The organism is Clostridium sp. LXY-7, assembly GCF_056172015.1.
The window spans coordinates 57672-115342 of the sequence record NZ_JBLLJL010000001.1; the positions used below are offsets into that span (position 1 = coordinate 57672).

General features: G+C 31.3%; 58 protein-coding genes and 1 pseudogene (2 of these 59 cut by a window edge). 50 read left to right on the top strand and 9 right to left on the bottom strand.

All coding sequences use genetic code 11. The features are described from left to right. From rpsD to trxA, 27 genes are all read left to right on the top strand, one after another. Positions 1-341, top strand: partial view of a 30S ribosomal protein S4 gene (gene rpsD / locus ACI48Q_RS00365; protein WP_474917057.1) — the 3' portion only. It extends 280 nt beyond the left edge of the window; only the last 341 of its 621 coding nucleotides appear in the window; its start codon lies beyond the left edge, outside the window; its stop codon occupies positions 339-341. A gap of 63 nt (positions 342-404) precedes the next feature. Beyond that, a complete protein-coding gene (locus ACI48Q_RS00370; protein ID WP_474917058.1) occupies positions 405-1352 on the top strand; it encodes a DNA-directed RNA polymerase subunit alpha in 948 nt (315 codons plus the stop codon). 14 nt (positions 1353-1366) lie between these two features. Continuing rightward, entirely contained in the window at positions 1367-1708 is a 342-nt protein-coding gene (gene rplQ, locus ACI48Q_RS00375) for a 50S ribosomal protein L17 (RefSeq protein WP_474917059.1), read from the top strand. 144 nt (positions 1709-1852) lie between these two features. Beyond that, positions 1853-2692 (top strand): energy-coupling factor transporter ATPase, encoded by an 840-nt coding sequence (locus tag ACI48Q_RS00380; protein WP_474918308.1) that lies wholly within the window; start codon positions 1853-1855, stop codon positions 2690-2692. After that, a complete protein-coding gene (locus tag ACI48Q_RS00385; protein WP_474917060.1) occupies positions 2677-3528 on the top strand; it encodes an energy-coupling factor transporter ATPase in 852 nt (283 codons plus the stop codon). The genes ACI48Q_RS00380 and ACI48Q_RS00385 overlap by 16 nt, the downstream gene beginning before the upstream one ends. Before the next feature lie 33 nt (positions 3529-3561). Beyond that, the gene (locus tag ACI48Q_RS00390) at positions 3562-4368 is read left to right on the top strand and encodes an energy-coupling factor transporter transmembrane component T family protein (RefSeq protein ID WP_474917061.1); all 807 of its coding nucleotides are present in this window, start codon (positions 3562-3564) and stop codon (positions 4366-4368) included. Between the two features lie 31 nt (positions 4369-4399). Then, positions 4400-5134 (top strand): tRNA pseudouridine(38-40) synthase TruA, encoded by a 735-nt coding sequence (truA, locus tag ACI48Q_RS00395; RefSeq protein ID WP_474917062.1) that lies wholly within the window; start codon positions 4400-4402, stop codon positions 5132-5134. A gap of 140 nt (positions 5135-5274) precedes the next feature. After that, positions 5275-5709 carry a 50S ribosomal protein L13 gene (gene rplM, locus ACI48Q_RS00400; RefSeq protein ID WP_474917063.1) on the top strand — a complete coding sequence of 145 codons (435 nt, stop codon included), beginning with the start codon at positions 5275-5277 and terminating at the stop codon, positions 5707-5709. A 26-nt stretch (positions 5710-5735) separates the two neighbouring features. Next, entirely contained in the window at positions 5736-6128 is a 393-nt protein-coding gene (rpsI, locus tag ACI48Q_RS00405) for a 30S ribosomal protein S9 (RefSeq protein ID WP_474917064.1), read from the top strand. A 250-nt stretch (positions 6129-6378) separates the two neighbouring features. After that, a complete protein-coding gene (locus tag ACI48Q_RS00410; RefSeq protein ID WP_474917065.1) occupies positions 6379-7998 on the top strand; it encodes a Na/Pi cotransporter family protein in 1620 nt (539 codons plus the stop codon). 120 nt (positions 7999-8118) lie between these two features. Beyond that, entirely contained in the window at positions 8119-8817 is a 699-nt protein-coding gene (gene cwlD / locus ACI48Q_RS00415; protein WP_474917066.1) for an N-acetylmuramoyl-L-alanine amidase CwlD, read from the top strand. A 173-nt stretch (positions 8818-8990) separates the two neighbouring features. Further along, entirely contained in the window at positions 8991-9962 is a 972-nt protein-coding gene (locus tag ACI48Q_RS00420; protein ID WP_474917067.1) for a GntR family transcriptional regulator, read from the top strand. Positions 9963-9988: 26 nt separating this feature from the next. After that, positions 9989-10402, top strand: a complete 414-nt coding sequence (glmS, locus tag ACI48Q_RS00425) for a methylaspartate mutase subunit S (RefSeq protein ID WP_474917068.1) — start codon at positions 9989-9991, stop codon at positions 10400-10402. A 21-nt stretch (positions 10403-10423) separates the two neighbouring features. Then, on the top strand, positions 10424-11818 hold the full coding sequence (gene glmL / locus ACI48Q_RS00430; RefSeq protein WP_474917069.1) for a methylaspartate mutase accessory protein GlmL: 1395 nt from the start codon (positions 10424-10426) through the stop codon (positions 11816-11818). A gap of 20 nt (positions 11819-11838) precedes the next feature. After that, positions 11839-13290: a methylaspartate mutase subunit E gene (locus ACI48Q_RS00435; RefSeq protein WP_474917070.1), complete on the top strand. Its 1452-nt coding sequence runs from the start codon at positions 11839-11841 to the stop codon at positions 13288-13290. A gap of 43 nt (positions 13291-13333) precedes the next feature. Further along, positions 13334-14578, top strand: coding sequence for a methylaspartate ammonia-lyase (locus ACI48Q_RS00440; protein ID WP_474917071.1), 1245 nt, complete (start codon positions 13334-13336; stop codon positions 14576-14578). Positions 14579-14799: 221 nt separating this feature from the next. Then, positions 14800-15642 carry a fumarate hydratase gene (locus tag ACI48Q_RS00445; protein ID WP_474917072.1) on the top strand — a complete coding sequence of 281 codons (843 nt, stop codon included), beginning with the start codon at positions 14800-14802 and terminating at the stop codon, positions 15640-15642. A 17-nt stretch (positions 15643-15659) separates the two neighbouring features. After that, positions 15660-16217, top strand: coding sequence for a Fe-S-containing hydro-lyase (locus ACI48Q_RS00450; RefSeq protein ID WP_474917073.1), 558 nt, complete (start codon positions 15660-15662; stop codon positions 16215-16217). Positions 16218-16288: 71 nt separating this feature from the next. Beyond that, entirely contained in the window at positions 16289-16552 is a 264-nt protein-coding gene (citD, locus tag ACI48Q_RS00455; protein WP_474917074.1) for a citrate lyase acyl carrier protein, read from the top strand. Between the two features lie 11 nt (positions 16553-16563). Next, positions 16564-17433, top strand: a complete 870-nt coding sequence (locus ACI48Q_RS00460; protein ID WP_474917075.1) for an HpcH/HpaI aldolase/citrate lyase family protein — start codon at positions 16564-16566, stop codon at positions 17431-17433. A gap of 24 nt (positions 17434-17457) precedes the next feature. Then, positions 17458-18996, top strand: coding sequence for a citrate lyase subunit alpha (citF, locus tag ACI48Q_RS00465; RefSeq protein ID WP_474917076.1), 1539 nt, complete (start codon positions 17458-17460; stop codon positions 18994-18996). A gap of 735 nt (positions 18997-19731) precedes the next feature. Then, a complete protein-coding gene (citC, locus tag ACI48Q_RS00470; protein WP_474917077.1) occupies positions 19732-20781 on the top strand; it encodes a [citrate (pro-3S)-lyase] ligase in 1050 nt (349 codons plus the stop codon). A 25-nt stretch (positions 20782-20806) separates the two neighbouring features. Continuing rightward, positions 20807-21310 (top strand): citrate lyase holo-[acyl-carrier protein] synthase, encoded by a 504-nt coding sequence (citX, locus tag ACI48Q_RS00475; protein WP_474917078.1) that lies wholly within the window; start codon positions 20807-20809, stop codon positions 21308-21310. A gap of 149 nt (positions 21311-21459) precedes the next feature. Then, positions 21460-22014: an RNA polymerase sigma factor gene (locus tag ACI48Q_RS00480; protein ID WP_474917079.1), complete on the top strand. Its 555-nt coding sequence runs from the start codon at positions 21460-21462 to the stop codon at positions 22012-22014. A 13-nt stretch (positions 22015-22027) separates the two neighbouring features. Further along, positions 22028-23008, top strand: coding sequence for a DUF4652 domain-containing protein (locus ACI48Q_RS00485; protein WP_474917080.1), 981 nt, complete (start codon positions 22028-22030; stop codon positions 23006-23008). Positions 23009-23118: 110 nt separating this feature from the next. Then, a complete protein-coding gene (locus tag ACI48Q_RS00490) occupies positions 23119-24396 on the top strand; it encodes a tetratricopeptide repeat protein (RefSeq protein WP_474917081.1) in 1278 nt (425 codons plus the stop codon). 70 nt (positions 24397-24466) lie between these two features. After that, entirely contained in the window at positions 24467-24781 is a 315-nt protein-coding gene (trxA, locus tag ACI48Q_RS00495; RefSeq protein WP_474917082.1) for a thioredoxin, read from the top strand. Positions 24782-24844: 63 nt separating this feature from the next. On the opposite strand, the gene ACI48Q_RS00500 is transcribed toward trxA, so the two are convergent. Next, positions 24845-24979, bottom strand: coding sequence for a hypothetical protein (locus ACI48Q_RS00500; protein ID WP_474917083.1), 135 nt, complete (start codon positions 24977-24979; stop codon positions 24845-24847). A 67-nt stretch (positions 24980-25046) separates the two neighbouring features. Continuing rightward, positions 25047-26060 carry a hypothetical protein gene (locus ACI48Q_RS00505; RefSeq protein WP_474917084.1) on the bottom strand — a complete coding sequence of 338 codons (1014 nt, stop codon included), beginning with the start codon at positions 26058-26060 and terminating at the stop codon, positions 25047-25049. Positions 26061-26252: 192 nt separating this feature from the next. Here ACI48Q_RS00505 and cdaA point away from each other — a divergent pair, with 192 nt between their 5' ends. From cdaA to glmM, 17 genes are all read left to right on the top strand, one after another. Beyond that, complete coding sequence (gene cdaA / locus ACI48Q_RS00510; RefSeq protein WP_474917085.1) at positions 26253-27098, top strand: diadenylate cyclase CdaA; 846 nt, start codon at positions 26253-26255, stop codon at positions 27096-27098. Continuing rightward, on the top strand, positions 27071-28312 hold the full coding sequence (locus ACI48Q_RS00515) for a CdaR family protein (protein ID WP_474917086.1): 1242 nt from the start codon (positions 27071-27073) through the stop codon (positions 28310-28312). The genes cdaA and ACI48Q_RS00515 overlap by 28 nt, the downstream gene beginning before the upstream one ends. Next, a complete protein-coding gene (locus ACI48Q_RS00520) occupies positions 28302-29903 on the top strand; it encodes an NAD(P)/FAD-dependent oxidoreductase (protein ID WP_474917087.1) in 1602 nt (533 codons plus the stop codon). The genes ACI48Q_RS00515 and ACI48Q_RS00520 overlap by 11 nt, the downstream gene beginning before the upstream one ends. 211 nt (positions 29904-30114) lie before the next feature. Next, a complete protein-coding gene (gene buk / locus ACI48Q_RS00525) occupies positions 30115-31206 on the top strand; it encodes a butyrate kinase (RefSeq protein ID WP_474917088.1) in 1092 nt (363 codons plus the stop codon). Positions 31207-31229: 23 nt separating this feature from the next. Beyond that, positions 31230-32135, top strand: coding sequence for a phosphate butyryltransferase (ptb, locus tag ACI48Q_RS00530; protein WP_474917089.1), 906 nt, complete (start codon positions 31230-31232; stop codon positions 32133-32135). Positions 32136-32152: 17 nt separating this feature from the next. Beyond that, positions 32153-33223: a butyrate kinase gene (gene buk / locus ACI48Q_RS00535; RefSeq protein WP_474917090.1), complete on the top strand. Its 1071-nt coding sequence runs from the start codon at positions 32153-32155 to the stop codon at positions 33221-33223. Positions 33224-33234: 11 nt separating this feature from the next. Then, the gene (locus tag ACI48Q_RS00540; protein WP_474917091.1) at positions 33235-33909 is read left to right on the top strand and encodes a nucleotide-binding protein; all 675 of its coding nucleotides are present in this window, start codon (positions 33235-33237) and stop codon (positions 33907-33909) included. A 115-nt stretch (positions 33910-34024) separates the two neighbouring features. Then, positions 34025-34234 carry a 4Fe-4S dicluster domain-containing protein gene (locus ACI48Q_RS00545; RefSeq protein ID WP_474917092.1) on the top strand — a complete coding sequence of 70 codons (210 nt, stop codon included), beginning with the start codon at positions 34025-34027 and terminating at the stop codon, positions 34232-34234. An 18-nt stretch (positions 34235-34252) separates the two neighbouring features. Beyond that, a complete protein-coding gene (locus ACI48Q_RS00550) occupies positions 34253-35323 on the top strand; it encodes a 3-methyl-2-oxobutanoate dehydrogenase subunit VorB (protein ID WP_474917093.1) in 1071 nt (356 codons plus the stop codon). Beyond that, positions 35323-36072, top strand: a complete 750-nt coding sequence (locus ACI48Q_RS00555; RefSeq protein WP_474917094.1) for a thiamine pyrophosphate-dependent enzyme — start codon at positions 35323-35325, stop codon at positions 36070-36072. Before ACI48Q_RS00550 ends, ACI48Q_RS00555 begins: the two co-directional genes overlap by 1 nt. Before the next feature lies 1 nt (position 36073). Next, entirely contained in the window at positions 36074-36604 is a 531-nt protein-coding gene (locus ACI48Q_RS00560; protein WP_474917095.1) for a 2-oxoacid:acceptor oxidoreductase family protein, read from the top strand. Positions 36605-36917: 313 nt separating this feature from the next. Then, positions 36918-38219, top strand: a complete 1302-nt coding sequence (locus tag ACI48Q_RS00565) for an MFS transporter (protein WP_474917096.1) — start codon at positions 36918-36920, stop codon at positions 38217-38219. Positions 38220-38256: 37 nt separating this feature from the next. After that, on the top strand, positions 38257-39054 hold the full coding sequence (locus ACI48Q_RS00570) for a polymer-forming cytoskeletal protein (RefSeq protein ID WP_474917097.1): 798 nt from the start codon (positions 38257-38259) through the stop codon (positions 39052-39054). A 9-nt stretch (positions 39055-39063) separates the two neighbouring features. Further along, positions 39064-39690, top strand: a complete 627-nt coding sequence (locus ACI48Q_RS00575; protein ID WP_474917098.1) for a DUF4004 family protein — start codon at positions 39064-39066, stop codon at positions 39688-39690. 62 nt (positions 39691-39752) lie between these two features. Next, positions 39753-40652 (top strand): polymer-forming cytoskeletal protein, encoded by a 900-nt coding sequence (locus ACI48Q_RS00580; protein ID WP_474917099.1) that lies wholly within the window; start codon positions 39753-39755, stop codon positions 40650-40652. A gap of 140 nt (positions 40653-40792) precedes the next feature. Then, on the top strand, positions 40793-42457 hold the full coding sequence (locus ACI48Q_RS00585) for an ATP-binding cassette domain-containing protein (RefSeq protein WP_474917100.1): 1665 nt from the start codon (positions 40793-40795) through the stop codon (positions 42455-42457). A gap of 112 nt (positions 42458-42569) precedes the next feature. Then, on the top strand, positions 42570-43919 hold the full coding sequence (glmM, locus tag ACI48Q_RS00590; RefSeq protein WP_474917101.1) for a phosphoglucosamine mutase: 1350 nt from the start codon (positions 42570-42572) through the stop codon (positions 43917-43919). A 22-nt stretch (positions 43920-43941) separates the two neighbouring features. On the opposite strand, the gene ACI48Q_RS00595 is transcribed toward glmM, so the two are convergent. Beyond that, entirely contained in the window at positions 43942-44562 is a 621-nt protein-coding gene (locus tag ACI48Q_RS00595; protein WP_474917102.1) for a hypothetical protein, read from the bottom strand. Between the two features lie 470 nt (positions 44563-45032). Here ACI48Q_RS00595 and glmS (ACI48Q_RS00600) point away from each other — a divergent pair, with 470 nt between their 5' ends. The 5 genes from glmS (ACI48Q_RS00600) to ACI48Q_RS00620 all read left to right on the top strand — a co-directional run bounded on the left by glmS (ACI48Q_RS00600) (position 45033) and on the right by ACI48Q_RS00620 (position 51849). Then, positions 45033-46859: a glutamine--fructose-6-phosphate transaminase (isomerizing) gene (glmS, locus tag ACI48Q_RS00600; protein WP_474917103.1), complete on the top strand. Its 1827-nt coding sequence runs from the start codon at positions 45033-45035 to the stop codon at positions 46857-46859. Positions 46860-47120: 261 nt separating this feature from the next. Beyond that, positions 47121-47792, top strand: a complete 672-nt coding sequence (locus tag ACI48Q_RS00605) for a TnsA endonuclease N-terminal domain-containing protein (protein ID WP_474917104.1) — start codon at positions 47121-47123, stop codon at positions 47790-47792. 432 nt (positions 47793-48224) lie between these two features. Next, on the top strand, positions 48225-49268 hold the full coding sequence (locus tag ACI48Q_RS00610; protein WP_474917105.1) for an alpha/beta hydrolase: 1044 nt from the start codon (positions 48225-48227) through the stop codon (positions 49266-49268). Positions 49269-50089: 821 nt separating this feature from the next. Next, the gene (locus tag ACI48Q_RS00615; protein WP_474917106.1) at positions 50090-51163 is read left to right on the top strand and encodes an MGDG synthase family glycosyltransferase; all 1074 of its coding nucleotides are present in this window, start codon (positions 50090-50092) and stop codon (positions 51161-51163) included. 2 nt (positions 51164-51165) lie between these two features. Beyond that, positions 51166-51849, top strand: coding sequence for a polysaccharide deacetylase family protein (locus tag ACI48Q_RS00620; protein WP_474917107.1), 684 nt, complete (start codon positions 51166-51168; stop codon positions 51847-51849). Positions 51850-51978: 129 nt separating this feature from the next. Here the strand turns inward: ACI48Q_RS00620 and ACI48Q_RS00625 are convergent. Next, positions 51979-52134 (bottom strand): annotated as a pseudogene (locus ACI48Q_RS00625) (helix-turn-helix domain-containing protein); the annotation flags it as partial. Positions 52135-52216: 82 nt separating this feature from the next. Here ACI48Q_RS00625 and ACI48Q_RS00630 point away from each other — a divergent pair. Continuing rightward, a complete protein-coding gene (locus ACI48Q_RS00630; RefSeq protein WP_474917108.1) occupies positions 52217-52597 on the top strand; it encodes a metal-dependent transcriptional regulator in 381 nt (126 codons plus the stop codon). Positions 52598-52651: 54 nt separating this feature from the next. Here ACI48Q_RS00630 and ACI48Q_RS00635 read toward each other — a convergent pair whose 3' ends face one another. The 5 genes in view from ACI48Q_RS00635 to ACI48Q_RS00655 are tightly spaced (at most 25 nt apart) and all read right to left on the bottom strand, a layout consistent with a single transcriptional unit that may run on beyond the window. Then, complete coding sequence (locus tag ACI48Q_RS00635) at positions 52652-54376, bottom strand: ABC transporter ATP-binding protein (RefSeq protein WP_474917109.1); 1725 nt, start codon at positions 54374-54376, stop codon at positions 52652-52654. Next, entirely contained in the window at positions 54373-55203 is an 831-nt protein-coding gene (locus ACI48Q_RS00640; protein ID WP_474917110.1) for an ABC transporter ATP-binding protein, read from the bottom strand. The genes ACI48Q_RS00635 and ACI48Q_RS00640 overlap by 4 nt, the downstream gene beginning before the upstream one ends. 10 nt (positions 55204-55213) lie before the next feature. Further along, positions 55214-56227, bottom strand: coding sequence for a FecCD family ABC transporter permease (locus ACI48Q_RS00645; protein ID WP_474917111.1), 1014 nt, complete (start codon positions 56225-56227; stop codon positions 55214-55216). Then, positions 56224-57252 carry a FecCD family ABC transporter permease gene (locus tag ACI48Q_RS00650; protein ID WP_474917112.1) on the bottom strand — a complete coding sequence of 343 codons (1029 nt, stop codon included), beginning with the start codon at positions 57250-57252 and terminating at the stop codon, positions 56224-56226. Before ACI48Q_RS00650 ends, ACI48Q_RS00645 begins: the two co-directional genes overlap by 4 nt. Before the next feature lie 25 nt (positions 57253-57277). After that, positions 57278-57671, bottom strand: the final stretch of a protein-coding gene (locus ACI48Q_RS00655) for an ABC transporter substrate-binding protein (RefSeq protein WP_474917113.1). It continues 539 nt past the right edge of the window; the window shows 394 of its 933 coding nt (coding positions 540-933); its start codon lies off the right edge, out of view; the stop codon is at positions 57278-57280.

Genomic DNA, 57671 nt, shown 5'->3' on the forward strand with positions numbered 1-57671 from the left:
GATTCCTTGAAATAAGATTAGATAACGTTGTATATAGATTAGGTTACGGAAATTCAAGAACTGAAGCTAGACAATTAGTTAATCACGGACATTTCTTAGTAAATGGTAAAAAAGTGGATATAGCTTCTTATAGTGTTAAAGCTGGAGATGTTATTTCAGTAAGAGATAAGAGTAGAGCTTCTGAAAAGTTCAAAGTATTTGCTGAGAACGCAAAAACTTTACCAAACTGGTTATCAGGGGATGTTGCAACATTCGAAGGAAAAGTTGTATCAATACCAACTAGAGAAGACATAGACGTTCCTGTAAATGAAACACTAATCGTTGAGTTATACAGTAAATAGTCAATAGCGTAATCAGTTGCCCTCAATATAAAAAAACCACTAAATTTAGAAGGAGGGTTATATATGTTAGAAATAGAAAAGCCGAAAATAGAATGTGTTGAGACCGCTGAAAATGGTACATATGGCAAATTTGTTGTTGAACCATTAGAAAGAGGTTATGGTATAACTTTAGGTAATGCTCTAAGAAGGATTCTTCTTTCTTCATTACCCGGAGTTGCTGCTAATTCCATTAAAATTGATGGTGTACTACATGAATTTTCAACTATACATGGAGTAAAAGAAGACGTTGCAGAGTTAATTCTTAACATAAAAGGATTAGCACTGAAAATGAACGGAGAGGGTCCAAGAACAATTTATATTGATGCTGAGGGTCCAGGAGAAATCACAGGTGAAGACATCAAGACTGATGGAGATATAGAAGTTGTTAATAAAGATATTCATATAGCTACCTTAGATGATGGTGGAAAATTGTATATGGAAATTAATGTTAATAAAGGTAGAGGATATGTATCACAGAACAAAAACAAAACTGATGATAAACCGATATCAACTATACCTGTTGACTCAATATATACACCTGTAAAAAGAGTAAACTTTAATGTTGAAAATACAAGGGTAGGACAAATAACAGATTATGATAAATTAACTATAGAAATTTGGACTAATGGAACAATTAGACCAGATGAAGCTATAGGGTTATCAGCGAAAATACTTATCGAGCACTTTAAGCTATTTATGACATTAACTGATCATGCAGATAATGTTGAAATAATGGTTGAAAAAGAAGAAGATAAGAAAGAAAAAGTTCTTGAAATGACTATAGAAGAACTTGATTTATCTGTTAGAAGCTTTAATTGCTTAAAGAGAGCTGGAATAAATACAGTTCAGGAATTAACAGAGAGATCTATGGATGATATGATGAAAGTAAGAAACTTAGGAAAGAAATCTCTTGAGGAAGTAGAACAAAAACTTCAAGGCTTAGAATTATCTTTCAAACCTAGCGAAGAGTAAGGAGGTATAGACACATGGCACAGCAACGTAAGTTAGGACGTCCAACTGACCAAAGAATAGCAATGCTTAGAAATCTTACAACTAGTTTTTTAAAGCATGGTAAAATAGAAACTACTGAAACTAGAGCTAAAGAAACTAAAAGATTAGCTGAGAAGATGATAACTCTAGCAAAAAGAGGAGATCTTCATGCTAGAAGACAAGTGCTTGCATTTGTAACTGAAGAAGAAGTTGTTAAAAACTTATTTGATAACGTAGCTCCAAAATACGCTGAGAGAAATGGTGGATACACTAGAATTATTAAAGTGGGCCCAAGAAGAGGCGATGGAGCAGAAGTTGTTGTATTAGAATTAGTATAGTAATTTCAGGGGATTAAGTATGCCTAGCTTAGTCCCCATTTTATTATAGATATAAATTGTTTAAAAATTCACTCTCTACGGAGGTGCAAAATGGAAAGATACGCAGAGCAAAATAGTAAATATTCAGAAGGCAATATTAAGAAGATGCCAGAAATAGTAAGTGAGAATTTGATATTTAGTTATCCACCAGATAGTGAAGGAAATGTTAAATTAGCGGTAGATAATGTAAATATTACAATTAATAAAGGCGAATTTGTTGCTATACTCGGACATAATGGATCAGGTAAATCTACCTTTGCTAAACATATTAATTCATTGCTTATACCAACAGGTGGTAAGATGCATGTGGCTGGCTATGATACAAGCAAAGAAGACAATACTTGGGAAGTTAGGAAAAGAGCAGGGATGGTATTCCAAAATCCAGACAACCAAATTGTTGCAACAATTGTAGAGGAAGACGTAGCATTTGGCCCGGAAAATTTAGGGGTAGATCCTGCTGAGATTAGAAAAAGAGTAGATGAAAGTCTTGAAACAGTTAATATGAGTAAGTATAAGAAACATGGACCTCATTTGTTATCAGGAGGACAAAAACAAAGAGTAGCTATAGCTGGAATTTTAGCTATGACTCCAGAATGTATAGTATTAGATGAACCTACAGCTATGTTAGATCCATCTGGAAGAAGAGAAGTTATAGAAACTATTATTGATTTGAATAAAAATCAGGGTATAACTATAGTTTTGATAACTCATTTTATGGAAGAAGCAGTAGAGGCTGATAAAATTTATGTAATGGATGCAGGAAAAGTAATAATAGAAGGTGTGCCAAGAGAAGTGTTTAAAAAGGTAGATATAATGAAAGAGTTAGGTCTAGATGTACCTCAAATGACAGAATTGGCCTTTGAGTTAAAAAAATCAGGCGTTAATATAAATGACGATATATTAACCATAGATGAGATGGTGAGGGAATTATGTCAATTAAAATAGAGAATTTAATGCACGTATATATGGCTAAAACACCTTTTGAAAAGATTGCACTTAATGATGTTAATGTTACTATAAATGATGGAGAATTCATTGCCTTAATTGGACATACAGGTTCTGGAAAATCAACGCTTATACAACATATGAATGGATTATTAAAACCCAGTAGTGGAAAAATAATAGTTGATAATGTAGATATAACTTCACCGAAGGTTAAACTATCGGATATAAGAAAAAAGATAGGACTGGTATTTCAGTATGCAGAATATCAATTATTTGAAGAAACAATAGAAAAAGACATAATGTTTGGTCCAAAGAACTTAGGATTAAACGATGAAGAGGCTATGAAAAGAGTTAAAAAATCTATGGATATGGTTGGATTAGATTATAATACTTATAAAAATAAATCTCCATTTGATTTAAGTGGAGGTCAAAAGAGAAGAGTAGCAATAGCTGGAGTTATAGCTATGGAGCCAAAGGTATTGATTCTAGATGAGCCTACTGCAGGATTAGATCCTAAAGGAAGAGATGAAATTCTATCACAAATTTCTAAACTACATAAAGATTATAATATGACAATAGTATTGGTATCTCATAGTATGGAAGATGTAGCAAAGGTTGCAGATAGAATACTGGTTATGGAGAATGGTAAATGCATATTGGATGGGATTCCTAAAGAAATATTCAAGGAAATAGATACGTTAGAAAAAGTTGGATTAGCAGTTCCAAAGGTTACATATTTAATCAGAGAGCTGAATCAAAAAGGATTTAATTTACCAGATGATATTTTTACTTTAGAACAAGCTAAAAAGGAGATACTGAAAGTTTTAGATAAATAAAGGTTTCTTTTTGCTTAATGTGGGAGGATCAAGATGATTAAAGATATTACAATAGGTCAATATGTTCCTGGAGATTCCTTTATCCATAAATTAGATTCTAGAGTAAAAATAATGCTTTCCATATTGTTTATTATAGATTTATTTTTGGTTAAGGACTATAAAGGATATATATTTGTATTTTTCTTTCTTTTAGCTCTTATTTTCATATCTAAAATCCAATTTAGATATATATATAAGGGGCTAAAGCCTATATTCATATTGATGGCAATTACGGCTCTATTTAATGTGTTTTTGACAAGGGGAGATTCAGCACCATTATATGAATTAGGATTTATAAAAATATATAAGGAAGGTATAATTACTGCTATATATATGGTACTTAGACTTACATTTCTTATTGTGGGAACTTCATTACTAACACTTACAACATCACCAATAGAACTCACAGATGGAATAGAAAAGCTATTAAATCCAGCTAAAAAGATAGGAGTGCCAGCTCATGAGTTAGCTATGATGATGACGATAGCTTTAAGATTTATACCTACTCTTATGGATGAGACTGATAAAATTATGAAAGCTCAAAAGGCAAGAGGGGCTGACTTCGAGACAGGAAATCTTATTCAAAGAGCTAAAAATTTAATTCCACTATTAGTACCACTATTTATAAGTTCATTTAGACGTGCTGATGAACTGGCTATGGCAATGGAGGCTAGATGCTATAGAGGGGGAGATGGACGTACAAGGATGAAGATATTAAAGGTAACAAGCAGAGACTATGTTGCTATGGGAGTAATGACATTAGTTACCATAGGCTGTGTTTATTTAAGGTTTTTAATATAAAATATAATTATATTTTATATTAGGTATACATATGAAAAACATAAAATTAATTTTAGAATATGACGGAACAAATTATTTTGGGTGGCAAAAACAACCACATGGTAATACAATTCAACAGGCTGTGGAGAAAGCTATATTTAAGCTTACAAAAGAAGAGATAGAGGTAATTGGATGTAGTAGAACTGACAGTAAAGTTCATGCTATGGAATATGTATGTAATTTCAAAACTAATAGTACAATTCCGTCTGAAAAATTTATGGGTGCATTAAATCATTATCTTCCGGAAGATATAGTTGTAGTTAAATGTTCTGTGGTAGAAGATGATTTTCATGCAAGGTATAATTCAAAGGGAAAAATGTATTGTTACACTATATTTAATAAAGAAGTACCATCTGCTATATATAGAAATTTTACTTATCATTATAAGGGTAGCTTAAATATAAATAATATGATAAAAGCTTCAAAGGTTTTAATTGGAACTCATGACTTTTCTGCTTTTAGAAATTTAGGGAGTTCAGTAAAGACTAATGTAAGAACTATTTACGATATAAGGATAGAATCAGAGAAAGACTTTATTAAAATTTATATCTCTGCTGATGGATTTTTATATAACATGGCAAGAATAATAGTAGGGACATTATTGGATGTAGGTAAAGGCAAGAAGAAATGTGAAGATATGAATAATATACTTGAAAGTAAGAATAGGAAAAATGCTGGCAAATCAGTACCTCCACAAGGCTTAAGCTTAATAAAAGTATATTATTAATAATACATTAAATTCTTGACACACCCGGTAAATTGTATTATAATAATTTTGTTTGTATAATGAATAATTGTGTATAAGATCCACTAGCCCCGGGTCTTTAGCATATAATTGGAACTGTTAAAAATCAGGGAGGGAAAAAAATGAAATCATACTTAGCAAAACCAAATGAAGTTCAAAGAAAATGGTATGTAGTAGACGTTGAAGGAATGCCTTTAGGAAGAGCTGCAAGCCAAATAGCTTCAATATTAAGAGGAAAAAATAAGCCACAATTTACACCACATGTAGATACTGGAGATAACGTAATAGTTGTTAACGCTGATAAAATAGTATTAACAGGAAAAAAATTAGATCAAAAAATGTTAAGACATCACTCTTTATATCCAGGTGGATTAAAAGAGACTCCATATAGAGAAGCTTTAGCTAAAAAGCCAGAGTTTGTATTTGAAGAAGCAGTAAGAAGAATGTTACCAAATGGAGTTTTAGGAAGAAAAATGCTTAAGAAGTTAACAGTATACAGAGGACCAGAACATAAAAACCATGCTCAAAAACCAGAAGTTTTAGAGTTAAAATACTAGTAGAGAGCACGGAAGGAGGAGTAAAAATGGCAAAAGTTCAATATTTTGGAACAGGTAGAAGAAAAAAATCAGTTGCTAGAGTAAGACTTGTACCAGGAGAAGGTAAAGTTGTAATAAATAAAAGAGATAGCGAGAATTACTTTGGGTTAGAGACTTTAAGAGTTATCGTTAATCAACCATTAGTTTTAACTGGAACTAAAGAAAAGTTTGATGTTTTAGTAAATGTACACGGTGGTGGATTTACAGGTCAAGCTGGAGCTATAAGACATGGAATATCAAGAGCTTTATTAAAAGCTGATGAGAATTTAAGAGGAGAGCTTAAAAAAGCTGGATTCTTAACAAGAGACCCAAGAATGAAAGAAAGAAAGAAATACGGTCTTAAAAAAGCAAGAAGAGCTTCTCAGTTCTCAAAAAGATAATATTTATATTATTAAAGGAGTGCATGGTTACATGTACTCCTTATATTTTTATATTTAAGTATAAAATATTATATTGTACAGCATTTATAGTGCACTTATGTTAAATCCATGTTAAGTTTACTTTGTTTTATGTTAAATAATAAGACATCCTATTAACATGCAAAGTCGCATATTGTATTATTATTGTGGTAAATGAAACTATTTTAAGTATTTAATAATAATGCAATAAAAGTATTTGGGAGGTAACTAGATGGAATCATTGTTTTTAGTTATTAATCTCCTAGGGGGATTGGGTTTATTCCTATATGGTATGAACATGATGGGAGACGGCTTAGAGAACGCAGCAGGAGATAAATTAAAGGGTATATTTGATAAAATAACATCAAATCCAATAAAGGGTGTTTTAACAGGAACTATTGTTACTGCCATAATACAAAGTAGTAGTGCTACTTCTGTTATGGTAGTTGGTTTTGTTAATGCAGGATTAATGAATTTATACCAAGCAGCAGCTGTAATTATGGGAGCTAATATAGGAACTACTGTTACAGCTCAATTAATAACCTTTAAATTTGATGAATTTGCTCCATTATTTTTAGCTATAGGAGCAGCTATAATGCTTTTCTCTAAGAAGAAGAAGATTAAAGAAGTGGGAAGCATAATATTAGGATTTGGTATTTTATTTTTAGGACTTAAATTGATGTCAGGAGCGATGTCTCCATTAAAGGAATCAACTTTCTTTACCCAACTAATTATAAGTTTAAAAGGTCATACAATATTAGGAATTTTAATAGGTCTGTTAATGACAGGAGTATTGCAAAGTTCATCTGCCTCTACAGGTATATTAGTTGCATTAGCTGCAACTGGAAGTTTGCCAATTCAAGTAGCGATACCCATACTATTTGGAAATAACATAGGAACTTGTGTAACAGCACTTATTTCAAGTATAGGAACGTCTAAAACAGCTAGGAAAGCAGCACTTATCCATTTATTCTTCAATGTTATAGGAACAATAATATTTATACCGCTAATAGGAATACTTACCAATATAGTTTTAGCTATAACACCAGGAGATAGTGGGGTAGAAATACAAAGACAAATAGCTAATGCTCACACCATATTCAACATTACAAACACTATAATATTAGTACCATTTATTAAATACCTTGTAAAACTTGCAAACCTAATGATACCAGGAGAAGATGACAAGGGATTTATAGGAGTTAAATACATTGATGATAGATTATTAGAAACACCTTCAATTGCATTTGGACAGACAATTAATGAAATAGCTAGAATGGGAATGAAGGCTAATGAAAATTTACAAATTGCAATGAATGCATTTAATGAAGAAGATGAGGAACTTATCAAACGAGTTTATGAAAATGAAAAATTAATAAATTTATTAGAACATGATATAACAAGATATTTAGTTAAGTTATCTAATACGGAGCTTGGTGAGGAACAGAAGACAGCTATTGCAGCTTATTTTCATGTTGTTAATGATATAGAACGTATTGGAGACCATGCTGAAAATATTGCGGATTTAGCTAGTGAGAAAATGGGTAAAAAACTTATATTTTCACAAGAAGCTATGAATGAGTTAAAAGGAATGTGTAATTATACAATTAATGCTGTAGAGATGAGTATAGAGTGCTTAACTAAATATGATAAAAATAAAGCAAATAGTGTAAGAGGCGTAGAAGATAGAATAGATTCATTAGAAAAGGAATTAAGAGCATCTCATATTAAGAGATTAAATAATAGAGTGTGTAATGCTACAGTTGGAACTGTATTTTTAGATATAATAAGTAATCTAGAAAGAGTTGGGGATCATGCTGTAAATATAGCAGAAATAATTGAAGAGAATTAGAAAAAACTCTGTGCTTGAAAATTTAGCACAGAGTTTTTTTATTATATAGATATTTTGATACTAATATCTTATTAATATGAATAAACATAGATATTGAAAGTATTAAAAAAAGGTGGGAACATGAGAGGAAATAAAAAGTTATTAATTACATTAATAGTTATAATAATAGGTCTTGGAACTATATTTATGAGTAATTTAAAGGACGTTATTAAAAATTATAATAATGATGGAATAAAAGTAATATTAATTGATCCAGGTCATGGTGGAATGGATGGTGGGGCCTCTTCAAAAGATGGAACACCAGAAAAAAATATAAACCTAAATATATCTTTATTATTAGCAGACAAACTTAGAGATAAAGGATATAAGGTGTTTCTTACTAGGGACGAAGATACTGGACTATATACAGATGCAAGTAAAACTGTGAGAGAGAAAAAGATTGAGGACTTAAATAAGAGAGTTCAACTAAAGAAGGAAAGTAATTGTGATATATTCGTAAGTATACATTTAAATACATTTCCTCAAGAAAGCTGTAAAGGCGCACAGGTATGGTATTCAAATTGCATAGGAAGCCAAGAGTTAGCCAATATAGTCCAAGACACCTTAAAAAATGATTTGGACCAATCCAATAAGAGAAAAGCTAAGCCTGCAAATAATGATTATAAGGTTTTAAGAGGTAATGATACTATGCCAGGAATAATAGTTGAGTGCGGTTTTTTAACTAACTATGAAGAGGCTGAAAAATTAAAAAATGAAGAGTACCAAAAACGAATAGCAGAGAGTATAGGTAAAGGTATTTCAATATATTTAGAAAATTAGAGATATTCATAGAAAAAAGTCTTTTTTTGATGAAAAAGGAGACTTTTTTTGGTGTTTATCGCTGGTAAATCACGTTGAAAACTATTATACCCTGTGATATTATAAATGAGGATTGGATTAATCCATTAATCCATTGATCCAAAGGTTAAATGTCTTTTATAGGGGGTGAGTGTTTGAATATTAATTTAAATAGAAATAGTGGAATACCAATATACATACAAGTGAAAAAACAGATGTTGCAGTTAATAAAGAATGGCACCCTCAAAGTTGGAATGAAGATACCTACTGAAAGAGAGTTATCTCAGGAATTAGGAGTAAGTAGGAATACCATTAGTGCAGCTTATAATGAGCTAGAATCAAAAGGTGTATTAAAATCTATCAGAGGAAAAGGAACTTTTATAGCTGAGGATATTGAGTCTTGGAAGAATGAAGATAGCAATAATAAGATAAAAAAGTTTGTAGATTTAGCTTTTGAAGAAGCATTAGAGTATGGATTAGAGCCAGAGGATTTTTTAGAATTGGTAACAAATAGAGTACAAGAAAAGACAGAAATGATGGGAAGATTAACTGCTATATTTATAGAGTGTAACATAGAACAATCTATAATGTTCAGTAATCAATTAAAGCAAATGACGCATATGGATACAATACCGCTTACAATAGATGATCTTAAAAAGATGGATGATGATACAAGAGACAAGCTAAATAATAGCCAAGTAGTAGTGGCACCATTTAATCATGTAAATGATATCAATAATCTTTTAATTGGATGGAATAAAGAAGTATTAGGAGTTTCAATAAATCTTAATTTAGAGTTAATTGTAAAAATTGCTCGACATCCATATGATACTAGGTTTTTATTTGTTTGCTTATCTGAAGAATTTATGTTTAAGACTAAAGCTATGTTAGAAAAGTCAGGACTTGGAGATCTATCAGTTGAATATTTTTATCACACTGATGAAAACGATTTGAAAAATGCTATATATAATGCAGATGTTTTAATAGCAACTCCAGCAAGAGAAAAAGAAGTTTATAATTTAAATAAGTATAATAAAGAAGTTATAAAATATTCTAATATTTTAGATATGGGTTCCGTAAAAGCATTAAAATCCAAAATATTAGAATTTAAATACCAAAAAAATTAGCTAATTAATTTTGGGAGGATTAAAAAATGAAAAAGAAGACATTAGTTCTTGGAGTAATTGGAGCAGATTGTCATGCAGTTGGGAACAAAATACTAGATTATGCATTAACAGAGGCAGGCTTTAATGTAATCAATATTGGGGTTTTATCACCACAAGAAGATTTCATAAATGCTGCTGTAGAAACTAATGCCGATGTAATATTGGTTTCTTCACTATATGGACATGGAGAAATAGACTGTAGAGGACTTAGAGAAAAATGTGATGAAGCTGGATTAAAAGGTATTTTACTTTATGTAGGAGGAAATATAGTTGTAGGAAAACAAGATTGGAATGAAGTTCATCAAAGATTTAAAACCATGGGATTTGACAGGGTTTATCCACCAGGAACTTCTTTAGATACTACAATACATGATTTAAAAGAAGACTTAAAAATAGATTAATAGACAAGTGGAGTGATAGAGGTGGATGCTTATTTACTTTTAGATTTTGGTAGTACTTATACAAAATTGACAGCTATAGATATAGAAAATGAAGAGATATTAGCTACAGCTAAGGATATAACTACTATAGAAGATGACATTATGACAGGTTTTAATAGGGCCTATGAAAATCTCATGAGTCAGTTAAAAGATAAAGATGTTAATTTTACAAAGAAATTGGCTTGTTCATCAGCGGCTGGTGGCTTAAAAATGATTGCTATAGGACTTGTACCTGAACTTACTGCAGAAGCAGCAAAAAGAGCAGCATTAGGTGCAGGTGCTAGAGTATTAAAGGTTTATAGCTACGAGCTAACTAAAGATGAGATAGAAGAGATTAAAAATTCAAACTTAGATATTATATTACTAGCAGGTGGAACTAACGGCGGAAATAAACAATGTATTTTACATAATGCTAATATGATTATTGAAGGCGAAATTAAAGTTCCAATAGTAGTGGCTGGTAACAAAGGTGCCAATGATGAGATAAGAAAACTTTTCACAGATGCAGGATTATACTTTAGTATAACAGAAAATGTTATGCCAGCCTTAAATACTTTAAACGTTGAGCCTGCTAGAGAAGAAATAAGAAAGGTTTTCATGGAGAAGATTACGGATGCAAAAGGTCTTTCAAATGCTGAAAACTTCATAAATGGAATATTGATGCCAACTCCAGCAGCAGTTCTAAAAGCTGCAAGAGTACTAGGAGAAGGTAGTGATGAAGAAGAAGGATTAGGCGATTTAGTAATAGTAGATATAGGGGGAGCCACAACAGACGTACATTCTATAGCATATGGAGAACCAACAAAACCTGGAGTTAATATGAAGGGGTTGGAGGAACCATTTGCAAAGAGAACTGTTGAGGGTGACCTTGGAATGAGATATTCGGCAGTATCACTTTGGGAGGCTGCAGGATCAAGAAAAATGAGACACTATCTAAATGATAAAGAAAGAAATGTTAATATAGAGGAAAAATGCAAGTACAGAAATGAGAATATTAAGATAATTCCATCAGACAAGGAAGAAATAGAATTTGATGAAGCCATGGCAAAGGTTGCTACGGAGTTATCAATGGAAAGACACTGTGGGACTATAGAAAGTGTATATACTCCTATGGGAGTTGTTTATAATCAACTAGGCAAAGATTTAATGGAAGTTAAATATATGATAGGTACTGGGGGAGTGTTAGTGCATAGTAATAATCCAGGAAGCATATTAGAGGCAGGGATCTTTAATAGTGAAAATCCAGTATCATTAAAACCAACAAAACCGAAATATTTATTAGATAAAACTTATATATTATCAGCCATGGGATTATTAGCTTATGACTATCCAGATAAGGCTGTAAGAATTATGAAAAAATATTTAGTGGAAGTGTAAATCACTAGGAGGTAAATAGAGTGGAACTTAAAAACAAGAAATGGACTGAAGAAGAGTTTTTTAAGGTAAGAGAAGAGGTTTTAGCACAATGGCCTACAGGTAATGAGGTAAACTTACAGGAGGCTATAGATTACAACAAAAACATTCCAGATCATAAGAATTTTGCCAAAAAGTTAGTTGCAGCAAAGGAAGCTGGAATAACACTAGCACAACCAAGAGCAGGAGTTGCACTAATAGATAAGCATATTGAGTTACTAAACTTTCTAGATAAAGAAGGTGGAGCTGATTTATTACCATCAACAATAGATAGTTATACAAGACAAAATAGATATGAAGAATGTGAGATTGGTATAAAGGAAAGCATAGGTGCAGGTAGATCACTTCTTAACGGATTCCCAGGAGTTAACCACGGAGTAAAGGGATGTAAGAGAGTACTAGAAGCTGTTAATTTACCATTGGAGTCAAGACATGGTACTCCAGATGGAAGGTTATTAGCAGAGATAACTCATGCATCTGGATGGACTTCAAATGAGGGTGGTGGTATTTCATATAATATACCATACGCTAAAAATGTTACTTTAGAGAAAACAATACGTGATTGGCAATATTGTGATAGATTAGTTGGTTACTATGAAGAACAAGGAATATCAATCAATAGAGAACCATTCGGACCATTAACAGGTACTTTAGTTCCACCAAGTATCTCAAATTCAGTAGCGATAATAGAAGCATTACTTGCAGCTGAACAAGGAGTTAAGAATATAACAGTTGGATATGGACAATGTGGTAATTTAGTCCAAGACGTTGCTGCAATAAGAGCTTTAGAGGAGCAATGTAGTGATTACTTAAGAGCTTATGGTTATTCAGATGTTTATTTAACAACAGTATTCCATCAATGGATGGGTGGGTTCCCAGCTGATGAAGCTAAAGCTTTTGGAGTTATATCAACAGGAGCAGCAGCAGCAGCATTAGCAGGAGCTACTAAGGTTATAGTTAAAACTCCACATGAGGCCATAGGTATACCAACAAAAGAGGCAAATGCTCAAGGTATAAAAGCTACAAAAATGACACTAAATTTACTAAGAGGACAAAAGATGCATATGTCAGATGAGCTAAGAACTGAAATTACAATAATTAAAGCAGAGACAAGATGCATAATAGATAAATTATATGAAGTAGGAAAAGGCGATTTAGCTGTGGGAACAGTTAAGGGCTTCGAAATGGGACTTATAGATGTTCCGTTTGCACCAAGCAAATATAATGCTGGAAAAATGATGCCTGCAAGAGATAATAATGGTGCAGTAAGATACTTGAAGTTTGGTAACTTGCCATTTAATGCAGAGCTGAAAGCATTTAATATGAAGAAGATGGAAGAAAGAGGAAAGTATGAAGGTCGTGAAGTTAGCTTCCAAATGACCGTAGATGATATATTTGCAGTTGGTAAAGGAAAGCTAGTAGGAAGACCTGAGTAAGAAGATACTTTTGAAAAAAATGAGAAAGCAAGGTGTATTAAGAATGAAAATTATTGATGTGGTATGTTCAGCAGGAAGAACAGGTTTTTACTTTGATGATCAGAGAGCAATAAAAAAAGGCGCAGGTCATGATGGTTTTACATATGTAGGAGAACCAGTTACAGAAGGATTTACAGCTGTAAGACAAGCAGGAGAATCTATATCTGTAATGTTAATTCTTGAAGATGGTCAAGTAGCTGTGGGAGATTGTGCAGCAGTTCAATATTCAGGAGCAGGTGGAAGAGATCCATTATTCTTAGCAAAAGATTTTATACCTGTTATAGAAAATGAAATTGCTCCAAAGCTTATAGGAAGAGAACTAAGCAATTTTAAAACTTTAGCAGAAGAGTTCGATAAGATGACTGTGAATGGAAAAAGACTTCATACAGCTATTAGATATGGAGTAACTCAAGCTATATTAGATGGAGTTGCTAAAGCTAAAAAAGTAACTATGGCTGAAGTTGTTAAAGAAGAATATAATACAGGAGTAGAAATTAAAAGAATTCCTATATTTACACAATCAGGCGATGACAGATATGATAATGCTGATAAAATGATAATCAAAGGTGCTGATGTAATGCCACACGCACTAATAAATCATGTTACTGATAAACTTGGTAATAATGGCGAAAAACTAAGACAGTATGTTAAATGGTTAAGTGATAGAGTACTTCAACTTAGAACTAGTGAAGACTATAACCCGATATTTCACATAGATGTTTATGGAACTATAGGAATTGCATTTAATTATGATACAAAGGCAATGGCAGACTATATTAAAACTTTAGAAGAAGCAGCTAAACCATTCAAATTAAGAATTGAAGGACCAATGGATGTTGAGCATAGAGAAAAACAAATGGAAGCATTAAGAGATTTAACAGCTGAGCTTGACAATAGAGGAATAAATGTTGAATTAGTTGCAGACGAATGGTGCAATACTTATGATGATGTTGCATTCTTTGCTGATAATAAATCAGGTCATATGCTTCAAATAAAAACTCCAGACCTTGGAGGAGTAAACAATATAATTGAAGCTATATTATATTGTAAGAGAAAAGGTGTAGGTGCTTATTGCGGAGGAACATGTAACGAAACAAACAGATCTGCAGAGGTGTGCACAAATATAGCTATAGCTTGTGGAGCTGATCAATGCTTAGCAAAACCAGGAATGGGTGTTGATGAAGGTTACATGATAGTAAATAATGAAATGAATAGGGTAATTGCCTTAGTAAATAGAAGAAATAAATAATACACTAAATATATTAAAAAGGCGGTTTAATTAAACTGCCTTTTTATATTTAATATTTCTTTAATAATAAACCGCTTTGCAATAAAAGATTAAACATATCAAATGAAAAATGGAATTAGTATTTTTAACATTTACATTGCTGTAAAATGGGGTAATAATATTATTAAGTAAAATAAATTAGGAAAAGTTAAGAATTAAAATATGAAAGGGGTATAGTTAATATGAGAGAAATTCAAGTGTCAAAGATTACAGATACAATAAAGAAACTATGTATAGATGCTAACTACTATTTAGGTAGCGATATTAAGAATAGATTAGTTAATGCTAAGAAAAATGAGGATTGGACCATAGCTCAAGGAATATTAGATAAAATTATAGTTAATGCAGATATAGCTAAGAATGAAGATATGCCAATGTGTCAAGATACAGGGGTTGCCTGTGTATTTTTAGAAATAGGTCAAGATGTTCACATAGTTGGTGGAAATTTAGAAGAGGCTATAAATGAAGGAGTAAGAAGGGGTTATGAAGAAGGTTATTTAAGGAAATCAGTGGTTAAAGACCCTCTAGATAGAGTTAATACAAAAGATAATACACCGGCTATGATATATTATGATATGGTTCCAGGAGATAAATTAAAGATTACAGTAGCGCCTAAAGGCTTTGGATCGGAAAACATGAGCCAATTAAAAATGTTAAAGCCTTCTGATGGAATAAATGGGGTAAAGGACTTTGTATTAAAGGTTGTTAAAGAAGCTGGGCCTAATCCATGTCCACCGATAATTGTTGGAGTAGGAATTGGTGGTACCTTTGATAAGGCTGCGACTATTGCAAAAAAATCATTAATTAGATCTATAGATATTAGGAACTCTAATGAATTTTATGCGAAATTAGAGGAAGAATTGCTTGATGAAATAAATAAATTAGGTATAGGGCCTCAAGGCTTCGGTGGAAGAACTACAGCTCTTGCAGTAAATATCGAAACATACCCAACTCATATTGCAGGATTACCTGTAGCTGTTAATATCAACTGTCATGCTACAAGACATGCTGAAGCAGAATTATAATTAAGGGGGAATAGGTTATGGAAAAGAGAATAACTACACCGCTTACAGAGGAAAAAGTAAAAAGCTTAAATGCTGGAGATAGTGTATTATTAACTGGAACTATATATACAGCTAGAGATGCGGCACACAAGAGATTAGTAGATCTGATAGAAAAGGGAGAAGAACTTCCTATAGATGTAAAGGATAGTGTTATATATTATGTTGGACCTACACCAGCAAAAGAAGGGATGGCAATAGGATCAGCAGGACCAACTACTAGCTATAGAATGGATGCCTATACTCCCCAGCTTTTAGAAAAAGGTTTAAAGGGTATGATAGGAAAAGGATTAAGAAGTAGTGAAGTAGTAGAATCTATGAAGAAAAACACTGCTGTATATTTTGCAGCTATAGGTGGAGCCGCTGCACTGATAGGAAAATGTGTAAAGAAAGCTGAAATAGTAACATATGAAGATTTAGGAGCAGAGGCTATAAGAAAACTAGAAGTTGAAGATTTACCAATAGTTGTAGTTATTGATAGCGAAGGAAATAATCTTTATGAACTAGGAAAAGAAGCTTATTTAGGACAGAATAAATAAAATACATTAGACAATGTGGCTAGGTATTTTTAAATGCACCTAAATGAAGAGTAAGTATAGAGGTGATATAAATGGAAATAAATAAGATTTCAAAGGCTGGAACTATGGAATCAAATGATATATATATAGTAATTATGCCTAATGAAGTAGGAGGCATAGAATTAGAGCTTGAGAGCATTGTTATGAAACAATTTGGAGAAGATATTGAAAGAGTTATTATTACAACATTAGAAGAACTTGGAGTTAAGAATGCTATAGTAAAAGCACAAGATAAGGGAGCTCTTGATTATACAATTAAAGCAAGAGTAGAAACAGCAGTTAAGAGAGCAAACTAGGAGGGGTTAGTATGAGATTGAGAAGAACTATGCTTTTTATGCCAGGTAATAACCCTGGAATGCTTCAAAATGCAGGAATTTTGGGCGCAGATTCCATAATTCTAGATTTAGAAGATGCAGTTAGTCTTACAGAAAAGGATAGCGCTAGGATATTAGTAAGAGAAGCTATAAAAAATATAGATTATAGTAATGTAGAGGTAGTAGTTAGAGTTAATCCGCTTACTACCGAATTTGCACGTGAAGATATAGATGTGATTGCTAGGGTTAAACCGGATACATTAATGATTCCAAAAGCAACAGAGGAAGAACTTATAGAGATTCACTCTATGTTAGATAAAATAGAAGCTGAAGAAGGCTTTAAAAAAGATAGTATAAAGTTAATACCCTTGGTAGAAAGTGCTTATGGTGTGGAAAATGTGTATAACATAATAAAGTCGTCTAAGAGAATTGTGGGTATTTTATTAGGTGGAGAAGATTTAACCTCAGATTTGGGAATTAAAAGGACTAAAGTTGGAGAGGAAATCTTCTATGCAAGAAATAAGGTGGCTGTAGCTTGCAGAGCTATGAAGGTGGATGCTATAGATACTCCATTCACAGATACTAATGATTTTGAGGGATTAGAAGCAGATACAAGAAAGGCTAAATCTCTTGGAATGACAGGTAAAGCATCAATCAATCCGAGACAGATAGACACTATACACTCAGTATATGCACCAACTAAAGAAGAAATAATTCATGCACAGAGAGTTTTAGATGCCATGGAGCAAGCTAAAAATGAAGGTAAGGGAGTATTCTCTCTTGATGGAAAGATGGTAGATGCGCCTATTATTAATAGAGCTAGAACTACTGTAGATCTTGCTAAAATATTAGGACTTGTTTAATAAGGTGATTTTGAGGTGATAAGGATGAAGAATACATTAGGAAGAGAATTTCCAAATTATATAGAGGGATATGGTGAGGTAAAGCCCTTTGAAGGAGCTTTTGCACATATGGAACCACAGAGAAAGGCTCAAGCTAGGTTAAAACCTGTTTCTCCACAGGACAAAAAGCTTATGAACTCTATTTCAGAGATATTAGATAGAATAAAACTTAAAGATGGTATGTGTATATCCTTTCATCATCATTTAAGGAATGGTGATTATGTACTTAATATGGTTGTTGAGGAGATTTGCAAAAGAGGGATTAAAGATTTATCTATAGCGGCCAGCTCAATTTTCCCAACGCATGCACCAATAGTTAAGTATATAGAGAATGGAGCAATTACAAGATTATATGCTAACTATATATCAGGACCAGTAGCAAAGGCTATCTCTGAAGGAAAATTAAAAAATCCTGCTATAATGCATACTCATGGAGGAAGAGCTAGAGCTATTGAAAGTGGAGATTTGCATATAGATGTGGCTTTTATTGCTGCTCCATGTTGTGATAGTTATGGGAATGTAAATGGACTTTATGGTAAATCAGCTTGCGGTGCACTAGGATATGCAGTATCTGATGCAGAATTTGCAGATACTGTGGTAGCTATTACTGATAATTTAGTACCATATCCAAACTGCCCTATAGAAATAAGCCAAGTGTATGTAGATTATGTAGTTAAAGTAGATTCCATAGGAGATCCAGCTGGAATAGTTTCTGGAACTACACAAATTACTAAGGATCCAATAGGACTCAAAATAGCAAAAGATGCATTAAAGGTTATGACAGCTTCAGGGCTTGTTAAAGAAGAAATGTCTTTCCAAACAGGTGCAGGTGGAATATCTCTAGCTGTAGCGGCTGAATTAAGAGAATTAATGAAGCAACAAAATATAAAGGGAAGCTTTGCATCAGGTGGAATAACAGGATATATTGTGGATATGTTTAGAGAAGGGCTATTCCAAAATCTATTTGATGTACAATGTTTTGATTTAAAAGCAGTAGAGTCTTATGCATCTACTCATAAACACATGAGAATGTCAGCATCTATGTATGGAAATCCTCATAATAAGGGTGCAGTTGTAAATAACTTAGATATAGTTATATTAGGAGCTACAGAAATAGATACTGATTTTAATGTAAATGTAACTACAGGTTCAGATGGAACTATAATGGGAGGCTCAGGTGGACATAGCGATACAGCGGCAGGAGCTAAGCTTACTATAATAGTAACTAAACTTACAAAGGCTAGACTTCCAATTATAAAGGATAAGTTAACCACAGTAACTACACCTGGTGAAACTATAGATGTAATAGTAACAGAGCGAGGTATAGCAGTAAATCCAAGAAGAAAAGATTTAATAGAAGTATTAAAAGCAGCAAAGTTAAATGTTTTAACAATAGAAGAATTGAAAGAGATTGCTGAAAAAATGACAGGAATCCCGAAAGCTATAGAACTATCTGATGAAGTAGTAGCAGTGGTAGAATATAGAGATGGAACAGTAATTGATGTTGTTAGAAGAACAATGTAGATATTGTTGAGGAATAGGAATATACAAATTCTTTATTTGTATATTCCTTTTTGAATTATATAAGAGAATTGAGTTAATGGTTATTATTGTTATTACTATTATTTTTGCTTTTTTTGCTAGCAATCCAGAACGCCAATATAACTAAAGGGATAAATATAAACCAAGGAATGTTAATCGTGCTTTGGGTTATAAATGCAAGTAAAATTAGAAATACTACACCAAGAATACAGTACAAACAACCTCTTCCGAAAGTTTCCATTATATCTCTACCCTCCAACAAAATACTATAATATTATTTTATAATATTTCAACATTATAGTGAATAAGTAATAAAAATACTATCAATTTACATAAAGTGATATGTTTATCAGATATTTAAAGTTATATAATACGTAATAAATAAAAATATTAATGAGAGTTTCAAGGAGTTTTTTCATATAATTTTATTAAATTAATATGAAGAAAAAACATGATAAAAAAATAGAAATGAAATTCAATAAACAACAAAAAATAACAAACAATTCATTGTATAATAAACACAAATTTAAATATTTTTTAATTTCATGAAATTAATTAGCTATCTAGTTCTATTTTGAACCCCATCATATTAGGCCACTTGTTTATAAAGCAGGTGGTCTTTTATATTCAATTCATTATTCTTTAATAAACTCTTAAAGAATTGTATAATTATATAGAGTACAATATGTTAGTTAAGTATATTGAATTGGAGGGTTAATGAAAATGTATAACCTTAATATAGAAAGAGTTAATTTGAATAATAAAGATGCGGTATCAGAAGTAAAAACTTTTTTAGAGAAATCTGGACTTGGATTAGATAAAGATGTAGATTATACTCTAGTTGCAAGAGAGGGTGAAGAGATAAAAGGGACTTGCTCTAAGGCTAAGAATGTTTTAAAATGTTTTGCAGTGTCTGAAGAGCTAAGAGGTGAAGGGGTAACAGCAAAACTAATAAATTATTTAAATGATAGATTATTTGAGGAAGAAATATATCATAGCTTTATTTTTACAAAACCACAGAATATAGATATCTTTAAAGGTGTTGGATATACACTTATATCTGAAAGTTACAAGGTAGCTCTCTTAGAAAATGGAATTTATAACATAAGTTCATACATAAATAAACTAAAGAAGCAATATAGTTTAATGGAAAATAAAAAAAGAGGATCTATTGTAATGAATTGTAATCCATTAACACTAGGACATCTTTATCTCATAGAAGAAGCAGCAAAACAATGTGAGGAACTCTTAATATTTATTGTAGAAGAAAATAAGTCCTTATTTCCTTTTGAGGATAGATATGACTTAGTTAAAAGAGGAACAGAGCATATTACTAATGTAAAAGTAATAAAAGGAGGGGAGTATATTATTTCTTCAGCTACCTTCCCATCATATTTCCTAAGAGAAAAGAGTGATGTGTTGACTGCATATACTTCATTAGATGTAACTATATTTGGAGAGTACTTCGTCAGTGGATTAAATATTAAAAGCAGATATGTAGGTGAAGAGCCATACTGTGAAGTAACTAATGCATATAATAATTCCCTTAAAGCTATATTACCAAAGTATGGAGTAGAAGTAGTTGAAATTAAAAGAAAAGAGCAGGATAGTATTCCTATAAGTGCATCTAGGGTTAGAGAATATATTAGAGAAAATAGTATAGAAAAAATTTTAAAGCTAGTACCTAAGGTGACCTATGACTTTTTAAATACGCAGAAAGGCAAGGAGATAGTTGAAAAAATAAAAATAACTAATTCTCCACATTAATAAGATGATGAATAATGAAGAAAATATGATTTTCAATAAACTATTAGAGGATAGAGAACAGAGAGTAGCTACTATAGAGGAAATGCTAAGGATTCACAAAGGCACAGCAATATGCATAAGAGCTAATTATCCAGGGCTATATAAAAATAATAAATACACAAAAGCTATTGTAGAAACTATGAAAGATGAGTGTGAGAAGATATTTAACAAGAATATAGGTTATAAGCTTTCTCAAGAGACATATGAAGGAAACATAGTGCTTATGAGTATTAAAGATAGCTTAAAAAATGTGAAATTACAATGCATCAATATAGAGGAAAACCATCCACTGGGAAGATTAATAGATATAGATATATATGGCGAAGGTCTTGAAACTATAAATAGGGAACAGCTAGGATTCAATAAAAGAAGCTGTTATATATGTAAGGATTATGCACATAACTGTGTTAGAAGTAAGAAACACTCTATGGAGGATATAAAGAGATATATAGAAGATATAGTTGACAATTACATTGAGGATACGAAATAAATGTATAATGTGAAATAGATTAAAGGTACTAACTTAACATTATATTCTTAATTTCCTCAAAATTTATTACAAAATAATTAAAATTTAAGATAGCAAGATAAACTTTCAAAATTTAATAGCGTATTATTATATAGAGAGAGGAGAAAATAATGATTTCACAAAGTAATAATGTGATAGAGGATGTAATACTTGTAGAAAAAGTGTTACAGGGGGATATTGAAAGCTTTGAGATACTTATAAAAAAATATGAACTTATGATAATAAGGTTTGCATATGGGATGGTAAAAAATAAAGAAACCAGTGAAGATATCACACAAGAGGTTTTTATAACTATATATAATAAGTTAGGAATGTATAACAAATCTTACAGTTTTTCTAATTGGATTTTACAAATAACCAGGAATAAATGTATAGATTATATGAGAAAGTATAATAAGGTACAAGAAAGTGATATAGATATAGCCTATGATGTTTCATCTAAAGATATGGGACCACAAGAATTTACAGAATATCAAGAGGTGAAAGGAAAGGTTAATGAATATATAAAGACATTAGATGAACTAGATGCACAGATTCTTAATTTGAGATATTCAAAGGACTTAACTTTTAAAGATATAGGAGAAATTCTTTCTTTAACTGAAACTACGGTTAAAAGAAAATATTATAAAATTAGAGATGGCTTTAAAAGTTTTTATAATCAATAAGGAGGTGGATTAGATGAGATGCGAACAGTGTAAAGATAGAATGTTTGAATATGTTGAAAATATGTTATCAGAAGAACAAGATAAAGAAATGAAAGCACATATCGAAGAATGTGAACAGTGTATGGAAGCATATAAAAGAGAGCTTATTGAAGCTGAGGCTTTTAAAGAAGTATGTTCTTATGAAAATGTAGAATTTAATAGTTCTGTTGATAATATAATAAATTCTATTGATAAGAATAAATATAGAGATAATAAAAAGAATAGAAGATATCCAAAAGTTTTTGCAATTGCAGCAGCCATTATGATAGGTCTAATTATAACTCCTATGGTTATAGATAGGATAAATAATAAAAAATCAGATTTTGCTATGGATGGAGCAAAAAAAGAAGTTTCTGAAAAAAGATCACAAGTCAATAATAATGCAGAAACAGCTCAAATTCCAGAAACAGAGTTAGGTGACTCAATGTATGGATTAGATGGGACACAAGGATATTCTATGGAAATATATCAGGCTACCGAGGTTTCTATAGAAAAACAAATGAAATTTAATACACCATTTATAGCAACTTCTGATGGAAAGTATGAGGCTACTATTGAGGGAAAAGGAGAGACTGCGGGAGAAGAAGGCGAAGGAGTAATATATATAAAAAATAAAGTAGACGGTAAAATGATAGAATATAAAATGTTAAGCACTGATGACCAACAATCTCCATGTAGTATAAATTGGTATGATGATAGGAATCTTATGATTGTTCAAGGGAATGCACATGGAACATTGGTAAGAGGATTGGATATAATTACTCTTAATGCTGAAACCTCAGAACAGACTAAGATTTATTCTTTACCTACATCTGGAACACAAAGAATTAAGAGCGTTGAAAGAATTAAAAATGATTTGAAAATAAATTATGTAGAATATGATGATATAATGAATGAGTATGAAGAAAAAGAAAAATTAGTAACAGATTATAAGTTAGGCAAATTAATAGAATAATAATTATTAATTATTTCTAAAATCCCTCTATTTTTACAAAATAGAGGGATTTTAGGTTTTTTTTTGTGTTATAATTAAACTTATTAAATTGTCATATAGGTGGTGACAGGGTGAAAAAAGTAAACAAACATTATCAGAGAGCAATGAATTATTACTGTGATGGAAATTTAAATAAGGCCATGTTGTATTGTGATAAAGTATTAGCCGTAAATAGAGAACATTCTCCAGCCCTAAATCTTAAGGGATTAATATATTATATAAAAGGTGACTTGGAAAGTGCTCAGATGAATTGGAAAATAAATTATAAAATAAATGGAGATGGAGTATCAAAGAACTATTTAGAAGATAGTAAAAATGATAAGAATAAACTCTATTTATATAGTCAAGGAGTATTATTTTTTAATGAAGTAAAAGTTAGAAAGGCATTAGAATGCTTCGTAGAATGTGAGAATTCTCATTTTAATAGTATTAATTTGTGGAGTTATATGGCTTTATCTTATATGAAGCTTGGAGACTATGACAATTGTATAAAATACATGGAACAGATTCTAAGTGTAGATAGGAATAATAGCATAGCCCTAGAGATAAACAAACAATTACAAGATATAAAAATAATCAAAAAACAGATACCTTGGAAAAGCATTAAAATAACTACTATAGTTTTAGTTATAGCTTTAATATTATTTTCTACAAGTGTGTTTATTTACTCTAAGCGGAGTCATATAAGGAATATCTTTAGTACTAGGTCCCAGACAGAAAAAGTGGACAAGGAATCTACAAATAACTCTAATTTCCAAGGAAATATTATTGGAAATTCAAAAGATGAAAGTGAAAAATATGAAGAAAATAATAATAGTAATGAGAAAAAAGTAGAGTTTAATAAGGAATTTGCAACTAATTTATTGAAAAATAAGAAATACGAGGAAATATATGACTATATAGAAACTATGGATATTGAAGAGTTAAGTATTAATGAAAAAGTAGTTATAGAGGATGCTAAAGTTATAATTATGGAGGAAGGCGTAAATTATTTTTATGAGGAGGCTTCAAAGCTTATCCATGAAAATAACTATGATAAATCTTTAAATTTTCTAAAAAAGGCTTATAAGTATAGTGAAAAAAGTTATTTAAAAGAACATATTTTATACATGTTAGGTTTTTCTAGTGAAAAAATAGGAGATATAGAGAATAGTAATAAATACTATGAGGAATATGCTAAAATTTATATAAAGGATGGGGTATATATAGAACAGTGCCTATATAATTTGTCCATTAACAATGAGAAGATAGATATAGATAAATCTAAGAAATATTCTAAAATACTTAAAGAAAATTTCGAAAAGTCCGAATTTAATAATACAAAGATAAAGGAGATATTAAATAAATAGTATTTTAGACATTAAAAATAAACTAGTATATAGTTAGTTATTTTTACATGTCTTATATGGAGGTATAAAAATGTTAGAGTTAAAGGGCAACAGTTTTCATGAGGCAGTTAAGAATAATACTAAGCCAGTATTAGTAAATTTTGGAGCAGCATGGTGTGGACCTTGTAAGATGTTGGAACCAATTTATGATGAGCTTTCTAAAGAAATGAATGAAAGTTTTGTCTTTGTGAAAGTAAATGTAGATGAGAATCTAAATTTGGTAAGACAACATAATATAGCAAATATACCAACCATAATAATTTATGAGAATGGAAAAATAATAGATATTATAATTGGATTTAAAGAAAAAGAAGAATTACGAAGATTATTAAATAAATACATTTAACATAAAACAAACAGATGCCACAGCATCTGTTTGTTTTATGTTTAAATGTATAGCAAATGAATATCATATATTTTTCACCACTGGATTAACTATAAATACTTCAAGTCTATTTAGGGTTAAGCGATTTAGGGCATCTATATCAAGGGATGGAACAGTTATAAAGATAAACACTATAAAAATTATTAATAATTTTTTCATATAACTCATCTCCTCTTCAATAATTATTCTTCCAATAAAAATAATTATAATGCATGAAAAAGAAATTTTATTGTAATTTATCTTTAATTAATACATATTCCTTCATAAATTTATCATATAGTATATCCATATTATTATAGGTTTTATTAGCAGTATCATATAAAGAATCTAAATCAATTTCGCTTTTATTTTTTTTATCAGATAATACTTTTTCTGTTGCCATTGCATATTTAATATCAATAAGATATTCACTATACATATCTACGGTTTTTAGAAGTCCTTCATAAATATCTAAAACATTGTTAGGTATAGGCATTTCTTTCAACAGTTTTTTAATGGTATCTACTTTCGTTATAGTATCATTAATATCTTTTATAACCAATTCATAACTAATTTTATTAGCTCTACAATCTAATACTTTACTATAAAAATTAATTTTAATGTTTTGAAAAGATATAAATAATTCGTTGAATTTCGCACCAAATTTACTAAGTTGATTTTCCTTTATTTCTTCACTCTTTTTTGAATTTGATTTACTAATACAATAATTTATAGAGGAGTCGATAAACTTAGATAAAGATTGTCCAATAGAAAGAGGTTTATTTTTCACAATCAAGTTAGCATAATGGTCATTAGCATTTTTCTCATAAGATTTTAAGTCATCGCAAGCTATGAGAACATCTTTCCCAGTAGGATTATTTAAAATTGCTATAAGTTGATCAAATATGAGTATATTTTGTTGAGCGCCTTTATATATATGAGAATAAACATTTTTTTCATTAGCACTTAAATTTTTATTGTTATAATCTATGCTTTCTATAATTTTATACATATTCTCTTTCATTTTCGGTATAGATTTTAGAGCTTTTTCTACATCAACATCCTTAATCCCTATAAACTCACTGCTTTCATTGTTTACATCGATTATTCTTTCAATGATGTTAGAAATGTTTTTCTCAGATTTAGAAATAGTTAAATAATTAAAAACTTTATAACTTAAAAAAAGCAGTAATAAGGCTATAACTATATATAATATATATTTAGGTAGTGAATCAATTTTTTTTGATATTAAGTTTTTCATTTAGAGGTTCCCCCTTTGTTATAAGATTTACATAAAAAATATTATATTTCTTTATATTATGGTAAATACTAAAATATTCATATAAATAGATTAATTTTAATAATATTTTATTAATATACAAGTGTTTCTTAGTATATTATAAATGCTTTTAATAGTGTATAATTAATTTAGTAGAAATGCGGGGTGGTTTATTTGAGTTTAGTAGATTTTATAATTAATATATTTAGAGGGTTCAAGGCAACTTCTTTAATTGATATAGTAGTAGTTTCCTACATATTTTACAAAGGATACACCTTGATGAAAGAAACCAGAGCAGAACAGTTATTAAAAGGAATTTTATTAATATTTCTTTTGATACCTGTTAGCGATATTTTGAATTTAACAACATTAAATTGGATATTACAAAATACAATTACTATTAGTGTAATTTCTATAATTATAATTTTCCAACCAGAGATAAGAAGAGCTTTGGAGCATATAGGAAGAACCTCCATAATGGACAAAATGATGTATGAAGATGATGAAATAATGATTAAGGTTATAGATGAAATAGTAGATTCAATAGAAGCATTAGCTAAAGAAAGGACTGGTGCCCTTCTTATCATTGAGCAAAAAACAGGATTAGGGGATGTTATTAGTACTGGTACAAAAATTAATGCAGATGTTTCATCAGCACTTTTACAGAATATATTTGTAGTTAATACTCCGTTACATGATGGAGCTACAATAATAAGAAATGATAAAATTATTGCAGCAGGATGTTTTTTACCGTTGACCAATGATGATAAATTAAGCAAGCAACTTGGTACAAGGCATAGAGCGGGAATAGGGATTACAGAAATAACAGATTGCATAACTATAATAGTTTCAGAAGAAACAGGTGTTATATCACTAGCTATCAATGGAAAACTTTTAAGAAGTTATGATAAGGATAAACTGAGAACTGTTCTGTTAAATATCATGAAGAATAGACAAGGCAAGAAAGTTTCATTGAAGGAGAGGGCAAAGTCATGGATAAGCAAAAAAGACAAGATATAATAATTAAAGCCTGCTGTGTTATTGCTGCTCTTACACTATGGGTATATATACGTAATACTGAAAATCCAGTAAGTACTCAACTGATTAAATATGTTCCAGTTGATGTAGTTAATTTAGATACATTAGAAGACAAAGATTTAGTGGCAGTACCAGGACAGGAGTTTTATGTAAATTTAAATATTAAAGCACCAGATTCCATAGCTAGAAATATTGATAAAAATAAAGACTTTAAATTGCAAGTAGATGTTAAGGATTATGCTTTAAAGGCTGGAGAAACTAAGATACCTGTAACAGTTAAAGAAAGTCCCTCAGGAGTTAGCATACTAAATCCTGACGGATTACTAGTTAAAATTGAAGTGGATAATTTAGTGGAAATTAATGTGCCAACAACTACTAATGTAGTTGGAAAAGTAGCAGATGGATTTTATAATGATAATGTAACTATGTCACTTGATACGGTTAGGGTCACAGGGCCAGAAAAGCTTTTAAAAAGTGTTAAATCAGTATCAGGGGATATAGATATTAAAGATGCTAAAGCAGATATTAATAAAATTGTTAAATTAAAGGCTGTCGATGCTAATGGAAAAGAGGTTTCAGATGTTAAGATAAATCCTGATTATGCTCAAGTAAGTGTTCAAGTGAGTAAGGGGAGAGTACTAGAAGTTCAAGTAAAAACAAAAGGAGCACCTAGTTCAGGAGTTTCTATAGAGACCATAGAGGCAATTCCTAAAGCAGTTGAGGTTTCTGGGGACACTGAAGTTATTGATCAGGTCCGAACGCTAAGTACAGAGACTATAGATTTAAACTCTATAAATCAAGATACCACTATAGACACAAATTTAATAGTTCCATCGGGAATTAAAGTTACAAATAATAATTATAAAGTAAAGGTGAAAATTACTGTTAATAAGCTTCAAGAGAAGACTGTGTCTATACCTATAAAGTATATAAATCTAGGGGAAAAATTAACTGTTGAGGTAAAAGAACCAACTGTTAACTTAACTTTAACTGGACAGGAAAGTCAGCTAGGTAGTTTGGTACTAGATAATATTGTAGCAAATATAGATTTACAGGGGTTAAAAGAAGGAGACCATTCAGTTGAATTAAAATTAACAGGTATTCCTAATGGAATTAACATAAAATCTCAAAGTATAAACAATGTAAATATAACAATTAAAAACATTCCGGAGGAAACAAATAATAATGGCAGTTAAAATAAATAATTTAGTTTTAGAAATAAATGAAGATGTAGAAGTATTAAAAGACAAAGTAGCTAAAAAACTAAAGATTAATAAAGCTGATTTTAAATCCTTTAAAATAGTAAAAGAATCTATTGATGCAAGGAAAAAGAATTCAATAAAGATAAACTATGCAGTCGAGATTACATGTGACAAGGAAAAGAATGTGATTGCAAAGGCTAGCAGTAATGATGTTAAAATCCAAGAAGTTAAGTATGATGCGGAATTTAATTTTGGAACTGAAAAACTAAATACAAGACCTGTTATAGTAGGAATGGGGCCAGCAGGTCTTTTCGCAGGTCTCCTCATGGCACAGAAGGGATATAATCCAATAATAATCGAAAGAGGAGAAGATGTAGATAATAGAGCTAAGTCAATTGATAAATTTTGGATTAATAGAGAGTTAAATACCGAAAGCAACGTTCAATTTGGAGAAGGTGGAGCTGGTACTTTCTCTGATGGGAAGCTCACCACGAGAATAAAAGACAAGCGATGTGACTATGTACTGGAAGAGTTGGTTGAAGCAGGAGCCCCAGAAGAGATAAAGTATATGGGAAAACCACATATAGGGACAGATATATTAAAAGGTGTAGTAAAAAACATAAGAGAAACTATAAAGTCTTTAGGGGGAGAAGTTAAATTTTCTAACAAGCTTGAAGATATTGTTACTAGAGATGGAGTTTTAAAAGAAATTATTGTAAATGGAGAAAAGATACCTTGTGAACAATTAATATTATCTATAGGGCATAGTGCAAGAGACACCTATGAGATGCTGTATAGAAGGAGAGTATTTATGTCTCCAAAACCTTTTGCTATAGGTTTTAGAATAGAACACCTTCAGAGTTTAATAGATGAAAATCAATATGGGGTATATGCTACTCATCCTAAATTAAGAGCAGCAGATTACAAACTTACTTATACTAGTGAAACTTTAGATAGATCAGTTTATAGCTTTTGTATGTGTCCAGGAGGACAGGTAGTAGCAGCAGCTTCTGAAGAGAATACAGTAGTGGTAAATGGAATGAGTAACTATAAAAGAGATGGTAAGAATTCCAATTCAGCTATAGTTGTATCCGTAGGTCCTAAGGATTTTCCAAATGATACACCACTAGCAGGAATAGAGTTTCAAAGACATTATGAGGGATTAGCATATAAGCTTGGAGGAGGAAACTATAACGCACCATTACAGCTGGTAAAGGACTTCATAAAAGATGAAAAATCCACTAAATTTGGAAAGGTAAAACCTAGTTATTTGCCAGAAACTAGATTTGCTATGCTTAAGGATGGGTGTCCAAGTTTTGTAACTAATGCTATAAAAGAAGCACTACCAGTATTTAATAGAAAAATTCCAGGTTTTGCAGGAGAGGATGCAATATTGACAGGATTAGAAACGAGAACTTCAGCTCCAGTAAGGATAGATAGAAATGAAATGCAACAAAGCATAAATGTTAAAGGATTATATCCAGCTGGAGAAGGTGCTGGATATGCAGGAGGAATAATATCTGCAGCTGTAGATGGATTGAAGGTTGCAGAGGCTATAATGAAGGAATATGCACCACTTCACTAAAAGATGTAATAGAGCGTCTTTTAGTGAAGTATAGCTAGAGATTGTGATACTAACTGTATAGGTTGGTATTACAACTCACTATATTGCTTAAAATACTTTAACAGGTTAACTTGATAGAAACACCATTATTTTGATAAAATATTTAATGAAAACCTTTAAATGAAAACCTTTAAATGAAAATTTAATCTATATGTTATGGGGGTTATTAATAATGGGAGAAAAAAAGTATGTGTTAGTAGTTAATCCGGGTTCAACATCTACAAAGATTGCTATATATTCAGGGGAAGAATGTGTAGCAGCAGATAACTTATCTCATAGTATTGAAAAAATAAAAAAATATTCTCATATATGTCAACAAAAAGATATGAGATCAGAAGTCATACTAAAATGGCTAGAAGAAAAAGAAATAACCCTAGAGACATTGAGAGCAGTAGTCGGCAGAGGTGGCCTTTTAAGACCTATGCCAGGAGGAACATACAAGATAACTCTTAAGATGTTAGATGATTTAATTGTTGGATTCCAAGGACAACATGCTTCAAATTTAGGTGGTGTTATCGCTTTTGAAATAGCAGAAAAATTAAATATTCCATCTTACATAGTAGATCCAGTAGCTGTAGATGAGATTGAGAATGTAGCTAGAATATCTGGAATGGAGGACATAGAAAGACGTTCACTTGTACATGCCTTAAACATTAAAGCAGTTACTAGAAGAGTTTGTGAGAGGAAAGGATTAGAATTTACAAAGGCTAATTTTGTAGTTGCTCATATTGGTGGTGGAATTACAGTATCACCAGTAAGTGGAGGAAGACTTCTAGATTGTAACAATGCTAATGAAGAAGGTCCTTTTTCACCAGAAAGAACAGGAACACTTCCTGTAGGAGAAATAGTTAAACTTGCCTTTAGTAAGGAGTATACACTTCCAGAGCTAAAGAAAAAGATAACAGGAGAAGGTGGACTATTAGCATACTTAGGAACTAACGATGGTAGAGAAATTGATAAGCGTATAGATGCTGGAGATAAGAAAGCCGAGTTAATATTTAGGGCAATGGCTTATCAAATAAGCAAAGAAATAGGGTCTATGGCTACAGTTTTATGTGGGAAAGTAGATGCTATAATTTTAACTGGAGGAATTGCTTATAACAAGAGAATAACTGATTGGATAAGTGAGGATGTAGGATTTATAGCGCCTATTGAGTTAGTACCTGGGGAAGATGAAATGTTAGCATTGGCGCAAGGAGTTAATAGAGTATTAGAAGGAAAAGAAGTTCCAAAGATTTACGAAAATGAATTGAATTTAATATAAAGAATATTCATGGAGGGAAGAGAATGATTAAAAACTTTGAAGAGGTAATTACCAAAGTTAAATCTCAATCAATGAAAGTGGTGGCTGTGGCAGTAGCACAGGATGAACCAGTTTTAGAGGCTATTAGAGATGCTAAGAAAAATGGTATAGCGGATGCAATACTAGTTGGAGACAAAGAAGAAATAATTAAGATAGCTAATAAAATTCAAATGAACATAGATGAATATAAAATAGTAGATGAAAAAGATGTTAATAAGGCAGCAATAGAAACTGTTAAACTTGTATCATCAGGTAAAGCTGATATGATGATGAAGGGACTTATAGACACGGCAACTTTTTTAAGGGCAGTATTGAATAAAGAAGTTGGGTTAAGAACTGGAAAGCAGATGTCTCATATAGCAATATTTGAGGTTCCAGGATATGATAGATTGTTATTTGTAACGGATGCGGCGTTCAATATGTATCCACAGTTAAATGAAAAAATAGATATAATTAAAAATGCAGTACAAGTAGCTCATGCACTTGATATTGAAATTCCTAAGGTAGCACCTATTTGTGCAGTAGAGGTAGTTAATCCAAGTATGCCTGCCACACTAGATGCAGCTAACTTGTCAAAGATGAGTGAGAGAGGTCAGATAAAGGGATGTATTATAGATGGTCCATTAGCTCTTGACAATGCTCTTTCAGAAGAAGCAGCAGCGCATAAAAAGATATCAGGACCAGTAGCTGGAAAAGCAGATATATTACTTATGGCTAATATTGAAGCAGGAAATGCTGTATATAAATGTTTAACTTATACTACCGAATCTAAAAATGGTGGATTACTTGTAGGTGCAGCAGCTCCTGTTATAGTAACATCAAGAGCAGATTCACCAGAGACAAAAATGAATTCAATAGCACTAGCTTCATTAGTAGCTAGCAAAAAATAACATAGGGGGATTTCAAAATGGCTTTTAAGTTATTAATTATAAATCCAGGGTCAACATCCACTAAGATAGGAATATATGAGGATGAGAATCCAATTTTAGTTGAAACATTAAGACATTCATCTGAAAAAATTTCAGAATATAGAGAAATATATGAACAGTTAGATTTTAGAAAGGACGTAATACTAGATATTCTAAAGAAAAAAGATTTCGATATCAACACATTAGATGCAGTAGTTGGAAGAGGTGGTCTTTTAAAATCTATTGAAGGTGGTACTTATGAAGTAAATAAAACTATGTTGAAGGATTTAAAAGTAGGTATTCAAGGACAGCATGCTTCAAATCTAGGAGGAATAATAGCTAATGAAATAGCGAATAGCCTTAAGGTTCCAGCTTTCATAGTAGATCCAGTAGTGGTAGATGAGATGACGGATGTAGCTAGAATATCAGGAATGCCTGAGATTGAAAGAAAAAGCATATTTCATGCATTAAATCAAAAGGCTGTAGCAAAAAGATATGCTGTAGAAAAGAAAATATCTTATGAGGATTTAAATTTAATAGTAACACATATGGGTGGAGGTATATCTGTAGGTGCTCATAAAAAGGGAAAAGTAGTAGATGTAAATAATGCACTAGATGGAGAAGGACCATTTTCTCCAGAAAGAAGCGGGGGACTTCCTGTAGGAGATTTAGTTAAACTCTGCTTTAGTGGGAAATATACTATAGAAGATATAAAGAAAAAAATAAATGGAAAAGGTGGAATTGTAGGATATCTTCAAACTAATAATACAAAAGAGGTTGGAGATAGAGCAATAGCTGGAGATGAAAATGCTAAATTAATACTTGATGCAATGGGATACCAAATAGCTAAAGAAATAGGAAAATGTGCAGCAGTTTTACAAGGAAAAGTAGATGCAATAATCTTAACAGGTGGAATTGCTTATTCTAAATATATAGTTAACTATATAAAAGAAAGAGTAGAATTTATATCAGAAGTAGTAGTATATCCAGGAGAAGATGAATTATTGGCTCTAGCAGAAGGTGCACTAAGAGTATTAAGAAAGCAAGAAATTGCAAAAGAGTATATTTAAAGGGTGATTATATGAGTAGAATTAGGGTATTTACAGGTCATTTTGGTAGTGGAAAGACGGAAATAGCAATAAATTATGCTATAAACTTGGCAAAACAGGGAAAAAAAGTAGCACTTGTGGATTTGGACATAGTAAATCCCTATTTCTGTATTAGGGATCTCAAAGATTTATTAGAGAAATACAATATTCGTGTTATATCTTCTAATCCAGAATTTGTTAATGCTGAGCTTATGGTGGTTCCACCAGAGGTAATTGCTGTATTTAATGATAAGAGCTATGATGTGGTTTTTGATGTAGGTGGTGACGGTGCAGGAGCTGTAGCTTTAGGTCAGTATAATAGGTTCTTTGTTCAGGAGTCTTATGATATGTATTTTGTGATAAATCAAAATAGACCTTTTACATCTAATGATTTGGATGTAAAAGATTATATGAGAGAGATACAAAATTCATCTAGGTTAAAAATTACTCATCTTATATCAAATACTAATCTGTCCTATGAAACAACTAAAGATCATATTATTAATGGTGATAGGGAAACGGCTAAAATAGCTGAGGAACTTAATATTCCTCATGCATACACTGTATGTTCAGAAGATATGGTTAGTGAAGTTGAAAAAAAGGTTGAAGGAGAATTATTACCTATACACATATACATGCTTCCGCCTTGGAGAAAAGATGAGTTTTAATAAATTTAGTGGGTAATTTCATTTTATATATTATTAAATTATTATGGGAAAAAATTAAGATATTTAGTTTAACAGATCATTAATGTGAACTATATAATCGCAAGGAGGTATAGGAATGGCAAGAGTGAGTTTTAGAGAAGAGAGATGCAAGGGTTGTGGACATTGTATAAATGCATGTCCTAAAAAAATCATAGAATTCTCTAATAAATTAAATTTAAAAGGGTATCATCCAGCTACGGTAACGGAGGAAAATATGTCAAAGTGTATTGCATGTGTATCATGTGGAAGAATGTGTCCAGATCTTGTGATTACAGTTGAGAAATAATTGAGGGAGGTAGAATTCATGTCAGATAAAGTTTTAATGAAGGGTAATGAAGCAATTGGGGAAGCTGCTATTAAAGCAGGGTGTCAGTGTTTCTTTGGATATCCTATAACACCACAGACGGAAATTTCAGCTTATCTTTCAAGAAGAATGCCTAAAATAGGCAGAGTATTCTTACAAGCAGAAAGTGAAATAGCTGCAATCAATATGGTATATGGAGCAGCAGGTACAGGAGTAAGATGTATGACATCTTCAAGTTCTCCAGGAATAAGCTTAAAAGCAGAGGGAATATCTTATATAGCAGGTGCTGAGCTTCCATGTGTTATAGTAAACATAGTAAGAGGAGGTCCAGGCCTTGGAGGAATTCAACCAGCACAGTCTGATTATTTCCAAGCAACAAAAGGTGGAGCTCATGGTGATTTTAATCTTCCAGTTTATGCACCAGCTTCAATTCAAGAGATGGTGGATTTAGTTCAAGATGCTTTTGATGTGGCTGAGATTTACAGAACACCTGTAATGGTTATGGGTGATGGTATGCTAGGACAAATGATGGAGCCAGTAGAGTTCAAAGAAAGAGAGGCTAAAGAGCTTCCAGAGAAAACTTGGGCAGCTAATGGATTAAAAGGAAGAAATAAACATAATGTAATAAACTCACTGTACTTAAAGCCAGAAGGCTTAGAAAACCATAATAAAAAACTTCAAGCTAAATTTAAAGCTATAAAAGAAAATGAAGTTAAATATGAATTATATAACTGTGATAGAGAGAATGACTTAGTAATGGTTGCGTATGGTACAACCTCAAGAATATGTAAAAATGTAGTTAAATTAGCGGAAAAAGAAGGCATAAAATTAGGATTAATCAGACCAATAACACTGTGGCCATTCCCAGTAGAAGCTTTTGAGGAAACTATAAATAACACAAAATTAGGATATATTTCTGTTGAGCTAAGCTGTGGACAGATGGTTGAAGATGTAAGACTTGCGGTGGAGGGAAGAAAACCAGTAAACTTCTTTGGAAGAAGTGGTGGAATGGTTCCAAACCCAAGTGAAATATTAGATAAAGTAAGAGAAATAGTAGGAGGTGCTAAGTAATGGCTATAGTATTTCAACCAACAAAGGCGTTATTAGATGTACCTACCCATTACTGCCCAGGATGTACTCATGGTTTAATCCATAGACTAGTGGGAGAAGTATTAGAGGAATTAAATGTTTTAGATAAAACTATAGGAGTGGCTCCAGTTGGATGTTCAGTTTTAGCATATGACTATTTTGCATGTGATATGTTTGAAGCTGCTCATGGAAGAGCACCAGCAGTAGCTACAGGAATAAAGAGATCTAATCCAGACTCAGTGGTATTCACATACCAAGGAGATGGAGATCTTGCAGCTATAGGAACAGCAGAAATTGTACATGCTGCTACTAGAGGCGAAAATATTGTCACAATATTCGTAAATAACTGTATCTATGGAATGACAGGTGGACAAATGGCTCCAACTACATTACCAGGACAAATTACAGAAACTTCACCTTATGGAAGAGATGTAAAACTTCAAGGATATCCAATAAGAGTTTCTGAAATGATATCTACATTAGATGGTGCTTGTTATGTAGAAAGAGTTTCTGTTGACAATGTACCAAATGTATTAAAAGCTAAAAAAGCAATTAAAAAAGCTTTTCAAAATGCTATAGATGGAAAAGGTTTTTCACTAGTTGAAGTACTATCAATCTGTCCAACTAACTGGGGATTATCAGCACAAGAATCAATGGACTGGTTAAGAAGTGATATGATGCCTTTCTATACTCTAGGAGTAAAAAAAGACACAACTCAGGAGGTGAAATAATATGGCATCACAAGATATAATTTTCGCAGGCTTTGGTGGACAAGGTATATTATCCATGGGAAAATTCTTAGCTTATGCTGGGATGGATGCTAACATGAACGTATCTTGGTTACCATCTTATGGTCCAGAAATGCGTGGAGGTACAGCTAACTGTTCAGTAATAGTTTCAGATGACAGTGTAGGGTCACCTATAGTTACAATGCCTACTTCAGTAGTAGTTATGAATAGACCATCTCTAGATAAGTTTGAAAAAGATTTAGCTAAGGGCGGATTACTAATAATAGACTGTGATTTAGTTGATAGAGAGCCAAATAGAACTGATATAGAAGTAATAAAAATACCAGCTCAAACAGAAGCTGATAAATTAGGAAGCAAACAAATTGCTAACATGGTACTTCTAGGAGCCTTAGTCGAAAAAACAGGAATAGTTTCAATGGAAACTCTACTACAATCCTTAAAAGACCATGGTAAAGAAAAATTCTTTGAAATAAATAGAAGAGCTATAGAAGTAGGAGCTTCATATGTAAAATAATGTATCTACCCCTGGGGTCGTTCCATTTTATGGAACGACCCCAGTTTTTTTTATTTGAAGATTTTCAAAATATTTTCCACAGCATATTTACAATGTAACAATGTTATGTTACATTAATATTATAGTAATAGAAAACAAACTTTAAAGTTTATTTACGTATTATGTTATGTGAGTATAGGGTCAAATTACAATCTAAATATGTAGCAAACGAAAGTAGCAGTAGTAATATGAGTAAATGCATAAACTGCTTAATAAGAAAAATGGTATATTAATGAATTATGAGAACAATGTTATGTTGTATGGAGGTATAAAAATGGATGAGGGAAAAACTTTAAAGCTATGGAACAGGAACTTCTTTTTACTTTGGCAAGGGCAGCTAGTGTCTTATTTGGGAGATATCATATATATGATTGCACTGAATTTTTGGGTATTAGAGGTAACTGGGTCTACAGCGCTAATGGGTCTACTTTCTGCAGTGGCTTTAATTCCAAGATTAATTTTAGGGCCTTTTGCAGGAGTTTTAGTAGATAGATTGAATAGAAGAAATATCATAGTAATTACGGATTTTATAAGAGGAATATTATGTGCTTTTGCAGGTATAGCTGCACTAAATGGATTTATACAGGTATGGATGGTATTTGTTATAGCAATTGTAAATAGTATGTGTTCAGCATTTTTTAATCCATGCATAACATCGGTAAAACCAGATATAGTACCTAAAGATAAAATAGTTAAGGCAAACTCTATAACTAGTTTTGCAGAATCAGGAGCAAGTATGGTTGGAAATTCTATAGCTGGGATTTTGTATGTATCAATAGGAGCTCCATATATGTTCTTATTTAATGGTGTATCTTACTTATTTTCAGCATTTACAGAGATATTTATCAAAGTTCCAGCTGTAAAAAGAGAAGTAGAACAAAGGAATGTTACATTAAAAAGTGATTTTATTGAAGGTTTTAAATTTTTATGGGAATTTAAAGCTTTAAGAAATATTTTTATAGTGTCGTCCTTCATAAATTTTTTGTGTAATGCTGCCTTTATATTACTACTTCCTTATTTTAAAGAAATGAATTTTTTAGGAGCAGAGAAATATGGAATAGCTATGGCAATGAGTTCTTTAGGAATGGTAATAGGTAGTGGGGCTTTATCTTTAATTAGTATAAAAAACAGTCAAAAATTTAGAGTATCCACCACAGCAATGATAGTTATGTCAAGTCTATGGCTTATTATGCCTCTTGTGAATAATTTTTATGTTATAGCTATTGCTCTTTTAATAGCTCAAATGTGCAATATGATTTCTAACACTATATTTAATTCTACAATGATGATTGCAATTCCACAAGAAAAAAGGGGAAAGGTATTTTCACTTATTAGTACTTTTTCTATGGGGTTAAGTCCACTAGGAATAGCACTAGGAGGAATAATGGGAGAGTTTATTTCAATAAAAATTGCTATGCTGATGTTTTTTGCAATGACTTTTATAGGTGCTTTATCCATTCCTATGTTAAAAGGGTTTAAGACTATGATAAGCTTTAATCCTGAAGAGCAAACATTGGAAGAATTAATAGTATTAACTAATGGAGAGATTAATAATATAAGTATGGAAATTAATTAGAAGATATTGAGTATATGCAAGTTAAGGAGGAACAAGGATGGTAAACAATGAAACATGTGGAGATCTAAAAATATCAGGAAGTGGAAAGGCTACAGGCGGAAGGTATAGACAAATATCTATAAGCGGAAGTGGAAAAATTGTAGGAGACATACAATGTGAAAGCTTTAGAATAAGTGGTAGTGGGAAAGTAGAAGGTGCAATAACTACTAATGAATTTAGAATTAGTGGAAGTGGAAAAGTCACTCAAGATTTAAAATGCATAGATGGAGGAATAAGTGGAAGTGGTACAGTACAGGGTTCTATTCATGCAAATAGATTTAAAATAAGTGGAAGCGGTAAGATAGGCGGCAATTTTAAAGGAGAGAATTTTGTTATCTCTGGGGGAGGAACTGTAGGTGGAAGGATAAGCTCTACTAATGTGGATATAAATGGTGGAGCTAGAGTACAACAAGGAATTGAGGGGGAAATAATAAATATTAATGGATCTATTATAACTCAAGGAATGATTAATGGAGATGAAGTTAATATTGGATTAAATGGAGGCTGTGAGATAGAAGAGATTGGAGCTTCAAAGGTAAGGGTATCTGAAGAGTTTAATATTAGAAATAGTATAGCTGTAAAATGGCTTATAAAGTTATTTAGTAGAAATCATGGATATTTAAAGGTAAGGACTATTGAGGCAGATGAGATATATCTAGAAAATACTATAGCAGAAGTAGTTAGAGGGGAGAGGATAATCATAGGCAAAGGATGCAATATAAAGAGAATAGAGTATAGAAATTCACTTGAAAAAATAGATTCTAACTCTATTGTAGAAGAAGAAAGGAGGCTTTAAGAGAAAGATATGCAAGAATTAATTTCTAAGAAGGAAATATTAGATATAACAGGTATTTCTTATGGTCAACTTTATAGATGGAAAAGAAAAAATTTAATACCAGAGGAATGGTTTATAAAGAAATCTAGTTATACGGGTCAGGAAACTTATTTTCCTAAGGAGAAAATTTTAGATAGAATAAAAAAGATATTGGAATTTAAGGATGATATGCCACTAGATGATCTAGCAGATATGTTCTCTAATAAGGTCAATGTTAATAGTGGAAGTGAAAGTTATGTAATAGAAAAAAATATTATAAATTCTGATGTCATAGGAATTTATAAAGATATGTTTGGAGCTAAAGAAAATTATAATTTTAAAGATATGTTATTTATGTATATATTACAACATCAACTAACCTTAGGAGAGATTACAATTGATGAATTAGAGCTATTAATTGACATCATAAGCAGAGAATATGATAAGATGCAAGCAGATGAAGGAAAGGTATATCTGGTTAGAAAACTAGGATTATCTATAGGTATAGGAGCATTCAAAGAACCAATCTTATTAGATAAAAATACTAAAGTTATATGTACACTAGATATTAATAAATATACAGAGGAATTAAATTTAAAATTAGCTGAACAGACTTAAGATAAAGTGTATGAAAGAAAAGTATAAGTTAAAAATATGGTATTGGAATAAGGAGGGGAAAAATGACTGTTTATGATGCTATGGATCTAAAAATAAGTGGGGATTTAGAAACTAAAGGTGGAAATTATAAAGATGTAAAAATTAGTGGAGATGGAATAATAAATGGGGATATCACTTGCAAATCCTTTAGGATTAGCGGTAATGGAGATGTAAAAGGAAATGTAGAGTGTGATGGTTTATTTAAAGTTAGTGGTGATGCAAGCATTACTAACGCAATAAGCTGTGTAGAGTTTAGCATTAGTGGAGACTGTGAAGTGTTGGGAGATTTAAGGGTTGTGAATGAATTGAAAGTTAGTGGAGAATTAAATGCAAGTGGAAATATTTATTGTGGAAGTTTAAGAATGAGTGGAGACATAGAAGCAAAGAAAAGTATTAATTGTAAGGATATAGTACATGTCAGTGGAGATATAGATGTGGATGGAGATTTTAATGGATTAGACATATCTATTTCTGGAGATTGTTCTGTTGAAGGAAAGTTATGTGGAAATAATATAAAGATATCAGGGGATATAGAAACTGAAAGTGGGATAGAGGGAGAAAAGATAATACTAACTGGATCTACAAAAAGTAAAGGACTAGTAAATGGAGATGAAATATATATAGATATATCTGGGAAACATTATATAAAAGAAATTGGTGGAAGAATAATTAAAGCTATGGAGAATAAAGAAATTAGAGGAGCTTCAGGGAGTTTTTTAGGATGGGGCTTTAAAAGTTCAGGAAAGCTTGAGTGTGAATGTATAGAAGGTGACGAAATATATCTTGAAAAAACAATAGCTAATATAGTAAGAGGAAAGAATATAATCATAGGAAAAGAATGTAAGATAAATACCATTGAATATAGTGATGAACTTAAGTTAATAGATACAAAATCATTTATAGGAAAGTCCTCTAAAATTTAAAGTAAGTGTTTATAAAACAATAAAATAAATTTAAATAGAAATCATGGAAGAAATATTTCCATGATTTTTATTTTACTTTAATATAACTTTTATGTAGAATTAGATTAGAGTAAATATAGTTAAGTTGGGGGATTTATAAAATGTATGATATGAGAGGTCTACTTAAAAAATACTATGGATTCATTATAGGGTTAGTAGGGGTAGGATTTTTACAAAACATGATGATTTTTATATACCCTATACTTATAAGTGAACTTTTTCAGGATATAGAAGCATACAAAACATTATGGGACATAAAGTGGTATATAATAATATCTTTAATAACTATAGTGGTAATTAATATATTAAAGCATGTATTTGATTTTATAAGAACTAAATTTTATGAAAGATTTAATTTAGAGGAGAGTGCATATATATACTCTAAAGTATTTGAAATAAATTATGAAATTCTTAAAATGAATAAGGGTGATTATTATGTGCATAAAATATATAATGCTGTGGATAGTATAGCAGGATTTTTAGCTAATAATATAGTAAAACAGTGGATAATGTGGACAAACCTTTTAGTGGCAGTGGTTTTAATTGCTACAGTAAATATAGTAGTAGCTACCATTGTAAGCATATTGATACCCATAAACTATTTTTTGTGCAAAAAATTAAATGAAGAAATAATAGAGGGAAATAGAAAAATAAAAGATGACGAAGAGGAAACTTTAAACAACATAAATGATATTATCAACAATGCACAAGGAGTAAAATTATATAATGTAGATAATTATTTCTATAATAGAATAAAGGCCTATATGGAGAATTTACAGGAACAAAGAAGCTTCTTTTATAGATATAAAAATGATAGTAATTTAGTATTGGAATTTGCAAATAATATAATAATCATAGCATCAATTAGTGTTACTTCAATACTTTTAGTTTTAAAAATAATAAATATATCAAGATGGATATTTATAATTATGCTAATAGTAATATATTATAATAACTTAAAACTATTTACTGTGAGATACAGCTCTTTAAATAATGCTAAGGATAATCTTAGATTTATTAATGAAGAAATACTAAAGAGAAAGGAATATGAAGGGGCTAATAAGATTAGTATAGATGCCATTAAATCTATAGAATGTAACATAAAGTCCTTTGAATACATTAATAAACAACAGGTATTAAAAAATTTAAATGTATCTTTTTATCAGGGGGAAAAAATTGCTATCATAGGGGAGGAAGGTTCAGGAAAATCTACACTATGGAAGTTAATATTAAAGTTATATAAATCTGAAGGAATATTCATAAATGGATTTAAATTAAATATAATAAATAATCAATCAATAAGAAATTTGGTATGGGTAATAAGTAAAAATATAGGGGTTTTCCCAGGAACTATAAAAGAAAATATTTTTTTAAATGAAACAATAACTCCAGATAAGTTAAAATATATTAGCTCTCTCAAATTTATGGAATATTTTAATTCACTTCCTAATGGGTTAGATACGTATATATATAAGAGTGATAATAAACTTTCAGAAGAACATATTCAGATAATAGAGATATGTAGAGTGTTAGTAAGAAATCCTGAGATCATAATATTAGATGAACCTACCTATTTCATAAAAAAAGAATATGAAGAAGAAATTTACAAGGAGATATATAAAGTTTTTGAAAAGAAGATGATAATATTAATCACGAATAATCTAGAGTTATTAGAGAAAAGTGAAGTAATCTTTAGAATAAAAGATGGTGAAGTAGTAAATCAATTTAGCTCTGTTGAGGAGTTAAAGACTAGATACACCATGTAGTTTGTATTATAATTATTCATAGATGTTTTAAATAATATTTTAAAAATGAGATTTAACCAATAAAGATGAAAATTACATGTAAAGATTAAATAGAAAAAAGTGAGGTAAAACTATGAGTAGAATCTTTGGAACTGATGGAGTGAGAGGAATTGCCAATAGTGAATTAACAGTAGAGCTTGCATATAAATTAGGAAAAGCAGGAGCTTGGGTTTTAACTGAGGGAACTCATAAACCTAGAATAATAGTTGGAATGGATACAAGAATATCTTGTGATATGCTAGAGTCTGCATTAGTATCTGGAATATTATCAGTAGGAGCAGAAGCACTATGTTTAGGAGTAGTTCCAACACCAGCAGTGTCGTACTTAACAAGAAAGTATAATGCGGATGCAGGAGTTGTGATTTCAGCTTCTCATAACCCAGTAGAGTACAATGGCATTAAATTTTTTAATAAAAATGGATTTAAATTAAGTGACGAATTGGAAGATAAGATCCAAAAGTTAATAGAGGATGAATTTAAAGATATTATTGTACCTACAGGAGGAATGGTAGGAAGAAAATATAGTGGAAATAATGCTATTAGAGATTATGTAGATTTTGCTAAGTCTACTATTGATGCTAACTTAACTGGGATGAAAATAGCTATTGATTGTGCAAATGGAGCTTCCTATAAAACTTCGGTAATGGCATTAAAGGAGCTTGGAGCAGAGGTATTTGTAATTAATAATAACCCAGATGGTATTAATATCAATAAAAATTGTGGTTCGACTCATCCAGAGGAACTAATGAAATTTGTAGTAGAGAATAGATGTGACTTAGGATTAGCCTTTGATGGAGATGCAGATAGATGTCTTGCTATAGACGAAAAGGGTAATCTCATAAATGGGGATTTTATGATAGCTATTGCTGCAAAACACTTAAAGGAAAAAGGAAAAATTAAGAAAGATACTGCGGTTGTTACAGTAATGAGTAACTTAGGATTAGATATAGCCTTAAAGAGCGAAAATATAAAGGTGGTAAAAACAAAAGTTGGGGATAGATATGTACTTGAAGAGATGCAAAAAAGTGGATATAGCGTTGGAGGGGAACAATCAGGACATATAATATTTTTAGACTTCAATACTACTGGAGATGGATTGGTATCAGGTCTGCAAATAGCATCTATAGTAAAAAGTACAGGTAAAACTTTAAGTAGCCTTGCAGAAATTATGACTGAACTTCCACAAGTCCTTGTAAATGCAAAGGTAGCCAATGATAAGAAAAATATTCATGAGGTAGATGAAGAGATAATATCAGAAATAAAGAGAATTGAGGAGAAATTACAAGGTTCAGGTCGTGTTTTAATAAGACCGTCTGGTACAGAACCACTAGTTAGGGTAATGCTTGAAGGTAAAGTTCAAAGTGAATTAGATATAATGGCAACAGAGTTAGCCAAACTTATAGAAGTAAAAGCAAGTAAATAAAAATTAAAATAGAGGAGGCTATTTAATAGTCTCCTCTATTTTGTTGATTATCGCATTTTTTAAGGGTATTTTCTATCAGTGTACTTTTAGAATCATAGGTGTTAAAGGATATTTTTATATTGGGATTATACTCTAGATTAAATACGTCAGTAAATACATTAGAAGCTATATCAATGTAATTTTGAGATATATTATTTAAATTTTCATTATGAAATTGGATTATATAGTCTCTAATAACTATAATGAGATCCCCTAAGGTTTGCTGTTCAGGAGGTAGATCTAGATCCTCAGTAAATATAACTCCATAGAACAATGGATTATCTTTTAAAGCCAAAGAATAAAGATTTTCGACACTCTCAGGAGTATATTGCTTTGTAGTATCAACAGGGACTACAGTTGAATTAGGACCTAACACAATAGTAATTAAATCCATATTATCAAAATAATAATTAGATGGGATTATGGCTCTTACTGCTTGGGCTATATCAAAGCTAGAATTAACAAATATAAGTATAATGTATAGATTGTTATTTACAGGGATTAAGGAACTTACACGCACATAGGGACCCATGCTTAATGTATAAACTAATTTATTTCTCGTAGTATACCAAGGTGGAGATAAACTAATATCACTTGAAGACATACAGAACACCCCTTTATTAAACTTACACTATTAGTATATTAATGAACATATATAAATATTAAGCATATAAGAGAAAAACTTTAAATATAAGTATAGAAAAATTATAAATAATATAAAGAAGTAAATATTAACATTGACAAATTTATAGAATATGAATATGATATACTGAGGTTAAATATAAAAATTTAGCTAAGCGCCAGGGCTTATATTTGGTAACTGAACTTATAGTTTAATTAGAAAACATAAGCTGACGAGGATGGGGAGTATCGAATCTTCGGCGGGTGCCCCACGGTATTCGCACTACCGATAACGATTGATAAAAGCAGGAAGTGATTTCTGTGACAAAACAATTCGGTGTGAAAATCTTAATAAAGCATGCATAAGTGAGTAATTATATAATGTTTAAGAAAACAATATATAGATCACTCTTCTTATTTGTGTGCAAAATAATTATAGGAAGGAAGATTTTTATGTGCGGAATAGTAGGTTATTATGGAAGAAGAGAAGCGTCCCCACTATTAATTGAGGGATTGAGTAAGTTGGAGTACAGAGGGTATGACTCAGCAGGTATATCTATACTGAATGAAGAAGGAATTAATTTAACTAAGTGCAAGGGGAGACTTGCAATCTTAGAGGAGAAATTAGAAAAGGATCCAGTTCACGGTAATATAGGCATAGGACATACTAGATGGGCTACACACGGAAAGCCATCCGATGTTAACTCACATCCTCATACTAATGAAAAGAAAACTATATCTGTAGTTCATAATGGAATTATAGAAAATTATATGGAATTAAGAGAATTATTAATAGCTAAAGGCTATAGATTTCAATCAGAAACAGATACAGAGGTAATTCCCCAATTAGTAGACTACTACTACGATGGAGATTTATTAAAGGCTGTTATGAAGGCTGTTGAAAAAATGGAAGGAAGTTATGCTATAGGGGTTATCAGCACTAATGAACCAGATAAATTGGTAGCAGTAAGACATGAGAGTCCGCTTATAGTTGGATTAGGTAAGGATGAAACTTTTATAGCTTCTGATATACCAGCAGTTTTAAATCAAACAAGAGATGTATATCTTTTAGAGGATAATGAATTTGTACTTATAACAAAAAATGGAGTAAAAATTTATGATCAATATGAGCAAGAAATAAATAAAGAAATTTTCAATGTAACTTGGGATGCAGGTGCTGCTGAAAAAGGTGGATATGAACACTTTATGATAAAAGAGATTCATGAACAACCAAAAGCTATAAAGGATACCATGGCATCTAGAATAATGTTAGGTAAATCTATAACTCTTGATGATATTCATATAACAAAAGAGCAGATTAAAAATTTAAATAAAATCTATATAGTTGCCTGTGGAACAGCTTATCATGCTGGAGTAGTGGGTAAGTATGTTATAGAAAAATTAGCAAGAATACCAGTAGAAATAGATATAGCTTCAGAATTTAAATATAGAGATCCAATTATTGATGAAAATACATTAATGATAGTTATAAGTCAGTCAGGAGAAACTGCAGATACTATGTCAGCATTAAGACTTGCAAAATCTAAAGGTGCTAGAGTAATAGCAGTTACTAATGTGGTTGGAAGTTCAGCATCAAGAGAAGCACATGATGTACTATATACTTGGGCAGGACCAGAGATTGCAGTTGCATCAACTAAGGCATATGTAACTCAACTTATAGCTATGTATATAATAGCATTATTCTTTGCTGAGCAAAGAGAAACTTTGACTGTAGAAGAAATAGAAAAAATTAAAAGTGCAATGCTTGAGCTTCCACAAAAAGCTGAAGAAGTTTTAAAATATAAAGAGACAATACAGAAATTTACTTCAAAAACATCTACAAATAAAGATATGTTCTTCTTAGGAAGAGGACTTGATTATGCAGTAGCAATGGAAGGGTCTTTAAAACTTAAAGAAATATCTTATATTCACTCAGAAGCTTATGCGGCTGGGGAACTTAAACATGGTCCAATAGCATTAATCGAAGATGGAACTGTAGTAATGGTTTTAGCAACTCAAGAAGAATTATATGATAAAATGGTAAGTAATATTAAAGAGGTGTGTGCAAGAGGTGCGAAAGTATATGCTTTTGCTCAAGAAGGACATACTGAAATAGAAAAATCTGTACACTCAGCATCATATATACCAAAGGTAATGGATTTATTGGCGCCGGTTATTGCAGTAATTCCACTACAGCTATTCTCATACTATATGGCAATAGAAAAGGGTTGTGATGTTGACAAGCCAAGAAATTTGGCGAAATCTGTAACGGTTGAATAGTAAGATAGATTGATATGAAAAAAATGTGGTGTAGCTGTAGTCTTGAAATAAAGTTTGAAATTTTAAAACAAAGTTTGATAATTTAAAATAAAGTTTGAAATTTTAAAACAAAGTTTGTATAAAATTTAAGAAGAAGTCTATACTATACTCGAGATATGTAGTATACAAAACCTAAATAAAATATTGCAGTTAATTAAGCTACACATTCTCATTCAAGTGGGAGTGTGTAGTTTTTTATATTTTTAAAAAGCGGTAAATCAGATGGCAAAAAGGGAGCGAAAGCTTAATATTGAAAAGCTTATTAAAGAAGGACGAGGAACTGGGGTTGGAGAAGCATATAAGCCTTGGATAAAAATTCAAGATGTACCTTCCTTGGGAAGAAGTACAAGGTTAAAGGGAATAAAAACAATGAGACAGCATGAATTTTTATCGGATATGGAAAAGAACTACTTTTATTTATCGGAATATTCTGATTGCGTTGTGGATATAAGAGAACAATTTCCACTACTCCCATTAGAAGAAACGTTGGTTATAGCTAAGGAATTAGGAATAGAACATCCTAGCAATCCTAAAACTGGAGAATACATAGTTATGACAACAGATTTTTTAATAACTAGAGAAAGTGAAGGAGAAAAGATTAATGTAGCTAGGACTATAAAAGCTAAGGACGAACTTTTGAATAGAAGGATAATAGAAAAGTTTTATATTGAGGAGGTTTACTGGCAGAGGCGGGGCATTTCTTGGGCTATAGTTACTGAACAAGAAATAAATAAGGCAATGGCAGAAAATATAAGTTTTTTCCATAGTTATTATGATGTAAAGAACTTGGATATTTTTACAGAGATGAATCCAAGTGACTTTGAAGATTTAATATTGGAATTTATAAGAAGAGTAATTAATTGCAATGAAAGTATTAGACTAAAAAAAGGATAAAGGTAGAATTAACATGGATTGGAGACCCTTTTAAACCAAGTAGAAAGAGGATTGAATTGTAGCGAAACTGGTTTTATAAAATTAAAGAATAGTTAAAATGACTCTGAGAATATCTTGGAGTTTTTTGCTTTTTACTACAAATATTGAAGGATAATTACAAATGTTTGTTGAATTATGGAAATAAAATGTCTTTATAGTAAATTGTGAATTTAAAGTGCGTCTAATGTCTATAATGGGAAGTTGTAGTTGGATCTTAATCAAGTATGAAAATAATGTAGTTTTACTTATGAAGTGAGAAATTTTGTTTAATATATACCTTTCAAAACAAGGGGGTTCAAGTTTAATATAGATAGAATATAAAAAAATAAAGGGTTTTGCCAAAGTTTCTTAACAGGAACTTTGACACTACCGAAAATAGTGGAGGGATTGTAGATGAAATACAATAGTTTTAAAGAATTAGAGAATGAGTACTCTGTACCTTTTTCTCAAGGAAAGTATATGGAAGCTTTAACTTTATTAAAAAATGGAATGAAAAGTCTTCCAGAAGAAGAGTTCGAAAAATATTTATTTAATATTATACTAGATAAAGCTCAACTTAATAGCAAATCAAAATTATATGATGAGTGTCTAAAAGATTTAACATACTTAGTTGACAGAGGTTATGTATGTCCTTTATATTGGAGCAGATTCTCTGATCCATTTACTAAAAGTAAGGACTACACAAAATTAAGAGAGAAAAATGATCTTCAAAGAAGTCGGCAACAAGAAAATTTAAGTCTAGGATGGGAGGTTTTATTGCCTCAAAACTATACTGATGGAAAAAGATATCCTTTATTTATAAATTTACATGGTGATGGAGATAATATAGCATATCACAAAGAGTTTTGGAAAGCTGAAGAGCTATTAAATAAAGGCTTCATTGTTGTTTATATTCAATCAAGTCAATTAATCAGCCACAATGGTTATTCATGGACAAAAACAGTTTTTTATAGTCCTGATCAGAAAAATTGGCCAGATTCAGAACAGATACGTCCAATATCACAAAGTAGTTATGAAATTAGGGAATGTTATGATTCAGCATATGATGAGATTAAGAGATGTTATGATGCTATAAGCAATGAGTATTCAATTGATGAGAATAGTATCATAATTGGGGGATTCTCAGGCGGAGCTACAGCAGCTATAGATATTGCAATGACTAATACTGTTCCAGTAAAGGGATTTATTGCTCTATGCTCAGCCAAGCCAAATTCATTTACAAAATACAATATTGAAGAGCTGTTACATCGAGGTGTAAAAGGTGTGTTTATGGAAGGCGAGAAGGATGTGCCGGTGCCAAAAGTGGATGAGATGATGAAAGGCTTTGACGATATTGGCGTTCCATACCAATATTACATTAATGATGCAATAGGTCATTGGTACCCCGATGATTTAAATGATAAATTAGTACAAGCTGTAGATTTTATATTAAAGTAAAGTTAGATTGTGAACTAAGTTAATATATTACGTATGAGAAGTGTTGAGTTTTAGCACTTTTATGGAAGAATTTGCGTCTCTGGGGTACTTGTGAGGCATGGCGAATGCCATGTTCCTCACTTGCTAATGCGGAGTTTATCAAAATTCGTTCTTTCTAAAGCTAAGGTGGAGCGTATCGTAAATAAAACCTTATATGAGATTTAACTTCCCATTATTCATAGAATTAGAAGTTGATTATTGGTATGTGGAGTACGTGGCGCTACTATGCAAAAGGGAGTATTGAAATAAAGAAGTTAAGTTACCTAAATAATCATTTTGATCAAACTTTATTATAAAAGTTTGAAAGTGGTTATAAGTTATTTATTTAGTTTTGATCAAACTATATTACAAATGGAATTAATGCACACTACGGGTTTAAGCCATTTATAGGAGTTATTCTGATCAAGCTTTTTTATAAAGCTACAATACTAAATTAAACTTTATCGACTAATAAAATTTAAAATTATGATAAAAAGTTAGCTATGCAATCTCAAATTAATGAGAGATTGTGTAGCTTTTTATTTTATAATTGGTACGTTCTTGAAATTTATATTAGTCACTTATAGAAGGTCTTAATTCATAAATTTATTGTTTTTACACAATAGTAGACTATTATTCATAAAAAAATAGAAAGTTTGTGATGGAAAAGGGAAAGCCTTTATTGAAAAATATAACATTAGTAAACTTGATTATGCTTAATTAAATATTAATGTTCTTGGCAGGGTATACTAAAATTATCTAGTTATAACATTTAGGAAAATACATTAATAAGGAGTAAGAGAATGAACATATTAATTTTAACAGGTAGTTTTGGAATGGGGCATGACTCATGTGCTGTTGCTATCAAGCAGGAAATTAGCAATAAGTATACCGATTCTCACTGTGTTATTGAAGATATTAATAAATATATGTTTCCAGTTTTATATCCTATTATTTATAGAGGTTTTAATATAATAGTTCATAAATGTCATCATATGTACAACGTAATTTATAAAGTAACAGAAAGACAAACAAAGATACCACTAAAAAATATCTTTATATGCAGAATTCATCGTTTAGTACAGAAATATTCTCCTGATATAGTGATTTCGACACCTCCTATGAGCTCTAAGTTCATTTCGGAATATAAAGGTTTCTTAAATTGTGAATTACCCCTAATGACTTGCATAACGGATATTAGCATACACAGTTCATGGATCAATTCTAATACTAATATTTATTTTGTAGCAACACAAAGTAACAAATATAAGCTTATTGAAAAGGGGATAAATGAAAAAGACATTTATATTATTGGAATTCCTGTAAAAGAAAATTTCAAAAAAAATAGTGAGGAGAAAAAAACAGAGATTAAGAAAATACTGATCATGGGCGGTGGACTTGGTATAATTCCATTTACAGAAAACTTATATCAAAGTCTAAATGAGTTAAAAGATGTTAAGGTAACAATTATTTCAGGTAAAAACAAGAAAATATTCAATAAACTCAATGGGAAATATCCAAATATTGAGGTTATAGATTATTCGGATAAGGTATACCAATATATGCAAGAATCGGATATTATTATTTCTAAAGCAGGAGGAATTACCTTGTTTGAAGCAATCTATTCACAACTTCCAATGTTGGTAATTTGTCCTTTTCTAGAACAAGAGATAGAGAATGCCCATTTTATAGAAGATCAAGGTATAGGAAAAGTAATCTGGGATAAAGAAAAAAACTTTGCAACTGAAATATATGATCTAATCAATGATAAAAGTCAGCTTTATGAAATGAGACACAGAATGAAAAATATAAAAATTGAACTGGATAAAACTAAAATGGTTTCTGTGATAGAGAAGCTTTATATGATGAGGTCATGATAATGAAAATTATTATATCAATTATTATATTGCTATTTATATATAGTATTTTGCCTACATGCTATTATAGAATTGTAAATAAAAAGTCTATAGGAAAAGCACATGATGAAAATAGCATTTTGTTAACTTTTGACGATGGGCCTAGTGAAGATTATACAAATAAGCTATTGGACTTATTAAAGAAATATCACGTAAAAGCAACATTTTTTGTAATAGCAAAAGAGGCAGCAAAGCATCCAAAAATCATAGAACGAATATTAAAGGAAGGACACTCGTTAGGGTTACATTCCTTAGAACATAAGAATGCTTTAGTAAAAGGATATTTATACACTAAGCATGATTTTGAGGAATCTATTTGGATCATTAATTCTTTTGGATTTAATGTAATTTATTATCGGCCACCTTGGGGACAGGTGAATTTATTTACTATGTATTATATAAAAAAATACAATTTGCAACTGGTACTATGGAATATTATGGTTGGAGATTGGTCTAAATATACAAGTATTTCTGATATAAAAAAACGTCTACTAAGGCGTGTGAAAGCTGGATCAAATATTTGCCTTCACGATGGTAGAGGTTCAGAGGGTGCGCCATTTAGAACAATATCGGCGTTAGAAACAGTAATTCCTAAATTGCTAGACAGAGAATTAAAATTCGTGAATATAGATGATTTTTATGAATGAGAATAATTTTATAATAGAGTATTTACCGCTATTTGCAAGAAATATTTTAATCAAACTTTTTTACAAAGTGTCCACTTAAAAAACACGTTCTACAGTTAAGAAAGTTATTCTATGTATAAAAAACCTGAGTCATAAATTAAAAGATTTTCTAAATGTGATAGGTGTAATTCCATAGATTTTTTTAAAGGCTGCCGAAAATTTACTTGCACTTTCATAACCCATAGCCGTAGCAATGTTATGAATACTCATATCATCATGAGATAGAAATCTCATTGCTTGCTCCATTTAAAATATGTTATTATTGTTAAAAGACTTTTTATTAATGTAGAGTGAATAGAATCAACTTTAAAAATCACAGGAGATTTGTATGGAAAAACTTACTTTTGTAATGGAAAATTATTTAGAAGCTATCTATGAGTTATCAGAAGAAGGCAAAGGAGTTAAAATGACTCGTATAGCAGAAAAGCTTGGAGTAACTAAATCCAGCACCAATAGCGCTATGGTAACCTTAGCTGAAAAGGGACTTGTAACTAATGAAAAATATAAGGAAATATTTCTAACTCCTCTAGGCTTAGAAATGGCTAAATTTACATCTAAAAAGCATCAAATTATTAAAGATTTTTTTATAAAAATTCTAGACATCGATAGTTCCATTGCAGATGAAGACGCTTGTGCTATAGAACATGTTATTAGTTCAGATTCTTTTTATGCTATGCAAAAATTTCTTTCGGAACATGGGAATAAATAAAAAATCAACGACTCAAAATTACTTTGGTAATTTTGAGTCGTTAATTTTTTACATTTAAGATACCTGACTCCTATAGAGCATAGCATAAGTTCCTCCAGAACGAATCAGCTCATCATGTGTTCCTGTTTCTTTAATGCCTGTTCCTTCTAGAACTACAATTTTATCTGCATTACGAATAGTTGATAATCTATGAGCAATTACTATAGTTGTTCGATCTTTTGAAATTTCATCTAATGCAGCTTGGATTTCCCTCTCTGTTTTTGTATCAAGAGCTGACGTGGCTTCATCTAGAATAAGAATAGGTGAATTTCTAAGAATTGCTCTAGCTATGGAAATTCTCTGTTTCTGTCCTCCAGAAAGACGTACTCCACGCTCGCCTATTATGGTATCATAACCATTTTCTAAATCCTCAATAAAATCATGAGCATTAGCTGCTTTTGAAGCCTCAAGAACCTGCTCCATAGTAGCTTCTTTCCAGCCATAAACAATATTTTCATAAATTGTTCCGTTAAATAAAAAAGTATCCTGCAGAACCATACTTATATTATCCCTAAGACTTTTTAAAGTTACATCTTTAATATCTATTCCATCGATTAAAATACTTCCATTCTGAGGATCATAAAAGCGATTTAAAAGGCTAGCTATTGTGGTTTTACCAACTCCAGTTGCCCCAACAAAAGCTACGGTTTCTCCCGGATTTACTTTTAAATTTATATCTTTTAAAATGTTTATCTCATCATTGTAAGAGAAAGAAACTCCCTTAAACTCAACTTCTCCTTTAACTCTAGGTATTTTCTTTGCATTAACTTTTTCTTTAACATCTGGAACTTCATCCATAACCTCAAAGACACGCCTACACCCTGCAATTGCATTACCTGACATTTCCATAAGCCTTGAAAAACTCTTTATAGGCCCATAAAACATACCAAGATACATAGAAAATCCTACAATATCTCCAATATTAACTTCTCCTCTTGAAACCATAAATCCGCCAAAGATTATAACCATAACAGAACCTAGAGCCGTGAAAAATGCAAGAAGCGGAAAAGTAGTTTCAAAAAAGAAACTTGCCTTTAAGTATGCCTTACTATGTTTCATGGAAAGGTTCTTAATCCTTTTTTCTTCTCTTTCCTGTTGATTGAATATCTGTATTTCTTTAATTCCAGAAAAATTATCTTGAACAGTACCAGAAAGTTCTCCTCTAACCATAGAATTCTTCTTCCATATAGGAGAAAGATGCTTACTCTGCCAAAGAGTAATCATAATAAGAAAAGGAATAGTAACAAGACTTATAAAAGCTAACTTTACATTAATAGAAAATAATAATATCCCCACACCTACGAAAGTCAATATATTAACAACAAAATCAGGAATTACGTGAGCTAAAAGAATTTCTACCTCCATAACATCATTAATAACTCTGCTAGTTAAATCTCCTGTACGACTTTTATTAAAATACTTAAGTCCCATATGTTGAAGCTTAGAGTAAAGTTCTGTTCTCATATCTGCAACATAATGCAAAGCTGCATGATGGTTTAAATATCCTGAAATAGAACTTCCAGCTGATTGAAGTATAGTTGCAACTAAAAGCATCAATCCTATTCGTAAAGATTGAGTTCCAAAATTAGAGCTTCCTTCTGTTGCTATACTTGTAAGCTCTCTTAAGGCCCAGGGATTATAAAATCCTGCTATAGTAGAAATAATAACAGCTATTAATGCTAATATTAAATAAATCCAATATCTTCTGGCTCCTATAAAAATACGTAAGGTGGTTCTCATATACCTACTACCTCCTTTTCCTTCAATTGCACATCCTCATTTTCATCTATAATATCATAGGTAATGCATACTGGACGATTGCTCTTAGGCTCAATAACAACATCAGCATTGATATTGAAGGTTTTTCTAAGAACTTCTGGAGTCATAACCTCTTCAGGACTTCCATGTTTTATAATATTTCCTTTTTGAATAGCAATAATATAATCAGAAAATCTTGCAGCAAGATTTAAATCATGAAGAACCATAACGATTGTACACTTTTGATCACGGTTAAGCTCATATAAAAGCTTTAAAACTTCTAATTGGTGAGCAAGGTCAAGATAAGTAGTAGGTTCATCTAATAAGATTAAATCAGTTTGTTGTGCTAGAGCCATAGCGATCCAAACCCTCTGTCTTTGCCCTCCTGATAAAGTATCAACTTCTCTTCTCTCAAATTCACTTAATTTTGTTGCAGCTAAAGCCCATTTAACAATTTTTTTATCTTCCTCCGTGAGATTTCCAAAACCTTTTTGATGAGGGAAACGTCCATATGCAACTAACTCACTTACAGTAAGTCCACTTGGTGCAGTGGGAGTTTGAGGAAGTATTGCCATTTTTTTAGCTATTTCTTTTGTAGGTAATTTACTTATATCTTGTCCACTTAGATGCACTATACCCTTCTTAGGCTTTAATATACGTCCAACCGCTTTCAAGATAGTTGATTTACCACATCCATTTGCTCCTATAATAGAAGTTATCTTTCCCTTTGGTATCTTCATATTTAATTCCTTTACAATGAGAGTATCATCATAAGCTATATCTAAATTTTTAGTTTCAATACTTTTCATATAATCCCCCTTAATTTGACTTTACTAATAAGTATAAGAAGTAAGGTGTAGTTAATACAGTAATAATAATTCCTGTAGGAACATCGGTTCCAAGACTTATAGTTCTAGTAATCGTGTCTGATAATAGAATAATTATTGAGCCTACTAAAGATGCTGTAGGAATCAATAGTTTATGATTTGAGCCTACAAACTTCCTTGCCATATGTGGAGAAATCATTCCAACAAAAAAGAAGTTTCCACCTAGGGCTACACTGCCTGATGATAGAGCAACAGCTGCTACAGCTAGACCTATGAATTCTCTCTTTACTGCTACTCCTAAGCCTGTTGCAGTTTGATTACCAAGGTTTAAAGTATTCAAAGTACGAGATTTATAAAGTACATATAAAAATAGAATCAATATCCAAGGTGCAAGAATAGAAATATACGTCCAATTGTCTCCCCAAAGACTTCCTGCACTCCATCTTTGAATAAAATCCATCTGTTTTTCATCTAGCTTTAAAGTAAGCATCATAGTAACAGCACTATATCCACTTCCAACAGCCACCCCTGTCAAAATTAATCCTGTAGGTGATATATTTTTTCCTCTTTTATAGGAAAGTAAAAATATAAGCACTGCTGCTGTCATTCCACCTATAAAAGCTAGAAGGGGGAGAGCAATAGCTGAAGATACACTATCTACCTTAAAAATAACTATAAACAACAATACAAATAACCCTGAACCAGAACTTATTCCCAAAGTTCCAGGACTAGCCATATCATTGCGAAGTAAACTCTGCATTACACATCCAGCTGTTCCCATACCAATACCTATAAGAATAGTTAATACAATACGAGGAAGACGAAAATCATATATTATAAGATTTTGTTTAGCTGTACCTTTTCCAAGAAGAACATTAAAAACTTCCGAAGGAGAGAGATTCATTTTACCTGAGTTCACGCTTATTACTGCTACAACTAACAGAATAATGGTAAGTACTAAAATAATAGTTAAGCCACGTGAAACTGAATAACCCTTTTTCTTCATTCGAAATCCCTCCTTTGCTTCCTTGTAAGATAAAGAAAATACGGAACCCCTATTATAGCAAAAATAATTCCAATGGGAGTTTCATAAGGCTTATTAATAAGCCTTCCAACTAAATCTGCTGCCACAGTAATCAAAGCTCCATATAATCCTGAAGCTGGAATAATGTATCTATAATCTACACCTATAAGATAGCGGACAATATGAGGTACTATTAATCCTACAAAACCAACAGGTCCAACAACAATTACAGAAAGCCCTGTAAGTATTAAAACAACTACAGTAGAAATAGCTTTAACCTTCTTAGTATTAAGTCCAAGACCTATAGCTGCATCATCTCCAAGGTTTAAAAGAGTAATTGAAGGTGATATAACAAGAGCTGTAATTATACCTACAATAAAGAATGGGAAAACTATAGCAAGTTCACTCCATTTAGCACCTGCTGTTCCTCCAGCAGTCCAATAAGCTAAAGCATGCCCAAGCCTATATTTAATAGAAAGATATTGACTAAAAGCACCAAATAACATTGATATAGAAATACCTGCCAAAACAAGTCTCTGTGGTTTCATGCCTCCTCTGCCAATAGACGCAATAAAATAAGTCATACCTGTAGTGACAGCTGCACCAATGCATGCAAAAAGCATCCTCTGTCCATAACTTCCACCAGGTAAAAATGCCATACAAAAAGCTATAGCAAAAGTAGCACCGCTACTTATACCCATAAGTCCAGAATCAGCAAGAGGATTTCGTGTAGTTCCCTGCATTATAGCACCACATATGGAAAGGCTTGACCCAACAATTATATTAGCTGCTATACGAGGAAGTCGGAGGGTTCGAATAATCTGGTGTTCAGTTAAAGAAGAGTCAAAATTAAAAATGGCTCCCCAAGCTGTAGACAAATTCATATCAGCAGCACCAAAAGAAATTGATGCCGCTGACATAATCACCAGCAAAACCACCCCTGCAATCATATAGATTGTAAAATTCAAAGCCCCTAATTGTCGCTTTTTATTATAGGTATTTTGCATATTTATTTTCCTTTCTTAATTAGAATTATTTAGCTAATGAATTTATTTCATTAACCATATAGTCAAGTTGTTCAGTAAGACTTGTAACATCAGAATAAAAGAAAAGTCCTGCATAATGTCCTGGAATTTCTACAACTCTACCTTCTGCAACAGCAGGAATGCTTTTCCAAATTTCTGTCTTTGCATAATCAGACTCTTTACCTTCTTGCTTAAACCATAATATATAGTCACCAAAATACTCATGAGCTACTTCATAACTTATAGATCCGCGTCCTTCTCCTGATTTTTCTATAAGTTCTTTAAGCTTGTCTGGATATTTAAGTCCAAGATATTCATATACTAAAGTACCACCTCTAGATCCTGTTTCATAATATAGTCCACTCCACTCACCAGTAGCTCCCCAATCTTCCAAAATACTG

What these genes read in the sequence shown, in the direction of transcription:
- ACI48Q_RS00370 (WP_474917058.1), top strand. Translation starts at nt 405, where the DNA reads ATGTTAGAAATAGAAAAGCCGAAAATAGAATGTGTTGAGACCGCTGAA.
- rplQ (WP_474917059.1), top strand. Translation starts at nt 1,367, where the DNA reads ATGGCACAGCAACGTAAGTTAGGACGTCCAACTGACCAAAGAATAGCA.
- ACI48Q_RS00380 (WP_474918308.1), top strand. Translation starts at nt 1,853, where the DNA reads ATGCCAGAAATAGTAAGTGAGAATTTGATATTTAGTTATCCACCAGAT.
- ACI48Q_RS00385 (WP_474917060.1), top strand. Translation starts at nt 2,677, where the DNA reads ATGTCAATTAAAATAGAGAATTTAATGCACGTATATATGGCTAAAACA.
- ACI48Q_RS00390 (WP_474917061.1), top strand. Translation starts at nt 3,562, where the DNA reads ATGATTAAAGATATTACAATAGGTCAATATGTTCCTGGAGATTCCTTT.
- truA (WP_474917062.1), top strand. Translation starts at nt 4,400, where the DNA reads ATGAAAAACATAAAATTAATTTTAGAATATGACGGAACAAATTATTTT.
- rplM (WP_474917063.1), top strand. Translation starts at nt 5,275, where the DNA reads ATGAAATCATACTTAGCAAAACCAAATGAAGTTCAAAGAAAATGGTAT.
- rpsI (WP_474917064.1), top strand. Translation starts at nt 5,736, where the DNA reads ATGGCAAAAGTTCAATATTTTGGAACAGGTAGAAGAAAAAAATCAGTT.
- ACI48Q_RS00410 (WP_474917065.1), top strand. Translation starts at nt 6,379, where the DNA reads ATGGAATCATTGTTTTTAGTTATTAATCTCCTAGGGGGATTGGGTTTA.
- cwlD (WP_474917066.1), top strand. Translation starts at nt 8,119, where the DNA reads ATGAGAGGAAATAAAAAGTTATTAATTACATTAATAGTTATAATAATA.
- glmS (WP_474917068.1), top strand. Translation starts at nt 9,989, where the DNA reads ATGAAAAAGAAGACATTAGTTCTTGGAGTAATTGGAGCAGATTGTCAT.
- ACI48Q_RS00440 (WP_474917071.1), top strand. Translation starts at nt 13,334, where the DNA reads ATGAAAATTATTGATGTGGTATGTTCAGCAGGAAGAACAGGTTTTTAC.
- ACI48Q_RS00445 (WP_474917072.1), top strand. Translation starts at nt 14,800, where the DNA reads ATGAGAGAAATTCAAGTGTCAAAGATTACAGATACAATAAAGAAACTA.
- ACI48Q_RS00450 (WP_474917073.1), top strand. Translation starts at nt 15,660, where the DNA reads ATGGAAAAGAGAATAACTACACCGCTTACAGAGGAAAAAGTAAAAAGC.
- citD (WP_474917074.1), top strand. Translation starts at nt 16,289, where the DNA reads ATGGAAATAAATAAGATTTCAAAGGCTGGAACTATGGAATCAAATGAT.
- ACI48Q_RS00460 (WP_474917075.1), top strand. Translation starts at nt 16,564, where the DNA reads ATGAGATTGAGAAGAACTATGCTTTTTATGCCAGGTAATAACCCTGGA.
- citF (WP_474917076.1), top strand. Translation starts at nt 17,458, where the DNA reads ATGAAGAATACATTAGGAAGAGAATTTCCAAATTATATAGAGGGATAT.
- citC (WP_474917077.1), top strand. Translation starts at nt 19,732, where the DNA reads ATGAAAATGTATAACCTTAATATAGAAAGAGTTAATTTGAATAATAAA.
- citX (WP_474917078.1), top strand. Translation starts at nt 20,807, where the DNA reads ATGATTTTCAATAAACTATTAGAGGATAGAGAACAGAGAGTAGCTACT.
- ACI48Q_RS00480 (WP_474917079.1), top strand. Translation starts at nt 21,460, where the DNA reads ATGATTTCACAAAGTAATAATGTGATAGAGGATGTAATACTTGTAGAA.
- ACI48Q_RS00485 (WP_474917080.1), top strand. Translation starts at nt 22,028, where the DNA reads ATGAGATGCGAACAGTGTAAAGATAGAATGTTTGAATATGTTGAAAAT.
- trxA (WP_474917082.1), top strand. Translation starts at nt 24,467, where the DNA reads ATGTTAGAGTTAAAGGGCAACAGTTTTCATGAGGCAGTTAAGAATAAT.
- ACI48Q_RS00500 (WP_474917083.1), bottom strand. Translation starts at nt 24,979, where the DNA reads ATGAAAAAATTATTAATAATTTTTATAGTGTTTATCTTTATAACTGTT.
- ACI48Q_RS00505 (WP_474917084.1), bottom strand. Translation starts at nt 26,060, where the DNA reads ATGAAAAACTTAATATCAAAAAAAATTGATTCACTACCTAAATATATA.
- ACI48Q_RS00515 (WP_474917086.1), top strand. Translation starts at nt 27,071, where the DNA reads ATGGATAAGCAAAAAAGACAAGATATAATAATTAAAGCCTGCTGTGTT.
- ACI48Q_RS00520 (WP_474917087.1), top strand. Translation starts at nt 28,302, where the DNA reads ATGGCAGTTAAAATAAATAATTTAGTTTTAGAAATAAATGAAGATGTA.
- buk (WP_474917088.1), top strand. Translation starts at nt 30,115, where the DNA reads ATGGGAGAAAAAAAGTATGTGTTAGTAGTTAATCCGGGTTCAACATCT.
- ptb (WP_474917089.1), top strand. Translation starts at nt 31,230, where the DNA reads ATGATTAAAAACTTTGAAGAGGTAATTACCAAAGTTAAATCTCAATCA.
- buk (WP_474917090.1), top strand. Translation starts at nt 32,153, where the DNA reads ATGGCTTTTAAGTTATTAATTATAAATCCAGGGTCAACATCCACTAAG.
- ACI48Q_RS00540 (WP_474917091.1), top strand. Translation starts at nt 33,235, where the DNA reads ATGAGTAGAATTAGGGTATTTACAGGTCATTTTGGTAGTGGAAAGACG.
- ACI48Q_RS00545 (WP_474917092.1), top strand. Translation starts at nt 34,025, where the DNA reads ATGGCAAGAGTGAGTTTTAGAGAAGAGAGATGCAAGGGTTGTGGACAT.
- ACI48Q_RS00550 (WP_474917093.1), top strand. Translation starts at nt 34,253, where the DNA reads ATGTCAGATAAAGTTTTAATGAAGGGTAATGAAGCAATTGGGGAAGCT.
- ACI48Q_RS00555 (WP_474917094.1), top strand. Translation starts at nt 35,323, where the DNA reads ATGGCTATAGTATTTCAACCAACAAAGGCGTTATTAGATGTACCTACC.
- ACI48Q_RS00560 (WP_474917095.1), top strand. Translation starts at nt 36,074, where the DNA reads ATGGCATCACAAGATATAATTTTCGCAGGCTTTGGTGGACAAGGTATA.
- ACI48Q_RS00565 (WP_474917096.1), top strand. Translation starts at nt 36,918, where the DNA reads ATGGATGAGGGAAAAACTTTAAAGCTATGGAACAGGAACTTCTTTTTA.
- ACI48Q_RS00570 (WP_474917097.1), top strand. Translation starts at nt 38,257, where the DNA reads ATGGTAAACAATGAAACATGTGGAGATCTAAAAATATCAGGAAGTGGA.
- ACI48Q_RS00575 (WP_474917098.1), top strand. Translation starts at nt 39,064, where the DNA reads ATGCAAGAATTAATTTCTAAGAAGGAAATATTAGATATAACAGGTATT.
- ACI48Q_RS00580 (WP_474917099.1), top strand. Translation starts at nt 39,753, where the DNA reads ATGACTGTTTATGATGCTATGGATCTAAAAATAAGTGGGGATTTAGAA.
- ACI48Q_RS00585 (WP_474917100.1), top strand. Translation starts at nt 40,793, where the DNA reads ATGTATGATATGAGAGGTCTACTTAAAAAATACTATGGATTCATTATA.
- glmM (WP_474917101.1), top strand. Translation starts at nt 42,570, where the DNA reads ATGAGTAGAATCTTTGGAACTGATGGAGTGAGAGGAATTGCCAATAGT.
- ACI48Q_RS00595 (WP_474917102.1), bottom strand. Translation starts at nt 44,562, where the DNA reads ATGTCTTCAAGTGATATTAGTTTATCTCCACCTTGGTATACTACGAGA.
- glmS (WP_474917103.1), top strand. Translation starts at nt 45,033, where the DNA reads ATGTGCGGAATAGTAGGTTATTATGGAAGAAGAGAAGCGTCCCCACTA.
- ACI48Q_RS00605 (WP_474917104.1), top strand. Translation starts at nt 47,121, where the DNA reads ATGGCAAAAAGGGAGCGAAAGCTTAATATTGAAAAGCTTATTAAAGAA.
- ACI48Q_RS00610 (WP_474917105.1), top strand. Translation starts at nt 48,225, where the DNA reads ATGAAATACAATAGTTTTAAAGAATTAGAGAATGAGTACTCTGTACCT.
- ACI48Q_RS00615 (WP_474917106.1), top strand. Translation starts at nt 50,090, where the DNA reads ATGAACATATTAATTTTAACAGGTAGTTTTGGAATGGGGCATGACTCA.
- ACI48Q_RS00620 (WP_474917107.1), top strand. Translation starts at nt 51,166, where the DNA reads ATGAAAATTATTATATCAATTATTATATTGCTATTTATATATAGTATT.
- ACI48Q_RS00630 (WP_474917108.1), top strand. Translation starts at nt 52,217, where the DNA reads ATGGAAAAACTTACTTTTGTAATGGAAAATTATTTAGAAGCTATCTAT.
- ACI48Q_RS00635 (WP_474917109.1), bottom strand. Translation starts at nt 54,376, where the DNA reads ATGAGAACCACCTTACGTATTTTTATAGGAGCCAGAAGATATTGGATT.
- ACI48Q_RS00640 (WP_474917110.1), bottom strand. Translation starts at nt 55,203, where the DNA reads ATGAAAAGTATTGAAACTAAAAATTTAGATATAGCTTATGATGATACT.
- ACI48Q_RS00645 (WP_474917111.1), bottom strand. Translation starts at nt 56,227, where the DNA reads ATGAAGAAAAAGGGTTATTCAGTTTCACGTGGCTTAACTATTATTTTA.
- ACI48Q_RS00650 (WP_474917112.1), bottom strand. Translation starts at nt 57,252, where the DNA reads ATGCAAAATACCTATAATAAAAAGCGACAATTAGGGGCTTTGAATTTT.